This is a genomic window from Blautia intestinihominis, from assembly GCF_040096655.1.
GTDB classification, from domain to species: Bacteria; Bacillota; Clostridia; order Lachnospirales; family Lachnospiraceae; genus Blautia_A; species Blautia_A intestinihominis.
Map to the genome: position 1 here is coordinate 1 of NZ_JBBMEI010000009.1, position 57,671 is coordinate 57,671.

General features: G+C 40.1%; 50 protein-coding genes and 1 pseudogene (1 of these 51 running past the window's edge). 46 read left to right on the forward strand and 5 right to left on the reverse strand.

The features are described 5' to 3' along the window. From WMO75_RS04345 to WMO75_RS04525, 35 genes and pseudogenes are all read left to right on the forward strand, one after another. On the forward strand, window positions 1-3,100 hold a 3,100-nt coding region (locus WMO75_RS04345; RefSeq protein WP_349077676.1), incomplete at its 5' end, for an MSCRAMM family protein. 93 nt (window positions 3,101-3,193) lie between these two features. Then, window positions 3,194-3,340, forward strand: coding sequence for a hypothetical protein (locus WMO75_RS04350; RefSeq protein WP_172697015.1), 147 nt, complete (start codon window positions 3,194-3,196; stop codon window positions 3,338-3,340). Further along, window positions 3,333-3,572, forward strand: coding sequence for a hypothetical protein (locus tag WMO75_RS04355; protein ID WP_087202978.1), 240 nt, complete (start codon window positions 3,333-3,335; stop codon window positions 3,570-3,572). The genes WMO75_RS04350 and WMO75_RS04355 overlap by 8 nt, the downstream gene beginning before the upstream one ends. 61 nt (window positions 3,573-3,633) lie before the next feature. Then, a complete protein-coding gene (locus tag WMO75_RS04360) occupies window positions 3,634-4,473 on the forward strand; it encodes a DUF6017 domain-containing protein (protein WP_270372691.1) in 840 nt (279 codons plus the stop codon). A gap of 24 nt (window positions 4,474-4,497) precedes the next feature. Then, window positions 4,498-5,019 carry a PcfB family protein gene (locus tag WMO75_RS04365; RefSeq protein ID WP_118743827.1) on the forward strand — a complete coding sequence of 174 codons (522 nt, stop codon included), beginning with the start codon at window positions 4,498-4,500 and terminating at the stop codon, window positions 5,017-5,019. Next, entirely contained in the window at window positions 5,016-6,266 is a 1,251-nt protein-coding gene (locus WMO75_RS04370) for a type IV secretory system conjugative DNA transfer family protein (protein ID WP_349077678.1), read from the forward strand. Before WMO75_RS04365 ends, WMO75_RS04370 begins: the two co-directional genes overlap by 4 nt. Before the next feature lie 271 nt (window positions 6,267-6,537). Continuing rightward, a complete protein-coding gene (locus tag WMO75_RS04375) occupies window positions 6,538-8,421 on the forward strand; it encodes a DUF4368 domain-containing protein (RefSeq protein ID WP_349077679.1) in 1,884 nt (627 codons plus the stop codon). Next, window positions 8,418-8,801, forward strand: coding sequence for a TnpV protein (locus WMO75_RS04380; protein WP_158433341.1), 384 nt, complete (start codon window positions 8,418-8,420; stop codon window positions 8,799-8,801). The genes WMO75_RS04375 and WMO75_RS04380 overlap by 4 nt, the downstream gene beginning before the upstream one ends. A gap of 9 nt (window positions 8,802-8,810) precedes the next feature. Then, window positions 8,811-8,990 (forward strand): hypothetical protein, encoded by a 180-nt coding sequence (locus tag WMO75_RS04385; protein WP_158433342.1) that lies wholly within the window; start codon window positions 8,811-8,813, stop codon window positions 8,988-8,990. 15 nt (window positions 8,991-9,005) lie between these two features. Beyond that, window positions 9,006-9,293 carry a hypothetical protein gene (locus tag WMO75_RS04390; protein WP_158433343.1) on the forward strand — a complete coding sequence of 96 codons (288 nt, stop codon included), beginning with the start codon at window positions 9,006-9,008 and terminating at the stop codon, window positions 9,291-9,293. Between the two features lie 29 nt (window positions 9,294-9,322). Further along, the gene (locus WMO75_RS04395) at window positions 9,323-9,625 is read left to right on the forward strand and encodes a hypothetical protein (protein WP_227392427.1); all 303 of its coding nucleotides are present in this window, start codon (window positions 9,323-9,325) and stop codon (window positions 9,623-9,625) included. Between the two features lie 412 nt (window positions 9,626-10,037). Next, the gene (locus tag WMO75_RS04400; RefSeq protein WP_158433344.1) at window positions 10,038-11,471 is read left to right on the forward strand and encodes a serine/arginine repetitive matrix protein 2; all 1,434 of its coding nucleotides are present in this window, start codon (window positions 10,038-10,040) and stop codon (window positions 11,469-11,471) included. Between the two features lie 106 nt (window positions 11,472-11,577). Further along, the gene (locus WMO75_RS04405; protein ID WP_158433345.1) at window positions 11,578-12,231 is read left to right on the forward strand and encodes a CHC2 zinc finger domain-containing protein; all 654 of its coding nucleotides are present in this window, start codon (window positions 11,578-11,580) and stop codon (window positions 12,229-12,231) included. Further along, window positions 12,146-13,585: a virulence-associated E family protein gene (locus WMO75_RS04410; RefSeq protein WP_227392426.1), complete on the forward strand. Its 1,440-nt coding sequence runs from the start codon at window positions 12,146-12,148 to the stop codon at window positions 13,583-13,585. The genes WMO75_RS04405 and WMO75_RS04410 overlap by 86 nt, the downstream gene beginning before the upstream one ends. Window positions 13,586-13,873: 288 nt before the next feature. After that, window positions 13,874-14,041, forward strand: coding sequence for a transposon-encoded TnpW family protein (locus WMO75_RS04415; RefSeq protein ID WP_158433346.1), 168 nt, complete (start codon window positions 13,874-13,876; stop codon window positions 14,039-14,041). An 87-nt stretch (window positions 14,042-14,128) separates the two neighbouring features. Beyond that, window positions 14,129-14,299 carry a hypothetical protein gene (locus WMO75_RS04420; protein WP_173812235.1) on the forward strand — a complete coding sequence of 57 codons (171 nt, stop codon included), beginning with the start codon at window positions 14,129-14,131 and terminating at the stop codon, window positions 14,297-14,299. A gap of 53 nt (window positions 14,300-14,352) precedes the next feature. Beyond that, window positions 14,353-14,526: a hypothetical protein gene (locus tag WMO75_RS04425; protein ID WP_173812237.1), complete on the forward strand. Its 174-nt coding sequence runs from the start codon at window positions 14,353-14,355 to the stop codon at window positions 14,524-14,526. Between the two features lie 159 nt (window positions 14,527-14,685). Then, the gene (locus tag WMO75_RS04430; RefSeq protein WP_002594658.1) at window positions 14,686-15,150 is read left to right on the forward strand and encodes a helix-turn-helix domain-containing protein; all 465 of its coding nucleotides are present in this window, start codon (window positions 14,686-14,688) and stop codon (window positions 15,148-15,150) included. Window positions 15,151-15,198: 48 nt separating this feature from the next. Beyond that, window positions 15,199-15,537: a hypothetical protein gene (locus tag WMO75_RS04435; protein WP_118573148.1), complete on the forward strand. Its 339-nt coding sequence runs from the start codon at window positions 15,199-15,201 to the stop codon at window positions 15,535-15,537. A 133-nt stretch (window positions 15,538-15,670) separates the two neighbouring features. Then, a pseudogene (locus WMO75_RS04440) lies at window positions 15,671-16,546 on the forward strand (VirD4-like conjugal transfer protein, CD1115 family); the annotation flags it as partial. Window positions 16,547-16,679: 133 nt separating this feature from the next. Further along, on the forward strand, window positions 16,680-16,892 hold the full coding sequence (locus WMO75_RS04445) for a Maff2 family mobile element protein (RefSeq protein ID WP_005421639.1): 213 nt from the start codon (window positions 16,680-16,682) through the stop codon (window positions 16,890-16,892). Between the two features lie 27 nt (window positions 16,893-16,919). Then, window positions 16,920-17,789, forward strand: coding sequence for a VirB6/TrbL-like conjugal transfer protein, CD1112 family (locus tag WMO75_RS04450; protein ID WP_118062437.1), 870 nt, complete (start codon window positions 16,920-16,922; stop codon window positions 17,787-17,789). 18 nt (window positions 17,790-17,807) lie between these two features. Then, window positions 17,808-18,362 (forward strand): MT-A70 family methyltransferase, encoded by a 555-nt coding sequence (locus WMO75_RS04455; RefSeq protein ID WP_118626874.1) that lies wholly within the window; start codon window positions 17,808-17,810, stop codon window positions 18,360-18,362. Between the two features lie 6 nt (window positions 18,363-18,368). After that, complete coding sequence (locus WMO75_RS04460; RefSeq protein WP_118062435.1) at window positions 18,369-18,740, forward strand: PrgI family protein; 372 nt, start codon at window positions 18,369-18,371, stop codon at window positions 18,738-18,740. Beyond that, window positions 18,718-21,546 carry a VirB4-like conjugal transfer ATPase, CD1110 family gene (locus WMO75_RS04465; protein ID WP_118743829.1) on the forward strand — a complete coding sequence of 943 codons (2,829 nt, stop codon included), beginning with the start codon at window positions 18,718-18,720 and terminating at the stop codon, window positions 21,544-21,546. Before WMO75_RS04460 ends, WMO75_RS04465 begins: the two co-directional genes overlap by 23 nt. 17 nt (window positions 21,547-21,563) lie before the next feature. Continuing rightward, window positions 21,564-22,334 (forward strand): class B sortase, encoded by a 771-nt coding sequence (srtB, locus tag WMO75_RS04470; RefSeq protein WP_349077681.1) that lies wholly within the window; start codon window positions 21,564-21,566, stop codon window positions 22,332-22,334. A 4-nt stretch (window positions 22,335-22,338) separates the two neighbouring features. Beyond that, a complete protein-coding gene (locus tag WMO75_RS04475; protein WP_118743831.1) occupies window positions 22,339-22,800 on the forward strand; it encodes a hypothetical protein in 462 nt (153 codons plus the stop codon). A gap of 5 nt (window positions 22,801-22,805) precedes the next feature. Continuing rightward, window positions 22,806-25,235 (forward strand): C40 family peptidase, encoded by a 2,430-nt coding sequence (locus tag WMO75_RS04480; RefSeq protein WP_349077682.1) that lies wholly within the window; start codon window positions 22,806-22,808, stop codon window positions 25,233-25,235. Window positions 25,236-25,257: 22 nt separating this feature from the next. Beyond that, on the forward strand, window positions 25,258-25,590 hold the full coding sequence (locus WMO75_RS04485; RefSeq protein WP_233550219.1) for a DUF4315 family protein: 333 nt from the start codon (window positions 25,258-25,260) through the stop codon (window positions 25,588-25,590). Continuing rightward, window positions 25,580-26,242: a CD1107 family mobile element protein gene (locus tag WMO75_RS04490; RefSeq protein WP_349077683.1), complete on the forward strand. Its 663-nt coding sequence runs from the start codon at window positions 25,580-25,582 to the stop codon at window positions 26,240-26,242. The genes WMO75_RS04485 and WMO75_RS04490 overlap by 11 nt, the downstream gene beginning before the upstream one ends. A gap of 65 nt (window positions 26,243-26,307) precedes the next feature. Continuing rightward, window positions 26,308-28,416: a type IA DNA topoisomerase gene (locus tag WMO75_RS04495; RefSeq protein WP_118743835.1), complete on the forward strand. Its 2,109-nt coding sequence runs from the start codon at window positions 26,308-26,310 to the stop codon at window positions 28,414-28,416. Window positions 28,417-28,439: 23 nt separating this feature from the next. Continuing rightward, on the forward strand, window positions 28,440-36,878 hold the full coding sequence (locus tag WMO75_RS04510) for a helicase-like domain-containing protein (RefSeq protein WP_435377810.1): 8,439 nt from the start codon (window positions 28,440-28,442) through the stop codon (window positions 36,876-36,878). Window positions 36,879-36,936: 58 nt separating this feature from the next. Beyond that, window positions 36,937-41,409, forward strand: coding sequence for an LPD16 domain-containing protein (locus WMO75_RS04515; protein ID WP_118743837.1), 4,473 nt, complete (start codon window positions 36,937-36,939; stop codon window positions 41,407-41,409). Then, entirely contained in the window at window positions 41,406-41,639 is a 234-nt protein-coding gene (locus WMO75_RS04520) for a transposon-transfer assisting family protein (protein ID WP_118062425.1), read from the forward strand. The genes WMO75_RS04515 and WMO75_RS04520 overlap by 4 nt, the downstream gene beginning before the upstream one ends. Further along, window positions 41,636-42,484, forward strand: coding sequence for a YodL domain-containing protein (locus WMO75_RS04525; protein ID WP_118062424.1), 849 nt, complete (start codon window positions 41,636-41,638; stop codon window positions 42,482-42,484). The genes WMO75_RS04520 and WMO75_RS04525 overlap by 4 nt, the downstream gene beginning before the upstream one ends. 86 nt (window positions 42,485-42,570) lie before the next feature. Here WMO75_RS04525 and WMO75_RS04530 read toward each other — a convergent pair whose 3' ends face one another. Then, window positions 42,571-42,771 carry a helix-turn-helix domain-containing protein gene (locus WMO75_RS04530; RefSeq protein WP_118062423.1) on the reverse strand — a complete coding sequence of 67 codons (201 nt, stop codon included), beginning with the start codon at window positions 42,769-42,771 and terminating at the stop codon, window positions 42,571-42,573. A gap of 103 nt (window positions 42,772-42,874) precedes the next feature. Here WMO75_RS04530 and WMO75_RS04535 point away from each other — a divergent pair, with 103 nt between their 5' ends. Beyond that, the gene (locus tag WMO75_RS04535; RefSeq protein ID WP_118743838.1) at window positions 42,875-43,312 is read left to right on the forward strand and encodes a hypothetical protein; all 438 of its coding nucleotides are present in this window, start codon (window positions 42,875-42,877) and stop codon (window positions 43,310-43,312) included. Window positions 43,313-43,360: 48 nt separating this feature from the next. On the opposite strand, the gene WMO75_RS04540 is transcribed toward WMO75_RS04535, so the two are convergent. Continuing rightward, the gene (locus WMO75_RS04540; RefSeq protein ID WP_349077686.1) at window positions 43,361-44,998 is read right to left on the reverse strand and encodes a relaxase/mobilization nuclease domain-containing protein; all 1,638 of its coding nucleotides are present in this window, start codon (window positions 44,996-44,998) and stop codon (window positions 43,361-43,363) included. Continuing rightward, window positions 44,970-45,362: a plasmid mobilization protein gene (locus WMO75_RS04545; protein WP_118062420.1), complete on the reverse strand. Its 393-nt coding sequence runs from the start codon at window positions 45,360-45,362 to the stop codon at window positions 44,970-44,972. Before WMO75_RS04545 ends, WMO75_RS04540 begins: the two co-directional genes overlap by 29 nt. A gap of 379 nt (window positions 45,363-45,741) precedes the next feature. Here WMO75_RS04545 and WMO75_RS04550 point away from each other — a divergent pair, with 379 nt between their 5' ends. The 7 genes from WMO75_RS04550 (at window position 45,742) to WMO75_RS04580 (ending at window position 54,396) form a co-directional block, all read left to right on the forward strand. Next, entirely contained in the window at window positions 45,742-46,002 is a 261-nt protein-coding gene (locus tag WMO75_RS04550) for a DUF6870 family protein (protein ID WP_199691107.1), read from the forward strand. 174 nt (window positions 46,003-46,176) lie between these two features. Further along, a complete protein-coding gene (locus WMO75_RS04555; protein WP_117636436.1) occupies window positions 46,177-47,832 on the forward strand; it encodes a recombinase family protein in 1,656 nt (551 codons plus the stop codon). Next, entirely contained in the window at window positions 47,820-49,319 is a 1,500-nt protein-coding gene (locus tag WMO75_RS04560) for a recombinase family protein (protein ID WP_118062419.1), read from the forward strand. The genes WMO75_RS04555 and WMO75_RS04560 overlap by 13 nt, the downstream gene beginning before the upstream one ends. A gap of 3 nt (window positions 49,320-49,322) precedes the next feature. Next, a complete protein-coding gene (locus tag WMO75_RS04565) occupies window positions 49,323-51,035 on the forward strand; it encodes a recombinase family protein (RefSeq protein WP_118062418.1) in 1,713 nt (570 codons plus the stop codon). Then, window positions 51,010-52,620 carry a recombinase family protein gene (locus tag WMO75_RS04570; RefSeq protein WP_158576602.1) on the forward strand — a complete coding sequence of 537 codons (1,611 nt, stop codon included), beginning with the start codon at window positions 51,010-51,012 and terminating at the stop codon, window positions 52,618-52,620. Before WMO75_RS04565 ends, WMO75_RS04570 begins: the two co-directional genes overlap by 26 nt. Next, entirely contained in the window at window positions 52,617-52,955 is a 339-nt protein-coding gene (locus WMO75_RS04575) for a DUF6050 family protein (protein ID WP_117636440.1), read from the forward strand. Before WMO75_RS04570 ends, WMO75_RS04575 begins: the two co-directional genes overlap by 4 nt. 121 nt (window positions 52,956-53,076) lie before the next feature. Further along, complete coding sequence (locus WMO75_RS04580) at window positions 53,077-54,396, forward strand: hypothetical protein (RefSeq protein WP_118062416.1); 1,320 nt, start codon at window positions 53,077-53,079, stop codon at window positions 54,394-54,396. Between the two features lie 74 nt (window positions 54,397-54,470). Here WMO75_RS04580 and WMO75_RS04585 read toward each other — a convergent pair whose 3' ends face one another. Then, entirely contained in the window at window positions 54,471-55,097 is a 627-nt protein-coding gene (locus WMO75_RS04585; RefSeq protein WP_118062415.1) for a helix-turn-helix domain-containing protein, read from the reverse strand. Window positions 55,098-55,348: 251 nt separating this feature from the next. Between WMO75_RS04585 and WMO75_RS04590 the strand changes: the two genes are divergently transcribed. From WMO75_RS04590 to WMO75_RS04600, 3 genes are all read left to right on the forward strand, one after another. Beyond that, window positions 55,349-56,284: a ParM/StbA family protein gene (locus WMO75_RS04590; protein WP_118062414.1), complete on the forward strand. Its 936-nt coding sequence runs from the start codon at window positions 55,349-55,351 to the stop codon at window positions 56,282-56,284. A gap of 12 nt (window positions 56,285-56,296) precedes the next feature. Beyond that, window positions 56,297-56,656, forward strand: coding sequence for a hypothetical protein (locus WMO75_RS04595; protein WP_118062413.1), 360 nt, complete (start codon window positions 56,297-56,299; stop codon window positions 56,654-56,656). A gap of 122 nt (window positions 56,657-56,778) precedes the next feature. After that, complete coding sequence (locus WMO75_RS04600) at window positions 56,779-57,324, forward strand: hypothetical protein (protein ID WP_118743841.1); 546 nt, start codon at window positions 56,779-56,781, stop codon at window positions 57,322-57,324. 56 nt (window positions 57,325-57,380) lie between these two features. On the opposite strand, the gene WMO75_RS04605 is transcribed toward WMO75_RS04600, so the two are convergent. After that, window positions 57,381-57,671, reverse strand: partial view of a caspase family protein gene (locus WMO75_RS04605; protein ID WP_118626855.1) — the final stretch only. It continues 1,071 nt past the right edge of the window; 291 of the gene's 1,362 nt are visible here — the last part of the coding sequence; the start codon falls outside the window, past its right edge; its stop codon occupies window positions 57,381-57,383.

Here is a 57,671-nt window from a genome sequence, read left to right on the forward strand (position 1 = left end):
TTCACTGGAACAGGTAATCAAACAGCCATTCCAGATTATTAAAGCAGCCAATAATGGCAAGACAGACGCTGATCTTTTGGCAGGAGCAGGATTCAGTGCTTATCTGGAGTCTTCTCTGACAAAGAAAGCGGACGGAAGTTATGATTTTGATTCAGCTACGCCGGTTGTAATTGGAGAGAATGGTGCGACAGAAATCTTTACAGACGAAAAAGGATATGCTTGCAGTATTGCACTTCCGTATGGAACTTATATTGTACGGGAAACAACGACACCGCACAATTATACTCCGGTGGATGATTTTACAGTTCGCATTACAGAGAACCATCCAAACACACCACAGACATGGCGTGTACTTCTGGATGATGAATTTGAAGCGAAGTTAAAGATTATCAAGCAGGATGATGAGACGAAAAAGCCAGTTTTACAGAAAAATACAGAGTTCAAAATTTATGATCTGGATAATAAGAAGTATGTAGAACAGGTTACCACTTATCCGACTACGGTGAAACATAAGTCTTATTTTACAGATGAGCAGGGATATTTGATTCTTCCGCAGAATCTGAAAATTGGAAAGTACCGTATTGAGGAGGTAAATGCACCGTTTGGCTATACGCTGAACAAAAATTACTATGAAGTAACAGTAGATTCCAACACTGCATATCAGATGGAAGGAACTTCAGGGGATGTGATCATCGAAGTGATTTATGAGAATCATCCGGTTAAGGGAGAACTGACTATCGTGAAGAAAGGCGAAGTTCTGGATGGATTTGAAGATGATTTTACATATCAGACAGAAAATCTGGAAGGAGCAGAGTTTGAAGTTTATGCAGCAGAGGACATTTATACCGCAGATTTCCAGAAAGACGATAATGGAAACCGTATTCTGGAATATGCAGCAGGTGCTCTGGTAAAAACTGTTACAACCGATAAAGATGGAAAAGCGGTCCTGAAGAATCTTCCGCTTGGAAGTTATAAGATCGTGGAAACGTCTGCACCGGAAGGCTTTGTTTTAAATAGCGAAGCACAGACAATTACTTTCTCTTACAAAGACCAGGAAACACCAGTGATCGAACAGACAGCTACATTTGACAATGAACGTCAGAAAGTGGAAATTTCAGTGGTTAAGCAGGATGCGGATAATGAAGCACCAGTTGCAGGAGCAGAATTTGGACTGTATGCAAAAGCAGATATAGAAGCTCACGGAACAGTGATCGTGAAGGCTGATACACTGATTGGAACCGCAATTTCCGATGAGAATGGAAAAGCTGTATTTTCACAGGATCTGTCATTTGGTGAGTACTATATCAAAGAGCAGAAAGCTCCGAAAGGATATGTATCTTCTGATGAAGTGATTGAAGTGAAAGCAGAATATCAGGGACAGGAAGTAAAAGTTGTACAGGTTGCTTGTGTATTTAAGAATCAGCCGACCAAAATTGAGGTTTCCAAGTCTGATCTTACGACAGGAGTAGAGTTATCTGGTGCGACACTTACTGTGCTGGATAAGGATGGAAATGTAGTTGACACATGGAAATCTGTGAAGGGTGAGAAACATCTGATTGAACGTCTGACCGTAGGAGAAACCTATACACTTCGGGAAGAACTGGCTCCGTATGGGTATCTGAAAGCAGAAGAAATTACTTTTACTATCGAGGATACCGGAGAAATCCAGAAGGTGGAAATGAAAGATGATGTGCCAACAGGAACAATTCTTATTAATAAAAATGGAGAGTTCCTGGATAAAGTGACCCCACTGGATTCTGTGGGTGGCTGGATCAGTCATTTATTCCAATATGTGACAGGAAATCTGAAAGACGTTACGTTTGAAGTTTATGCACTGGAAGACGTGAAAGCGGCTGATGGAGAAAGTGAGGATTACTACAAAAAAGATGAACTGGTAGCAACCATTATGACGGATGATACCGGAGTTGCCAAAGTATCAGGACTTCCGCTTGGCAAGTATTATGTAAAAGAGAAAGCTACGGTGGATGGTTTTGTCCTTGATGATAAGGCAAGAGAAATTGATCTGACATACAGAGATCAGGATACTGCAGAAGTAACTTACTCTGCTGACTGGCAGAACAACCGCCAGAAAGCTGAGGTAGAAGTTGTGAAAAAAGAGAAAGATTCTGATCGAGTGCTGGAAGGGGCTGTGTTTGCTCTTTGTGCGAAAAATGATATCACAGGTGCTGATGGAAAGGTGATTCTGAAAGCGGATTCTGTGATTGAAGAACTTGCAACTGATAAAGAGGGTAAATTGACATTTGCGGCAGACCTGCCGATTGGCTTTGAGTATTATATCAAAGAAACCACTCCGGCACCTGGTTTTGCAACAACAGATGAAGTACAGGAGTTTAAGTTCGAATATGAAGGTGCAGACAAGGAAAAAGTAACATATTCCTTTACTTTTGAGGACGAGCCTACTGTAATTGAAGTTACCAAGACATCTCTGACAGATGGAAAAGAACTGGAAGGGGCAAAACTTCAGGTAACTGATGAAGATGGTAAGGTGGTAGATTCCTGGACTTCCGGCAAAGAAGCTCATATCATCAAAGAGTTGGTAGTAGGACGCAAATATACTCTGACAGAAACAAAACCGGCAGACGGTTATGTAACAGCAGAAAGCATTACCTTTACCATTGAAGATACTGCAAAACCGCAGAAAATTGAAATGAAAGATGATGTGACGAAGGTAGAAATCTCTAAGACGGATATTTCCGGTAAAGAACTGCCAGGAGCAAAACTGACAATTCTCGACAAAGACGGTAAAACGGTAGAGAGCTGGACTTCTGAGGAGAAACCGCATTACATTGAAATGCTTCCGATTGGGGAGTATACACTTCGGGAAGAATCTGCCCCGGATGGTTATCTGATAGCTGAGGACGTGAAGTTTACAGTTGAAGATACTGGGGAAATTCAGAAAGTAGTTATGAAGGATGAAACAAAACCAACAGAAACACCAGTGCCGGAAAACCCAACCACACAGGTAACAGATACACCGAAAACAGGTGATGATACACACATGCTTCTTTGGATTCTGCTTGCAGTAGCAGGTATGGCAGGTGCAGTATCAGCAGTGTGGGTAGTGAGAAAAAAGAAATAAGAAACCTTTGATCAGGGGGCATTTATGGACAGAATTGATTCATAAATACCCTCTTTTTGCTAATACTAAGAAAAAATGAAAGGGGAATGTATTTTGAAACAGATATTGATTATTGCAGGAGTAGCGGTTATTGCAGCGGTTAATTTTGTAATGTACTGCTGTCTGAGAGTGGCCTCACAGGAGGATCAGATGTTGGAACGAATGAGTAAAAGAAGGGAGCAGGAAGGAGACGATGATTAGATATGCAGAAGACAAGCCGAAGTCCTGTGAATACTGTTACTTTTGGAATGAGAAGAAGAAAGAATGCAGGCAGATGAGATGTTTTTATCAGCTTCCGGAGAAGCCGCCTGACCCAGATCCGCTTCATCGCTACTGGGTTCCATGTAAAGGCTGCCCATATGGGAAAAGTCCCTGCATTGGCTATTGCATGGCGAAAATATTAAAAGAACAGAGAGAGAAGAAGTCTGGATAATCGTACATATGCCTTTCCATATCATTATGGGGAGGAAGCTGAGCAGTACACGTTCTACCGGATTCCTAAGATTCTTTTTGTAAGCCCGGTATTTGGAAACTTATCCTGTGAGGCAAAATTGCTGTATGGATTATTGCTTGACCGTATGCAGTTATCTATGAAGAACCGATGGCTGGATGCAGAGGGCAAAGTATATATCTATTTTTCACAGGAACAGATTTCAGGACTTATGGGATGTGGAGTGAAAAAAGTCCGGTGCCTGTTAAAAGAACTGGATGACAGAAAAGGAATCGGGTTGATTACAAGAGTCAGGCAGGGATTAGGAAATCCCGATAGAATTTATGTAAAAAAATGTGTATCACCAGACAGGTTAAAGGGAAACTTGCAGTACGGTCAAAATGACCTGTCAGGAAAGGCAGAAATGACCGATACAGACAGGTGCAAATTGCCAGGTAATGATATAGAGGATAGTAATACTGAGAATAACGATACAGAGTATCATTCATTCTATTCGGATAGCAGTGAAATGAAAAGAAAAGAGGCAGAGCGTAGTGCCTATCAGCAGATTATTAAAGAGAATATTGGCTATGCCTATATTGTAGATGAGTTTAACCAGCAGATGTTGGATGAAATTGTCGGTCTGATGGTAGATGTGGTGTGCTCGGAACAGGAATTTATACGGATTGGAGGAGACAGAAAACCGCTTTCCGTTGTAAAAAGTCAGTTTCTGAAATTGGATTCAGAACATATGCGATTTGTTCTTCACTGTATGAAAGAAAATACCAGTAAGGTATTGAACATGAGGCAATATTTACTGGCAGTATTGTATAATGCACCATTAACGATCAGCAATTATTATTCATCTCTGGTACAGCACGATATGTATGAAGGAAATATATGATTTTACGGAAAGGAAGTGATTCAGGTGCAGGAGGAGGTAAATGAGAAAACGGTATCATTGTGTATTACCGGTGGCAAAGTAACAGTTCGCTTATTAAAACAGGCAATGATGAGATTCCTGGCTGCAATGGAAAAAGAAAAGGTGGAAAGATCAAAAAAACAGCAGCAGACAAAAGGACCGCCGGATAAAGAATACCATGGAAAGCAGAGCATGAAGAAGCTGGCACAGCAGAACGTACAGCTTTCCAATATTGAGATCACGAATAATAATATCAAGGCTTTTGAGAAAGTGGCGAAGAAATATGGCATTGATTTTAGCCTGAAGCGTGATAAGTCCGTAGATCCACCCAGATACTTTGTCTTTTTTAAAGCAAGGGACGTGGATGTAATGACAGCAGCATTTCGGGAGTTTACTGGAAAGACACTGAATAAAGCGAAAAAGCCGTCTGTCAGAAAGAAATTACAGGAAGCGATTACTGCCAGAAGCCAGGACAAGCAGCGAGAGCGGGAAAAAACAAAAGAGAAACAGAAGGAGCCGACGTTATGATTGGAATAAAGAATTTAAAGAAGAAACTCAAAGGATTCCAGGTACGTCCGCCCAATATGGAGAAAGCGAAGAAGGTTTTGTTGTATCTGCCATATGTGATTGTGTTCTATGTGACAGGTAAATTTACCTGGCTGTATCAGTATTGCCGGGGCAGCACCGTGATAGACAGACTTGTTGTTCTGCTTACGAATTATCCTCTGGCTTTTAAGGACTGGCGTCCATGCTTTCAACTGAAAAGTCTGGTGGCAGGTACAGTTGCAGCAGTCAGCATATGGGGAGTCGTATATTTTAAGGGCAAAAATGGAAAAAAGTTCCGACAGGGTGAAGAATATGGTTCTGCACGTTGGGGAAATGAAAAAGACATAGCACCCTTTATTGATCCGGTCTTCGAGAATAATATCTTACTGACACAGACAGAGCGGTTGACGATGAACAGCCGACCAAAGAAACCCAAGTATGCCAGAAATAAGAACGTAATCGTGATCGGAGGCTCAGGTAGCGGTAAGACCAGATTCTATGTAAAACCACAGCTTATGCAAATGCCGGATAATGTGAGTTTCGTGGTCACCGACCCCAAGGGAACCATCATTGTAGAATGCGGTAAAATGCTGGCAAGGGGAACACCGAAGAAGGATAAGAACGGAAAAATTATGCGTGATAAACATGGCAGAGTAATCATGTCACCGTATAAAATTAAAGTGCTGAATACGATTAACTTTGCAAAAAGTATGCACTACAATCCATTCCATTATATTCGTTCGGAAAAAGATATTCTGAAACTGGTAAATACCATCATGGTGAATACGAAGGGCGAGGGCGAAAAGTCCAATGAAGATTTCTGGACGAAAGCGGAACGTCTGCTGTATTGTGCTTTGATTGGGTATATCTGGTATGAAGCACCAGAGGAAGAACAGAATTTTTCAACTCTGCTGGAGTTTATCAATGCTTCTGAGACAAGAGAGGAAGATGAAGAATTTAAAAATGCAGTCGATGAACTGTTTGAGGAATTGGAAAGAGACAATCCGAACCATTTTGCAGTAAGGCAGTATAAAAAATACAAACTGGCGGCAGGTGTAGTAAGTTTGAAGAGACTTCTTAATCAATCAAATTTAAAGAGTTGGAGCTCCAAAATGATTAAAAAGTCTCTTGAGGCTTATTTTTTTACCTTAAAGAACAAAATTGTATTTTGTAAAAAACAATTTCAAAACATGTCCGTATTTTGTTTCGTCAGTACAGAGATTGTGTAAGGAACTTTAAAAAGATGACACGAAATCAAAAAAGATGCAGTAAGGGGGCTGTAAAAAGACCTCTGAGCATTTCGTTTAGTGTAAGAATCTTTTTTACTTCTTACACGAACCTTGAAAACGAAACAGTCTGCCCGTAGTGATACCAGAACTGAATAGGCATTCAGCGTGTCTTTTCTGGTTAATACGTCCCGGAAACATCAGAACCCGGTACAGGAACGGATATGGGATGAGAACAGGCAATTAATAAACAAAGGAAGGAGGACATCTGACTATGACAGAGAAACAGGGATTCATGACAGCGTTGTATGAACGTCTTAGTCGTGATGATGAATTAAACGGGGAATCCAACAGTATTTCAAACCAGAAGAAACTGCTGGAACAATATGCAAAAGAACATGGATTTACCAATCTTGTTCATTTTACTGATGATGGTATCTCCGGTACAAGATTTGATCGCCCAGGCTTTCTTGCCATGATGAAAGAAGTAGAGTCGGGGAAAGTCGGAACGATTCTGATTAAAGATATGAGCCGAATGGGAAGAGATTATCTGAAAGTCGGACAATATATGGAATTGCTGCGACAGAAGAATGTCCGCCTGATTGCAGTCAACGAGAATGTAGACAGCTTCCGGGAGGACGATGATTTTACTCCATTCCGAAATATCATGAATGAATGGTATGCAAGGGATACCAGTAAAAAGATAAAATCAACTTTCAAGGCGAAAGGAAAATCCGGCAAGCATGTGGCAAGTACAACACCGTATGGGTATCTGAAAGACAAGGATGATCCGAATGTATGGATTGTTGATGAAGAAGCAGCTGTAGTTGTACGGAGAATCTTTCACATGACAATGGACGGGTACGGACCATATCAGATTGCCAAGGCACTGAAAGAGGATAAGGTTGAGATACCAGCGGTTCATATGGCAAAGAAAGATGCCGGATTATGGAAAGGCAGAGTAGAAGAAATCAAAGATCTTTATGGCTGGGGCTCTTCTACTGTTGCAGGTATTCTGAAGAAAAGAGAGTATCTTGGTCATACAGTGAACTTCAAGACCAGAAAACATTTCAAGGATAAGAAAAGCCATTATGTATCTGAGGATAACTGGACGGTGTTTGAGAACACGCAGGAAGCAATCATAGATCAGGAAACTTTTGACAATGTGCAGAGAATCCGAAGCAATGTGAGAAGGTACCCAGATGGATGGGGAGAAGCCCACCCCTTGACAGGTCTGATGTATTGTGCAGACTGTGGTTCCAAAATGTATGTACATCGAGTAAATAATGGCAAGCGAGTACCACAATATACCTGTTCTGCATATTCTAAAGTTCCGGTTGGAACACTCTGCCAGACACAGCACAGAATTAATGCAGATGTGGTTATGGAGCTGATTAAGGAACTGTTAAAGGCTGTTGCAGAGTATTCACAGCTGAACCGTGAAGAATTTTTGGAAACAGTAAAAAAGGCACAGACTTCACAGCAGTCCAGTGAGATCACAAGATTGAAAAGCAGATTGGCAGAAGCAAAAAAACGTGTGCAGGAACTGGAAAAACTGATCTGCAGAATTTATGAGGACAATATTCTTGGCAAGCTGCCAGATGAACGCTATGCGATTCTTGACGGACAGTATTCTAAAGAACAGAAAGATTTGTCGGCAGAAATTGCAGATATGGAAGCTGAATTATCAGGCTATGAAGAAGGCCGCAGATCAGCGGAGAAGTTTATTGCTCTGGTTGATAAATACCAAAATTTTGAGGAATTGACCACTTACATGCTGAATGAATTTGTAGAAAAGATTGTGGTTCATGAGCGTGACCGAAAAGGAAGCATTGAGACAACTCAGGAAGTGGAAATCTATTTTAACTTCATTGGGAAATATTTACCTCCACATTTCGGTGAGGTGGAAATGACACCAGAGGAAATTGAAGAAATGAAGAAGCGGGAAGCCAGAAAAGACAGGCTTCATCAGAATTACTTGAAAAGGAAAGCAAATGGCAAGCAGCAAGAATACTATGAACGGACAAAGGCAAAAAAGAAAGCTGAGATGGATGCAAAAAAAGAGGAAATCCGTCAGGAAGATATTGCAAAGGGTGTGTTCGTGCCGGTATCACTGCTTCCACCAGCAGAACCGAAGAAAGGAGTTGCATCAGCATGAGCGAATTAGAAAGAATCATTCACGATAACAGTAATGGTCTGGATTATATCCTTGTCGGGGAAATCTATCTGCCACTGATCGCAGTACCCGAAGAGAAAAGAGAGATTGGTTTTTATGGAAGTCTTCACAGAAACTATCTGAAAGATTACAAGAGTGGCTTGTATTCCTATCTGACATTGAGTGGTAAGCTCTGGACGTATCTCGCAGATCTGAATGAGCAGTGTTTGGAACGCAGGGATTTCCTCATGGAACAGATTATGGAGCAGGAAGGCATTACGAAAGAATTGAAAAGCAGAGATCAGATGGAATGGGTTCGCCGGGCAAACAATGCAAGAAGCCGGGTAGATGAAATTATTTTAAATGAACTGGTGTATGTGTAGGAGGGACTTATGAGATACCGGATTGAATACGCAGACGGAAGATGTTGTAATTTTGCAAACAGCAGAAAAGATTTACTGGACTGGCTGAAACTTTTGAAAGATGAAAAAATCGTTGATATCCGAAAGATTTACAAAAGCGGTGTGACAGATTCTGTGATAGACAGCTATCGTAGTTATCTGAAACAGTGAAAGGGGTGGACAGTCATGGTTGTTGTAAGAATTATTGTGAAAATCGTATTACTGCCAGTGCGTATATGCCTGACAATGATACAACTGGTGGTTATGTTCTTCACATGGCTGTCGGCAACGGTATTTCATATCCTGTCGGGGATCATCTGCATTACAGCAGTTTTAGGGTATGGATTCGGACAGGAGACAGGCACAGAAGCGGTCAGGATGCTTGTGGCAGGTTTTATACTTTATATCCTGCCTGTGCTTTCTGGCTGGGCAGTGGTGTGGCTGGAAACATTCAAAATCAGATTGATGGAGTAGACCACTGGAGAAAGGAATAGGATTCTTAAATGAAGATTACAAAAGAGATTGAAGAATTTATCAACCTGACCATAACGGAACATATGGGAAAAGAGTATGCAGACTGGAAACTGAGCCAGCTGTCTGTGACAGAACCAGATGAAGTTGAGGAAGAATATAAAAAAGTGATCGCAACACTTCCACAGGAACAGGAAGAGACCATTACAAAATATTGCGACCAGATATTTAACAGTGGAGCAGAGACAGAAGAATTTTTCTACCGGTTGGGACTGAGGGACGGAATGAAACTTAGGAAGACTGTTAAAATGGTTCTGAAGCAATTATCAGAATGATACATATAGGAATTATCTGAAAAGTGAATGAGTAAAGGAAAGGGCATTAACCGTAAAAAGTTAGTGCCCTTTGTTTTACCCATTTTTATATTTTCACAAAATCCGATGCAGAGGATTTTTGAAAAACAGACGGAACGGAGATCATGCTGAAGGGACAGCGGCAGGAGTTACGTTTTGTCTGCTGGGAGTACAGAGGGCTGGAAGTCCTTTGTGCCCAGATTGCAAAGAGCGGCAGCATCTTGCTGGGGTTAAGGGGCAAAGCCCTTAGCAGGTTAAGGGCGGCAGCCATTGCCCAGTGATATGGCGTTTCGCCATATGGTACTGGGTACTGTCTGTAACGGGGACAGAGACTTTTGGCAGCTTCGCTGCAATCCCCTCCGGGGAAACAACTTGAAAAAAGGAGAGATGTGAATTGAAAGGCACAAGGCATAACGGCAGATCTGGGAAAGACGGTGTTTACAATCCGCTTCACAATGACCGGAGATTTGACCCGGAACACAGTGAGCATATTGACAATGAACGTGTCCGTCAGAATATTTACTGGGACTGCTATCAGGGATATACCACAATGGCAGACCGGGGAAAAGAGGATAATTTTTCTTTTAACCAGATTGAGATGGCATACTATGTGGATCATTACAGCGATTATGTGATTAACCAGAATAAACGTCATGAGAAAGCAAGACATCCCGACAGATGTAAAGGGGTGGAAGATGTTCTGAAAAATAAAAAGACCTGTCCGGAAGAAAGTATCTATCAGCTTGGGACGATAGATGAACACGCTTCTGTGGAAACGCTGGTTTTGGTTTTTGATGAATTCAAGAAAGAGTTCGATGAGCGGTTTGGTTCTAATGTGCATATCATTGACTGGTCACTGCACATGGACGAAGCAACTCCGCATATTCATGAGCGTCATGTATTCGATGCTACGAACCGGTATGGGGAGATTGAACCGAAACAGGAAGCGGCACTGGAAGAACTTGGCTTTGAACTTCCGAATCCGGAAAAGAAAAGATCAAAGACAAATAACCGTAAGGTTGTTTTTGATTCTGCCTGCCGGACAATGTTCCTGGATATCTGCAAACGTCATGGACTGGAAATTGACGAAGAACCGTCCTATGGAGGAAGGCAGTATCTGGAGAAACAGGACTATATCCGAATGAAGCAGAAAGAAGAGATTGCGGTTCAGCAGGAAATGCTCAATCAGCAAAGGGATAAGGTCAATGCGAATCATCTGGAACTTGCAAGGCAGTCAAAACATGTCAGGGCAAATGAAAAGGTTATCCAGTCACAGAAAGAAAAAATAGAACAGCAGGAAAAAGAATTTAAAGAAAATTTCATTTCCAATTCTGACCGGATTCTAAGTCAGGGCGAGCTGATTGAAGAGCAGAGAGAGGAACTGAAACAGCTTACCCTCCGTATTGAAGATGTGGAAACCTTGCTTGACGAAGTATCCAGTGAAGCCTATGACAAGGCTGTGGATAAAGTCGCAGAGGAAACAATGCGGGCTACCAGAAAAGATGACATTCGTCTTGCGGAAGATTCTAAGAGATGGATTCAGAGTCCGGAACGTAAGGCATCACGAAAAGAAAAGGAATATGCGATAAACAGGCTGGACGGTCTGATTAAAAAAATCGAATATGCGATGGAAAAAGCTGTTGTGAGGGTTGTCCGTCAGTTAAAACAGCCAGAGAAGAAAAAAGCCGTTGTTGAAGAAATCAAAAAAGAAGTGAAGCCGTCAATCAGAGAAAAACTTGCATTGAACGTAGCAAAGATTCAAAGAGAAGAGGCAGAGAGAAAACAACTGAATAAAGGAAGATCACATTCCAGTGATCTGGAACTATAAGGGCATTTTGTTGATTCCGTAAGGACAGGACAAAGTGCTTTTTTGTTTTTTGTGAAAACTTGTTTCCTAGATTTGGGAAGCAGATTTAAGAAAGTGAGGAAACGAATTGGGATTATTTGATGAAGTAAAACAGAATGTGACCGTCCGGCAGGCTGCGGAGAGGTATGGGTTAAAGCCCAACAGGAGCGGACTGATCCGCTGCATTTTCCATAATGACAAATCACCCAGCATGAAAGTTGACCGGAGATATTATTGTTTCGGGTGTGGCTGTACAGGAGATGCCATTGATTTTACGGCACAACTGTTTGACATTGGATTGAAAGATGCAGCCATGAAGCTGGCAGATGATTTTGGGATTCCTTATTCCGGCAGGGACAGGGGATCACCGCAGAACAGGAGAAGCGTTTCGGCAAAAAAGCCAGAGCCGACACCAGAAGAACTTTGGCAGAAAAAACATCTGAGATGCCTGAGAGCCTATCTGGATTATCTGAGCCTGCTTCTGGAATGGAAAGAACAGTATGCACCAAAAACACGGACAGAAGAATGGCATGAAAAGTTTATGACTGCGCTCAGGGAGTTGTCAGTTGTTGAGTATTATCTGGATATCCTGCTCTTTGGGGACAGGGCAGATAAGGAAGCACTTGTAAAAGAAAAATGGAAGGAGGTGGAGCGGATTGAGCAATGCGAAAGAGAAGATAAAGGAGATCGCCACAAAAGAACAGAAAGATGCCATGAAAGAAATGCTCCGGATGGTAGATAAAAGCAAAGTCGATGAAGTGAAACAGATGCTGGAATATACACAGAAAGGAACTGCGAAAGCAACGGTTGGAAATTATATGGTTGTGCTGAGAAATGATCCGCTTGTGCGTGAGAGTATGAAATACAACAAGCTGACAGGCAGGATTGATATTGTAAAAAAACTCTGGTGGAATGAGGAAGTCTGCAAGTTGGATGATGATGGCAGGACTTATTTCTACTATTTCTTTGAATGCTATTACAAACTCACAAGTGAAAAATGTATGGATAAGGCACTCCGTATAGAAGCCAACAGCCGGGCATACCACCCGATCTGTGAGTATCTGGAACAACTGGAGTGGGACGGGCAGGAGAGAATCCGTTATGTCCTGCAACGGTACATGGGGGCAGATGCTTCGGATTTTGTCTATGAGGTTGTGAAGCACTTCCTGATGGAAGCATTAAGCAGAATCTACCGTCCCGGTTGTAAAGCAGATGAAATGCTTTGCCTGGTAGGTCAGCAGGGAGCCGGAAAATCCACATTTTTCCGTTTTCTTGCATTGAACGATGACTGGTTTTCTGATGATCTGAAGCAGTTGAATGACAGTAAGATATACGAGCATCTCCGGGGACACTGGATTATGGAAATGTCGGAGATGATTGCTGCAATCAGTGCAAAGAGCAATGAGGAAATCAAGTCATTCCTGACCAGACAGAAAGACACTTACCGGAACCCTTATGATAAATATGAGGAAGACCGGAAGCGTCAGTGTATCTTTGCAGGTTCAACGAACACAAGGCAGTTCATTCCTTTTGACCGTACTGGGGCAAGACGGTTCCTGCCGATTGCCATAGACAGCAGTAAGGCAGAGAAGCATATCCTCGATGATGAAAAAGAAGCCAGATCCTATTTTGACCAGTTGTGGGCAGAAGCAATGGAAATCTACTGGTCAACGGAGAATAAGAGCAGCCTGTTGAAGTTCTCAAAGGAAATGGAGCAGGAGATCAGTGAATACCGAAAACAGTTCACACAGGAAGATACGATGGCAGGAATGATACAAGGCTGGCTGGACGCTTATAAAGGTAGTCATGTATGTTCCGTCCAGATCTGGAAAGAAGCCTTTGACCATTTTGACCGGGAGCCGAAAAAATTCGAGACAAATGAGATCTGTTCTATTATGGATACGCAGATCACTGGCTGGAAGAGAGCCGGAGTCCACAGATTTTCAAAGGAAGGATATGGCAGACAGAGAAGCTGGATCAGGGAAGGAGCAGAAGAAGAGGGTGGCAACGAACCGGATAAAGATGGATTTACAAAGCTGACGAAAGCAGAACAGTTGGAGCTGCCATTTGATCTGCCCGACAGAGAGAAAGGCTGATTTTGATGCCGAAAGGCTACTGATTACCCGGAAATTTATTGCTTGTTGACATTTTTGTTGACACCAAAATCCTTTGTATTTACCGGTGTTTCAGCTACTTTTTAACAGGTGTCAACAAGAACATTCAAAAAACTTTTCAATAGTATTTTGGAAAACAGAAATAACTACCCGAAAAAAGTTTCAAACCCCATGTTGACACTTGCGTTGTCAGCGTGCCGATAAACTCCCGGCAGGGACAGAAGCAAACCTCTCTCTGTCGGGCACAGGAAAGAAAGGAAATAGATGATTATGGAAAAAATGATGAATAAAAAAACAGAAGGAAACACATTTACAAAGAAAATCGGGCAGACAGTATATGTTGTCCGCTATCATTTCAATGAAGATGCAAAGGAAACCATGCAAGAAAAGATTAACCGGATGCTGGTTGCAGAAGCAAGCCGAAAGGCAATGCAATAGATGGGGACAGAGACAATTGGAATTGAGATATGTTTGAGAATGTGATATGATTTGAGCAACAAATCGAATTTGGGGAGGAAAATTATCATGAATGATTTGAAGGTATCAGATATCATGTGTAAATGGTATATATGGGTTGCAGTTGGATATGTTATTGGAAAGAATTTAAGTGACACATTAGGGGGACTTATTGGTTTGGCAATTGGGGGTCTTATAGGCTGTTACATACAAAAAAATCATAGTAAAAAAGATGATTGATAACTTCCAGCTTGCGAGCTGAAAAATTTGAAGTTGTAAAGGAGCGTTATGCAATGGAAACAAGAAAAATTGTTCGTGGGATTATATTGGCAGTATTGCTGGTTTGTACGGTGTTTTTGATTTATTCCATAGTAACAGACCCATTAGGCGAACATGATATTATGCTTCCCCTTGCTGTTACCGCTGGATTTATTGCATTAGGGCAGGACAAGCGAAAAGAAAGATAAATCTCAGTTTGTATAACAGGAAAATTTGAAGTTTCTGTTGAGTTTTTTATGAAATATTCCATTTTTTTCAGAGATTCCACCCATATTCTACTTACAAGGGATTTTATTTCAATGATGAAAGAAGTACCTTTATATCATCAAATGAATGGAGGAATACATATGAACCAATTAGTTACAGGAAAATTTATAGCATTAAAGAGAAAACAGAAAAATCTAACACAGGAACAATTAGCAGAGAAACTTGGTGTTTCCAATAAGACTATTTCAAAATGGGAAACCGGTAAGTGTATGCCGGACTATTCCATTGTAAAAAGCCTATGCGAAGAACTTGAAGTTACAGTGGCAGAACTGATGGATGGTGAAATATCCGAAGAAAATAGTGTTCGTACCTATGATGATGAGCAGATTTTAGATTTGCTAAGAAGAACGCAGGAGTTAGAAAAGCAAAAAAATATGTTATATGGAATTATGCTTATTGTAATGGGTATTGCAGTACAGGCTCTTTCATATGCAATTGGTGGTTCGGATTTTAAGGACTTTATTTCTGGCTTACTATTGGGATTGTCAATTGGAGAAATGCTGGTTGGTGTTTATGTTGTTGGAAAATCCTTGGCAGGAAGATAACTTTCAGCTTGTCGAGCTGGAAAATTTGAAGTTGCGGAGGTGTTTTAGATGAAAAGGAAATGGCTCATTCCGTGTTTAATAGTGGTAATTGTGATTGCAATTCTTTTTTATACTGGTATTCAAAGGACGCATACTTTCACACTTGCAGAGAGAAACGGAGTTGCATTCAAGTCAGAACAAATACAACCACTGTTTGAAACTATTAGAGTAAGCGGTGATTGTGATACAGATGTGATATTTACTGATATTGAGACTGGCGAAACATACACGGTAGGATACATTACATCTGGTGTATCAGAAAAGATTAAACTACAAAAAGGTAAGTGGTACACAGTAGAGGGAGCTGGAAATATCACAGTAAGTCCAGTAAACATTAGAATTGAATGAAGAACAACAAATTTCAGTTTTATGATCTAAAAATTAATATGAAAGTAGAGCATATGAAGAAAAATCCATATGCTCTATTTTTTTGCCCACTTTCGAAAAAAAGTGATTAAAAAACTATTGACATTTTGTTACTGGAAAGACAGCAAAGAGTATTTTAATCAGTTGTGGTGCCAGACTTGCTCCATTTGATATTGCTGAACTTCGGGAGCTGATGTCTTATGATGAAATGGAACTGGATATGATTGGAGATCAGAGGACTGCACTGTTCATCATTATCTCTGATACCGATGATACATTTAACTTTGTAGTGGCGATGATGTACAGTCAGCTTTTTAATCTGTTATGTGACAGGGCAGACGATGTTCATCATGGAAGACTGCCTTATCATGTGCGAATCCTCTGTGACGAGTTCGCAAATATCGGCCAGATTCCGAAGTTTGATAAGCTCATTGCAACCATCCGAAGCAGAGAAATCTCAGCGTCCATTATCCTGCAATCACAGTCTCAGCTTAAAACAATTTACAGGGATGCAGCCGAAACCATTACAGGCAACTGTGACACAATGTTGTTCCTTGGTGGTAAGGAAAGTACCACATTGAAGGAAATTTCAGAGACACTGGGAAAGGAGACAATTGATTTATATAATACCTCAGATACAAGAGGTCAGAGCCGGTCTTATGGATTGAATTATCAGAAGACAGGCAAAGAACTGATGAGCCGGGATGAACTGGCAGTCATGGATGGTAATAAATGTATTTTACAGTTACGTGGTGTCCGTCCATTTTACAGTGACAAGTTTGACATCACAAAACATAAGCGGTATAAGCAGTTATCCGATTATGACAAAAAAAATGAGTTTCATGTGGAAGAATACATGAAACACCAGATGGAAGTACGGCTGGAGCCGGAAGAACAGTTTGACCTTTATGTGTATGAAGGAAGCGAACTGGAAAAGCAAATAAATATTGAAAAAGAAGGCACAGGGCATGTAGAGGAAAACAATACATAGCTCTTTTTTGATGCCCTTTTGGGAGGTAATACTATGCACAAGCATGAAAGACCGCCCATTAGGGCGGAACCTCTGAGTAGAAATTACCGGAACAATACAACAAAGCAGGAATTTCGAAAGGAGAACATAGATTATGGCGTTTTTTACATCAGCAATTAATATTTTACAGACTCTCGTAGTCGCTATTGGAGCCGGATTAGCAGTTTGGGGAGTAATCAATCTGCTGGAAGGTTATGGAAACGATAACCCTGGAGCAAAATCACAGGGAATTAAGCAGCTTATGGCAGGTGGCGGTGTCGTTCTGATCGGTACACAGCTTGTACCATTACTGGCGAACCTTTTTTAGCCGGGAAGGTAAGAAGGGAGAACACGCATGGATAAGATTTTTGAAGCAATAGAAGAATGGATGCGGAACCTTCTTACAGGCATGGTTAGCTCAAACCTGACAAACATGTTTACTGACGTAAATGAAAAAACAGGAGACATTGCAAGTCAGGTTGGGCAAACGCCCCAGGGATGGAGCGGCAGTATCTTCAGTCTGATTCAGAATCTGTCAGACTCCGTGATTGTGCCGATTGCCGGAATGATCATAACCTTTGTGCTGTGCTATGAGTTGATTTCTATGCTCACAGAAAAGAACAACATGCATGACATTGATACATGGATGTTCTTTAAATATTTTTTCAAAATGTGGGTGGCGGTCTGGTTTGTAAGCAATGCGTTTACGATTACCATGGCGATTTTTGATGTGGGTCAGAATGTGGTAAACCGGGCAGCAGGAGTGATCAATCAGCAGACAGCAATCAACATTGATTCGGTAGTTACGTCAATGGAAACTGCGATGGAGTCAATGGAGGTAGGAGAGCTGATCATATTGGCATTAGAAACTCTTTTGGCGAGTCTGTGCCTGAAGGTTATATCCATATTTATAACGGTTATTTTATATGGTCGTATGATAGAAATTTATCTGTATTCGTCAATCGGAGCAATTCCATTTGCAACCATGAGCAATCGGGAATGGGGACAGATTGGCAGCAACTATTTAAGAGGACTCTTTGCACTGGCATTCCAGGGATTTTTCATTATGGTATGCGTGGGTATTTATTCGGTTCTGGTTGCAAATATACAGGTGTCAGATAACGTGCATACAGCACTGCTCAGTGTAATGGCTTATACAGTGATACTGTGTTTCAGTCTTATGAAGACAGCTAATTTCTCAAAGAGCATATTTAATGCACACTAAACGAAGGAGGAGAAGGTATTGGAAAAATATCAGATTATTTATGCAGATCCGCCATGGCAATATCGAAATGCTAAAGGAACGGGCGTTGCCGAAAATCATTATAAGACAATGTCAGTGGAGGAGATTTGCAGCCTGCCGGTTAAGAAATGGACTGACAAAAATGCTGTGTTGTTTTTATGGGTCACATGCCCGCAGTTACCTGAAGCATTTAAGGTAATGAAAGCATGGGGATTTGAATATAAAACAGTTGGATTTGTCTGGTTAAAACCAAAACGAGCCGGAGACGGATATGTATTGGGAATGGGATATTGGACACGTTCCAATGTAGAAATATGTTTGATGGCTACAAAAGGGAAACCCAGGCGAAAGTCAAAAACAGTTTCACAGCTTATTTTTTCTCCACGGGAAAAACACAGCAAGAAACCAGATATAACAAGAGATTTGATTGTGGAACTTATGGGAGATTTACCAAGGCTGGAAATGTTTGCGAGGGAGAGTACACCTGGATGGGATGTCTGGGGGAATGAAGTGAACAGTACAGTAGATATTTTAAATCGTGAAGATGGGAGATGATGGAGGATGGCTTTTGTATCTGTACCCAAAGATCTGACAAAGGTAAAAAATAAGATTATTTTGAACCTTACGAAACGTCAGCTTATCTGCCTTGGCATTGCAGGAGCAGTTGGGCTTCCGTTTTATTTCCTTACAAGAGGACTGATTGGTTCAAGTAATGCGGCAACCGGAATGTGTCTGTTGATGCTTCCGGCTTTTTTATTTGCCATGTATGAAAAGGACGGACTTCCACTGGAAATAGTCCTGAAAAATATGATTACAGTAAAATTCATCCGTCCGCCAGTACGGAAGTATGAGGTTGAAAATTTGTATGAGAAAAAGAAAATTGTGACAAAAGCGAAAGGAGGTACTGCTCATGGAAAAAAGAAAAAACGATAAAGGGCAGTCTCAGCATACTGAGGGTTCCGTTTATCAGGAGAACTGGTGGCTGGATGAAGAAGATTCAGAAGAACTGCCAGTGTTTAATCTGGATGAAGCAGAAGATTATGCCAAGCACAGACAGCGTTTAACTGGAGAACCTGTGGTTACGGGGTATGAGGCTCTGGAAAGACGCAGAGGTGTTCGCAGACCAAGGCGTAAACTTACCAGACGTGAGAAACGTGCGTTGAAAAAAGCACAAAAATATGAGGAGAAACTGCATAAGACACAGGAAAAGGAAGATAAAAAGAGGGCAAAACAGGAGGAAAAACAAAAAGCTCGTGAAGAAAAAGCAGAAGAAAAACGTGCGAAAAAGGAGAAAAATAGAAAACAGAAACCTCAATCATCAGCTTCTGCAAAGGGAAAATCAAAAGTAAAAAGCAGTTCCGTAAAAAAAGCAGGCAGCAAGGGTAACACGGCATCGAAAAAAGAGAAGAAGATTACCGCACAGCAGTCTATTCCATACAGGGAAATGGGAAAGGATGGAATCTGCCGTGTTGAGGATGGATATTATTCCAAGACAATCCGTTTTTACGACATCAACTATCAGTTGGCTCAGAACGAAGATAAAAATACAATCTTTGAAAACTGGTGTGACTTTTTGAATTATTTTGACAGCACAATTCATTTCCAGTTGTCCTTTATCAATCATCACAGCAATATGACAGAGTATGAGGACGTGATTCGGATTAAGAAACAGAATGACAGTTTTGACGATCTGCGTACAGAATTTGCACAGATGCTCAGAAACCAGCTTGCAAAGGGAAATAACGGACTTGTCAGAACAAAGTACCTTACATTTGGGATTGAAGCAGATAATATTCGGGAAGCAAAACCAAAGCTGGAACGTATTGAAACGGATATTCTGAATAATTTCAAAATACTGGGTGTATCGGCATATCCGTTGAATGGTGTGGAGCGTTTACAGATTATGTATGAAACATTTAACCAGGACAGTAAAGTACCGTTTCAGTTCAGTTACGATGATGTATTGCGTACTGGATTGAATACGAAGGACTATATTGCTCCATCCAGTTTCCTGTTTAAGAACGGAAAAGATTTTCGGATGGGAGATACGATGGGTGCAGTTTCCTACTTGCAGATTCTGGCACCGGAGCTGACGGACAAAATGCTTGCAGAGTTTCTGGAAATGGACTGTAATCTGCTTGTCAATCTGCATATCCAGTCCATTGACCAGATGAAAGCAATCAAACTGGTAAAGGCAAAGGTTACAGACATTAACCGTATGAAAATTGAGGAACAGAAGAAGGCAGTTCGTTCCGGATATGATATGGACATCATTCCTTCCGACTTGAATACATACGGAGGGGAAGCGAAACGTCTTCTGGAAGATTTGCAGTCCAGAAATGAGCGAATGTTTCTTGTAACGGTGGTGTTTTTAAATACTGCGAAAGATAAACAGGAACTTGAAAATGTTGTGTTTCAGACAGCAGGCATTGCACAGAAATATAACTGTGCATTGAAAAGACTGGATTATCAGCAGGAACCGGGACTTATGAGCTGCCTTCCGTTGGGGAAAAACTGGATTCCAATCAAGCGTGCATTGACAACGACTTCAACTGCTATTTTTGTTCCATTTACGACACAGGAATTATTTATGGCAGGGGAATCTATCTATTACGGCTTAAATGCTTTATCCAACAATTTGATTATGGCTGACCGTAAAAAACTGAAGAATCCGAATGGACTGATTGTTGGTACACCGGGTGCTGGTAAATCATTTGCGGCAAAGCGTGAGATTACGAATGTTTTTATCGTTACGAAAGATGACATTATTATCTGTGATCCGGAGGGCGAGTATTTTCCATTAGTCCGGGCATTTAAGGGGCAGGTCATCCGTATCTCCCCAAACAGCCATGATTATATTAATCCGATGGATATTAACCTAAACTATGCTGATGACGATGATCCGCTTTCGCTGAAATCAGATTTTATCCTTTCTCTCTGCGAGCTTATTGTAGGTGGGAAGAATGGACTGGAACCAGTAGAAAAGACAATTATTGACCGTTGTGTACGAATGGTGTATCAGGATTATCTTGAAGACCCGGTACCAGAGAAAATGCCAATTCTGGAAGATTTATACAATTTGCTTCGGAAACAGGAAGAAGCAGAAGCACAGAGACTGGCAACTGCATTGGAGATTTACGTTAATGGTTCCTTAAAAGTGTTCAATCATCGTACTAATGTAGAACTGAATAACCGTCTGGTATGTTTCGATATTAAAGATTTAGGAAAACAGCTTAAAAAGCTGGGAATGCTGATTGTTCAGGATCAGGTGTGGAACAGGGTTACGATTAACCGTTCCGTCCATAAATCAACCAGGTACTATATTGATGAGTTCCATTTGCTTTTGAAGGAGGAACAGACAGCAGCATACAGCGTAGAAATCTGGAAGCGATTCCGTAAATGGGGAGGTATTCCGACTGGTATCACACAGAACGTAAAGGATCTGCTTGCTTCAAGAGAAATCGAGAACATTTTTGAAAATTCGGATTTTATTCTGATGTTGAATCAGGCTTCTGGAGACAGGCAGATCTTGGCAAAACAGCTTAATATTTCGCCACATCAGTTGTCTTATGTGACCAATAGCGGGGCAGGAGAAGGTCTTATTTTTTACGGAAATACGATTATTCCGTTTAAAGACAGATTTGATAGTTCTCTTATGCTTTATGCATTAATGTCATCGAAACCGGAAGATGTGGAGAAACGTGAAAAACTTGGTATTAAGGGCAGAGATGACGTTTAAAGAGGAGGCAGGATAAAATGAGAAAATGGCTTGCGGGACTGCTTTTTATCGTATCAGTGGTACTGCTCACTATCAGCATTTATTTCCTGATGGGTATATTTTTGCAGGAGAGACAGGATAATCAGTTACAGAATCAATTGCAGGAAGTGTTGCAGGAAGAATCAGATGAGACAGGAGAAGATTCTTCTGGTGATTCACTGACACAAATAGATGCAGGAATCCTGGCTTTACATGAAGAAAATCCAGACTGTATCGGCTGGATTACAATTGAAGGAACCAGAATAGATTATCCGGTTATGCACCGTCCGGGAGATAAAAATTATTATCTGCACCGGGATTTTAACGGGGAATATTCTGCCAATGGTTGTCTGTATCTTGCGGAAGAATGTGTGCCGGGAGATTCAGACAATCTGATTATCTATGGTCATCATATGAACAGTGGAAAGATGTTTGCTGATCTTGAAAAATATAAAGATGAGGATTTTTATAAGGAACATCCGATGATTCAGTTCCGTACCATCTGGGGAAATGAAGAATATGAGATACTGGCAGCATTTACCACACCTGTTTATACAGGAAATGATTTCAATTATTACAGTTTTATAAAGGCACAGAAAGGGGAAGATTATGAGTACTTTATTAGAGAAATTAAGCGAAAAGGAATCTATGAAACCAAAGTTACAGCCTTCTATGGAGAAAAACTGCTCACATTGTCCACATGTGAGTACTCACAGAAAAATGGGCGTATGGTCGTGGTTGCAAAAAAAGTGGAAAGAACTGGGGGATAATGACATGACGGACAAAGAAATTGAGAAGGAATTTGGCTATGAAGATATGGAAGAAGACTGGGATGACGATTTAAGTGAAGTGATCGACAGCGAGGAAGAAAATGACTACTATGAGGACGATGACCTTGACTATGGCGAATGTGACTATGAAGATGAGCTGAATGTTCAGGAGACAGAGCTTCCAAAGGGAAAAAAGAAATATGACAGCATCCTGGACTGGGACAGAGAAGATTATTGGGCATATGGCTGTTCGGCTAAAAAATTACTGGAAATGCAGTTTGCTGATATGATGAGCATTGCCGGATTACTGGAAGTCGTCGATTCACTGATTCTGATCGGAGAGACACAGCAGCACGAATTACAGGGCAATGTTTCAGACATCTCTACGAAACTGAAAAACAGAGCGATTTCCATTGTAGACAGATGGGAGAATTTCTTAGACAAAGACTATGAGATCAGGAGATGAGAACCATGCAGGAGCATGAATACAAAGCAAGGGATAAAACCGTTCAGAAGATGAGTCGTGATGGACTGCGAGAAGAAAACCTTCGGAGTAAGACGGAAAAAAGAATCACCGGACGTGAGGCAGATGGAAGAAAGGTAGCTGGTCACAGAGAGCAGGAACTTGATTTTGGAAAGGCAAGAAAAGCTCACATTTCCGATGATAGAATTGAGAAAGTAGCAGAAGTAAAACAACGATGGCAATCCAGACGTGATTTTCTGGAACAGGAAGACATTTCTGAATCTGAAGAAATGGAAACATCAGAAATAAGTGATTTAAGAGCAGGCGAGGAGAAATCTTCGCCTGTTTCACGTTCCAGACTTCGTAAGGACAGTATTCGTGGGCATCCAGGACGTAAGGTAGAGGCTGATTCTGAGATAGTAGAACCGGACAGGCAAAGCCGGAAGAAAAAAATGGTCACAGCATATGCAGCAAAAGAGCAGAAACGCTACCATGAAAAATCAGAAATTGATGAAAAATCAATGGAAGACTTTCGGGAAGAAATTAAGGGTAAGACAAAGAGAGAACAGATTTTAAAAGAGCAAAAGCAGTCAAAATCCCGTCTTATTTTTGATGATGAAGGAAAAGACAGGATTCCCGGAAGTGGTATGGTAAAACGAAGTGCCGTGGCTGTTGAAAATGTAGTATCCGCTTATGGGCAGAGAAAGGCCAGAGAGGATACGGATGATAATGCTGCTCTGGATGCGGCTGACCAGGCTGAACTTATGGGGGAATCACTTGCGAGAAAATCTATTTATGTCCGACAGCGTTTGAAGGAAAGCCGACAGAGAAATAACCGATTAAGGGAAAGTGTTCTGGAGGAAACAGAAAAATCCCGTCTGCAATTTGGCAGTGATTCGTCCAATGAAGCGAAAAAGGCAATCCAAAAAGAAGCAGAACAGAAGAAACAGTCTGCATTAAAGAAACTTTTACAGAAAAAACGTTATCAGAAGCAGTATCAGGCAGCAAAACAGGGAAAAGCAGTGAAAGATGCGGCAGTTGTAAATGCACAGAGATTTACAGAAAAAGCGAAGGCGGCAGTCAAAGAACTGGTGGCACAGAATCGAAATATTCTGTTATCTATTGGCATTATGGTTTTGCTGTTTGCATTAATGGCGACGAGTCTGTCAAGCTGTGCTGCATTATTTCAGGGAAGCACAAATGCCATAATTTCCACCAGCTATTCTAGTGAAGATGAGGATATTTATGCGGCTGAAAATGCGTATGTCGCATTGGAAAATGCACTGAATGAGCAGATTAATCAGATGAAGGAAACACATTCTGATTATGATGAATTTCAGTTCCAGATTGATGAAATCGGACACAATCCATATCAGCTTATTTCTTATCTGACTGTTAAATATGGTGGTTTTACATATGCAGAGGTGGCAGATGAAATCAAAGAGATTTTCAAAGAACAGTATGGCTTATATACAGATTCAACAAGAGAGACTGTGACAGAAAAGAAGAAGGTAAAGGTTGGAGAATCACTGGGACAGGTTGTGACCAGTGGATATTGTAACTGCCCGATCTGTTGTGGTCAGTGGAGTGGCGGCCCGACTGCCAGTGGAGCGTATCCACAGGCAAATCATACGATTGCGGTAGATGCATCGAATCCTTTTGTACCGATGGGAACGCATGTCATTATGAATGGAGTGGAATATGTTGTAGAAGATACAGGAGCATTTGCGAGATATGGTGTACAGTTTGATGTTTACTATGGTGACCACGCTTCTGCATCTGCACATGGACACCAGACCTGGGAAGCCTACATAGCAGACAGTAATGGAAGTCAGGAAGTGGAAGTGACAACGACAAGAGAAGTAAACCGACTGGATGTGACACTTACCAATCATAATCTGGATACAGTCCTGAGAAATCGTATGACGGATAAGGAACAGGAAAGGTATGACGCTTATAACAAGTATTATGGAAATCGTGATTACTTATTTGACTTGAACAGTATTCCGACAGGTGGTGCAGGATTCGGTTATGATATTCCGGCAGAAGCTCTTTCTGATCCACAGTTTGCAAAAATGATCAGAGAGGCAGAAAAATACCTGGGCTATCCTTATGTATGGGGTGGTGCATCTCCATCTACCAGTTTTGACTGCTCAGGTTTTGTGTGCTGGGTAATCAATAACTGTGGTAATGGCTGGAATGTAGGAAGAACTACCGCAGACGGATTACGCTCTTATTGTTCCTATGTATCTCCATCAGATGCGAAACCGGGAGATCTGATCTTTTTCCAGGGAACGTATGACACGCCTGGGGCAAGCCATGTAGGAATTTATGTGGGTAATAACATGATGATTCATTGTGGTAATCCGATTCAGTATACAAGTATTGCAAGCTCTTATTGGCAGCAACATTTTATGGCATTTGGCAGGATTCACTAGAAGGGAGTGATCGAATGTGAATATGCGACTGAAAAAAGTTCTGGATGATATTCAGAAAACGGAAGATAAGATTCTGGAATTACAGGAATATGTAAAGAAATTGAAGATTCAGAAAAAGCAGATGGAAGATGCAGAGATTATCAAAGCAATCCGTTCTATGAAAATGGGTAGTCATGAAATGCTGACATTTTTGGATGGGATTCAGAAAGGAACCGTTACGATGCAGTTTGATGAGGAAGGCAATCTTTCCATGGACAATCAGGAAACAGGAACAGTAAAAGAAAAAAGTTTAGAGGACGAAAAGATGTTCTCCGAATCGGAAGCAGAAAGAGAGGTTTTGGAAGATGAAGAATAAAGTATTGAAGAAAATTTTAATGGCGATGTTGACGGCAACTATGCTGATCGGTTCGGTAAGTGCGACAGCTTTTGCACAGGCAAATGAAAATGCAGAACAGCCGGAAACCACTCAGGTGGTGGAAGAACAGCCGGCAGAACAGCCTGCCACAGAAGAAACCCCATTTTCGACACCTGGAAATGGGCAGCTTGTAGATGATAAGGGAAATGACAGCTCAAAGCAGTTCCTGACGGTACAGACGAAAAACGGGAATACCTTTTACATGGTCATTGATCGTGCGGGCAGTTCAGAAAATGTATATATGATGTCACTGGTGGATGAAAATGATCTTGCAGAATTTTTGGATGAAACGAAAGAAACAGAAAAGAAAGAAGAACCTGCGGTTGTGCTTCCAGAGACGACTACGACACCGGAGCCAGAAGCAACAACTCAGCCGGAGACTGAAAAAAAGCAGGAATCTATTGGTAATAAAGGATGGCTGTGTGCAGCACTTGGCGGCGGATCAGTACTGGTTTTGGGTGGTATTGTTGTAGTTGTCATCAGCAAACTAAAAAAGAAAAAGGAAGAGGGCATCGTAGAAGAAGGTCTGGAGTTTGCAGACGATACACCATACATCAATGAAGATGAAGAAAAAGCAGCAGAACAGAAATAAAAGGAATGGGAAAAGGACAGTCATAGGTTGGCTGTCCTTTTGCAAAGGAAGAACAGGAGGAAATTATGGCGAAATTTTTAGTGATTGCAGAGAAACCAAGTGTGGCACATAGCCTTGCAAAGAATTTATCGGCGTACCAGAGAGAGGACGGGTATCTGGAAGGTAACAGTTGCATTGTCAGTTGGTGTCTCGGACACCTGGCAGAATATGCTCCGCCGGAAAAATATGATGAAAAATATACAAAATGGAAATTTGATGATCTGCCGATTATTCCAGATATATGGCAGGTGCAGGTGTCTGAAGACAAGAAAAAACAGTTTGAAATATTATGCAGATTAATGAACCGGGAAGATGTGGCGTATTTGGTAAATGGGTGTGACGCAGGACGTGAAGGTGAGCTGATCTTTAAGCGGGTGTATGATCTTGCCAGATGCCAGAAACCTGTGAAGCGACTCTGGATCAGCTCAATGGAGGATGAAGCAATTCAAAATGGATTCCGTTGTCTGAAAGATGGAAGTGACTATATAGGACTTTGCAATGCTGCGGTATGCAGAGCACAGGCAGACTGGTTAATTGGCATGAATGCAACCAGAGCATATACAACCAGATATTTTAAACGTCTGGTTGTAGGCCGGGTGCAGACACCGACACTTGCCATGCTGACAGAAAGAAAGGAAAAAGTAGAGAATTTCCAGAAAGAAGCCTATTATAAAGTTTCTTTATCAGATGGGAAAATGACAGTTACTTCGGAGAATATCCTTTCAGAAAAGGAAGCAGAAGATTTGCAGAAACTTTGTAATGGAGCGGATGCGATTGTAACGAAAGTAAAAAAAGAGCAGAAGAAAATCTCTCCGCCTAAGTTATATGATCTGACCAGCTTACAAAGAGAAGCAAACCGTTTTTTCGGATACACAGCGAAGAAAACACTGGATATGTTGCAGGAATTGTATGAAGAAAAAATGGTAACGTATCCGAGAACAGACAGTCAGTATGTTACCGAGGATATGAAAGAAACGGTAGAAATGCTTATGAATGGGATGATAGAGTTTCTTCCATTTTTAAAATCAGGACAGATTGGTGGCAATCCGGAGCGAGTGATTAACAATGCAAAGGTATCAGATCATCATGCGATTCTGCCAACAAAAGAGGCATTGGAAAATGGCATGGAGGGACTGTCAGATGGAAAGAAGAATTTGATGTTGTTAATTGGACAGCAGCTTGTACAGGCAACGGGAGAAGATTATCGTTGTGAACAGACGGAAATTACTGTTCAGTGTAAAGAACATGAATTTACTGCAAAGGGAAAACGACCTGTGCAGATGGGATTTAAGGAAGCAGAGGAAACATTTCGAAAGTCCTGTGTAAAAGCTAAAAAAGAAGATGAGTCAGAGAGTAGGAATGCTATTCCGGAAGGATATAAAGAGAAGATGGTTCTTTCAGGGGTTAAGGCTGAGAAAAGTACACATTATACTTCTCCACCTAAAATGTTCACGGAAGATACACTTCTTGCAGCAATGGAAACAGCCGGGAATAAGGAATTTGATTCCGAGACAGAGAAAAAGGGACTTGGCACACCCGCAACCAGAGCGAGCATTATTGAGAAACTGGTGTCTTCCGGATATGCAAAGCGGAAAGGAAAACAGATTCTTCCAACGACAGAGGGGTGTGAGCTGATTCATGTCATGCCGGAAAATCTGAAATCAGCAAGCCTGACTGCAGAATGGGAGAACCAGCTTCTTATGATGGAAAAGGGAAGAATTTCTGATACAGAATTTATGGATGGAATTGTGTCTTTGCTTGCAGATATTCTTGCATTGTGCAGAGCCATTCCGGAAGATGAAAGGAATCGTTTTCAGACAGCAAAAGAAGTAATTGGAAAATGCCCGGTCTGTGGTTCTGATATTTATGAGGGAAAAACAAATTACTATTGTTCAGACAGAAGTTGTTCATTTGCACTGTGGAAGTCTAACCGTTTTCTGGAAAGTATGGAAAAGTCAATGGATAAGAAAATGGCAGTTGAACTTTTGAAGAAAGGACGTACTCATGTAAAAGGACTTTATTCCAGAAAAAAAGACATTAAATTTGATGCAGATCTTGTACTTGGTGTAGAGGATGGGAAAGCCAGATTCAGTCTGGAATTTCCGAAAAAGAAACCTGACAAGAAGAAAAAATAGAAAAATGGAAGGAGGAACGCTTTATGGCGAGAGTAGATGAGATACGTGGACTTGCAGAATTTCATGCAGAGAGTATCAGCAGTTCACCGATAGACTGGATGAATTATCTGGATACTGCAGCCAAACTGTATCGCTATCCATTTATGGATCAGCTTTTGATTCATGCACAGCGTCCACATGCAACCGCCTGTGCGTCGCTGGAATTATGGAATGAAAAAATGTTTCGGTGGGTAAACAGAGGGGCTAAGGGAATTGCCCTTCTGGATGAAACAATGCAGAAAACACGACTTCGTTATGTTTTTGATATTCAGGATACACATATGGTAAGAGGTGGCAGATCACCTTATCTGTGGCAGATACAAGAAGGACAGCAGGCAGCAGTATTAAACCATTTAGAAGAAGTTTACAGTCTGGAGACGAAAGATACAGAAACACTTTCGGATGCATTGATGGCAACTGCAAAATATATGGTAGAAGAAAATCTGGAGGAGTACCTGGATGGACTGCTCTATGTGACAGGAGATACCTATCTGGAAGAACTGGATGAAGATACGATCCGCAGTGAATTCCGTAGTCTTTTGACAGACAGTATCTATTATACATTGGCAGTCAGATGTGGTATTGACCCAATGGAGCGTCTGGAAGAAACAGACTTCCGACATATTACAGATTATAATCATCTTTCAGTGCTGACTTTTATTGGAAATGCCACGAGCAGGGCAAGTGAGTCTGTACTTGTGGATATTGGAAGATATGTTCATCGCATTTCTTTGGAAGAAATGAAGAAAAGTATTGAAAATCCAGAAGAAAGGAATTATAATAACTTTACCACGTTAATTCGTGAAATCAAAGAAAACACAGAAGCATATAAAAACAATGAGCAGGAATATGAAGGAGGAAATGAGCATGGAACTGACATATCATCGCAAAGGGGACTACCTGTTTCCGAATCTGACAATCGAGGAGACAGAAGTGAACATCGGGAAGTACGGGATGTTACGGAGAACATTTCTGAAAGAGCACAAGAACAGCCTGTACCAGAGCCTGTTGCTGACAGGGAAACTGAACCGACATCTGGAGGAAATCGAGAAAGCAGCACTGGAGAGATTGGAAATTCAGATGAAGAAGTTATTGGAGCAGAATCCGGCACCATCGAAGGAAGTGAACCCGATGGAGTGGACAGCACATATGAACAGTCTGACGGCAATCGTGGAAGAGAGCATCTTGACGGAATTGGTGTACAGCTAGTAGAAGACACAAATGAAGATCAGTTAAGTAAAGCAGAGGAAGAAATTGCCTCTGCTTTATCTTTGCCTGAACTTCCATCTGTGAATGAGCAGAGGCGTGAGATTGAAAGCCGGGTTGCAGCACTTTATGCAGGAGAAATTGCCATTTCAAGTGATGTTGTGGACGAGATTTTAAGAACTGGGGGAAATCGAAGTGGAAACCAGTTGCGTATTATTTACAATTTTATGAGCGAGCAGTCACCAGAAGATTATACGGAGTTTGTTAAGCGGGAATATGGAACTGGTGGAAAAGGAATCGTAATTAACGGAATGGAGTATGCGGTCTGGTTTGATGAAACTGGAATGCAGATTGCAGTCGGACATACCGTAACAGATCAGATTTTAGATAAGGCTTTTTTATCGTGGGAAGACGTAAGTGGACGTATTCATCAGCTTCTGAAGCAGGGAGAATATGCACCACAGTCTGTGTTGGATGTGGCAAGAAGTAACGCTGTAAAGGAACATGCACAGACATTAGCATACATGAAAGGTGACATGGCGGAAGGTGTGGCAGAGCTTGTTTTTGATGAAGAAGATTTACCACATCTTACCAGCATTTATCCGGAGATTACGGATTATCTGGAAGAAAAAATTGCAGATCCAGAGTGGCTTGCAGATTTGAATGAACGACTGGAAGGACTGGCAATTGCTTATGAGGAAGATAAAAGCATTATGCGTTTTCGGACGTATAATCCGATCAGAGTATCCGGAGAATTTCAAAAATTTGCTGCAGAGGTTGTGCCTTATACTGCCAGAGATGATTTTGCATGGCAGGAACATCCGATATTTATTACACAAGATGAAATAGATGCGTTTCTGGCTGGTGGCGGCCCGTATTCAGATGGAAGACTGTCAACTTATTCTTTTTATCTTCTGAATGAGGATGATAAGACGAGAACAGACTTTATTAAAGAAAAATATGGTGTGGGCGGTCAGAGTCATGCTTTGAGTGGTGCAGATAATTCCCATGCAAACTATGATGGGAAAGGACTGAAACTTGAGAGAGGGAATATTGGAAATCCAGATACGGAAATCTTACTGCCATGGTCAAAAGTGGCAAAGAGGGTTGCTTATCTGATTGATAATCAGCAATTCTTACGTTCAGCAGATTATTCTCGTATGCCGGATTATGAGAGAGAACGGATAGCGTCTAAAGTAATCAGTTTTTATGCAAGACTTCCAGAAGAAATTGAGCGTCCATATAAAGAAGATTTTTTCAATGAGGAAGCAAGAAAAACAATTCCGGATATGCTTAAGGATACGGAACAGTCACAAAGTCTGTTACAGTCAATGGATGAGGCACTGGCTACATTGCCGTTGGATTTTGAGTCAGCAGGAGTGACATACGATCAGAAAGTACAACTTTTAACAGAAGTGCATCAGTATGTGGAAGGAACTTATACTATTTTCCCGGCACAAAAAGTAAGAGAACAAACAGAGGGACTGACAGGACATCAGATGTCATTGTTTGACCTTATGAGTGTAAATGAGACAGAAGAAGCTCTGGAAAATCCAGAATCAGAGGAAAGTGTTCCGGAAGTGGAAGACGCTCAAGAGGAAGCAGATCTGGGAACGGATATACATCAGTCCTTTGAGGAAGCAAAAGAATTATGGGAAGATGGCTTTTATGAAGAAGATTATGTGTTAAAAAGTCATGTGGGAGAACTGATTTATGACAGTATGGATGCAGTCGGCAGATCCGTGGAAGACTTTGCAGACGAGCAGATGAAGGTTGTCCGAAAACTGGCGGAGCAGGAACGTATGCTGGAACCAATTCTCAATCCGGATTTTTCTCCGGAACAAATGCAATTAGTATCTGATATAGCAGAAAAACTCTGGAATGACAACGGCAGATGGCAGGATGAAATGATAGAACCATATACTGACCATGTGATGGAGTCGGATGAAATTGCCACAATACGACAGGAAATGAATTTGGAAGTACCGGAAACAGTAACACCGCAGGAACAGTGGGACGAGAATGTATTTGAATATCAGGGGTATCATTTTGAGCCGGTAGGTGTTTTACCGCATGGTCTGGAAGGAAAAGAACTTGTAAATCTTACGAGGGGAAATACAGAATTACATTTATCTACATATGAAAGAGAAGATGATATTCTGTACTCTTACGCAGGTTTTTATGAAGCAAGCGGAGCAACGAAAGCAGATATTTTCCAGTGCATGGAAACGGGACGTAATTATATTCCGGGCGAGAATGAGCTGTTTGGCTATGAGGGAGAGTTTTTGCCATATTTGCAGAATGAGCAGGAGGAAAAGATAGAACCTCACAATTTCCGTATTACAGACGATGAATTGGGGGCTGGTGGTCCGAAAGCAAAATTTAAAGCCAATATGGAAGCTATCCGGCTTTTGAAGAAGCTGGAACAGGAGCAGAGACTGGCAACGTCAGAGGAGCAGGAAATCTTATCCAGATATGTCGGATGGGGAGGTATCCCACAGGCATTTGAGGAAAGAAATGGTGCATGGACAGAAGAATATCTGGAGTTAAAAGGAATATTGACTTCGGATGAATACAATGCTGCAAGGGCATCGACACTGAATGCTTTTTACACATCTCCGACAGTAATTAAGGCAATGTATGAAGCACTTGGAAATATGGGATTGAGACAGGGAAATATTCTGGAACCATCTTGTGGAGTGGGAAATTTCATGGGACTCTTGCCAGAGAGTATGAATCATACAAATATGTATGGAGTAGAGCTTGATCCTGTTTCGGGACAGATTGCAAAGCAACTTTATCAGAAAAACAGGATTGCGGTACAGGGATTTGAAGAAACAAATTATCCAGACAGCTTTTTCGACTGTGTGGTTGGAAATGTACCGTTTGGAGCTTATCAGGTCAGTGACCGGAAATATGACAGATACCATTTTATGATTCATGATTATTTTATTGCCAAGTCCTTAGATATGGTTCGCCCAGGTGGTATTGTTGCGGTTGTTACATCAAGTGGAACAATGGACAAGCAGAACCCGGAAGTGCGACAGTATTTTGCAAACCGGGCAGATTTATTGGGAGCTATTCGGCTGCCAAACAATGCTTTTCAGAAAAATGCGAACACGAATGTTGTTGCTGATATATTATTTTTTCAGAAAAGAGACAGAATTTCTCTTGCGGAGCCTGACTGGGTAAAGCTAAAGACAACAGAGGAAGGATATACGGTCAATGCTTATTTTGCAGATCATCCGGAAATGGTGTTGGGAGATTTTACAACAGAAAGTACACAGTATGGAAAGCAGGAAATAACTGTAAAAGCAAAAGAAGGGGAAAATCTTGCAGAACAGTTAAAAGAAGCAATCGGACATATTCAGGGGACAATTACGGAACTGGAAATTTCAGATACGGAACTGGAAGAACAGGTAGTTTCGATACCGGCAGACCCAGATATTAAAAATTTTAGTTTTGCACTTGTCGGAGAAGATATTTATTATCGTGAAAATTCGGTAATGAATAAACTGGAACTTCCAGTAGTAACGGGAGAACGTGTCCGTGGCATGGTAGCTATCAGGGATGCAACCAGTAGACTCCTTGAAAGGCAGTTAGAAGAAGGCAGCGATGAAGAAATCTCTGCATTACAGGCAGAACTAAACCAGGTTTATGACAGATTTACTGAAAAATATGGTCTTCTTAGCAGTAATGCAAATAAAAGAGCGTTCAGCATGGACAGCAGTTATTGTCTTTTGACATCGCTGGAATTTCTGGATGAAAAGGGAGAATTAAAGCGGAAAGCAGATATATTTAGTAAGAGAACCATTCGGAGAGCAGAACCGGTAACGTCCGTGGATACGGCAAGTGAAGCATTGGCAGTATCAATCGGAGAAAAAGCAAAAGTAGATATTCCTTATATGATGCAGCTTACCGGAAAAACGGAAGGAGAAATAACGGAGGAACTGGCAGGGGTAATCTTTAAGAATCCTATTACAGAAAAATGGGAGCCGTCCGATGAGTATTTGTCTGGAAATGTCAGAGAAAAATTAAGCGTTGCAAGAGCTTTTGCAGAAAATCGTTCCGAGTATATGGTTAATGTGCAGGCTTTGGAACGAGTGCAGCCGAAAGACCTGGATGCATCTGAAATTGAAGCCAGACTTGGTGCTACATGGATTTCCCCAGATTATATCACAGAATTTATGGCTGAAACTTTCCATACACCAAGGCATCATATCAATTATGATAGAATTAAAGTGCAGTATGCGGAAGTAACCGGACAGTGGAACATAAAAGGAAAGAATGTAGATAGCAGTAACAATCCGCTTACTACATCGACCTATGGAACGCAGAGGACAAACGCTTATCGCTTACTGGAAGACGCATTGAATCTTCGTGACACTAAGATTTATGATACAATCCATGATGCAGATGGAGAACATCGGGTATTAAATCGGAAGGAAACAACGCTGGCACAGCAGAAACAGGAATTGATCAGAGAGGAGTTTAAAGACTGGATTTTCCGGGATATGGATCGCCGTGAAAATCTCTGTAAGATATATAATGAACGGTTTAACAGTATCCGTCCAAGAGAATATGATGGCAGTCATATTCAGTTTGTCGGTATGAATCCGGAAATTAAACTTATGGAGCACCAGAAAAATGCGGTGGCACATATTTTATATGGAAACAACACCTTGCTTGCACATTGCGTGGGTGCGGGCAAGACATTCCAGATGATTGCAGCTGGAATGGAGAGTAAACGACTTGGACTTTCACAAAAGAGTCTGTATGTTGTACCGAACCATTTGCTGGAACAGTGGGGAAGCGATTTCCTGCGACTTTATCCAGGTGCGAATGTTCTGGTAGCAACAAAAAAAGATTTTGAGCCTGCGAACAGAAAGCGTTTTTGTTCCAGAATTGCAACAGGAGATTATGATGCAGTTATTATTGCACATAGTCAGTTTGAGAAAATTCCACTTTCCAGGGAACGTCAGATTGCATTGGTGGAAGATCAGATTGCAGATATTACAGTGTCTATTGAAACTGCAAAACTGGAAGTGGGACAGCAGTATACGGTCAAACAGATGGAAAAGACAAAGAAAACGCTGAAAGCAAAACTGGATAAATTAAATGACCAGACAAGGAAGGATGATGTTGTTACATTTGAGCAGCTTGGCATTGACAGGCTTTTTGTAGATGAGAGCCACGCGTTCAAAAACCTCTTTTTATATACAAAAATGAGAAATGTAGCAGGCATTTCACAGACGGACGCACAGAAAAGTTCGGATATGTTTATGAAGTGCCGATATATGGATGAGATTACAGGTGGTAAGGGAATTACATTTGCAACTGGAACACCTGTGTCAAACAGTATGACTGAATTGTATACCATTATGAGATACCTTCAGTATGATACGCTGATGAATATGGGAATGGGACATTTCGATTCCTGGGCGGCAACATTTGGAGAAACAGTTACTGCTATCGAATTGTCACCGGAAGGAACGGGCTATCGTGCAAAAACACGATTTGCCCGTTTTTTCAATCTTCCAGAGCTGATCTCCATATTTAAGGAAGCGGCAGATATTCAGACTTCTGATATGCTGAATCTGCCTGTACCGGAAGCGGAGTATATCAATGAAGTACTCAAACCAAGTGAAGAACAGAAAGAAATGGTAGAAGCATTTTCGGAGCGTGCAGAACAGGTTAGAGGCGGTAATGTTGATCCAAGGACGGATAACATGCTCAAGATAACCAACGATGGAAGAAAATGTGCATTAGATCAGAGACTCCTTAATGATATGCTGCCGGATGCAGGAGAGAGTAAGGTAAATGCCTGTGTGGAGAATGCTTTTCAGGTATGGGAAGATGGAAAAGAAACACAGGGTACACAATTAATTTTTTGCGACCTCAGCACACCGAAGAATGATGGAACCTTCAATGTTTACGATGATGTGAGAAACAAACTTGTAGAGCGTGGCATTCCAAAAGAACAGATTGCGTTTATCCATGAATACAATACAGAAGCAAAGAAAGCAGAGCTGTTTGCAAAAGTGCGTGCAGGACAGGTTAGAATCCTGATGGGGTCTACACCGAAACTTGGTGCAGGTACGAATGTCCAGGACAGACTTATGGCATTACACCATTTGGACTGTCCTTGGAAACCGTCAGATCTGGAGCAGCAGGAAGGACGTATTTTACGACAGGGAAATCAGAATGACAAGGTAAAGATTTTCCGATATGTAACAGAAAATACATTTGACTCGTATATGTGGCAGATTCTGGAGAATAAGCAGAAATTTATTTCACAGATTATGACCAGTAAATCTCCGGTTCGTGCCTGTGAGGATGTGGATGATACGGCATTATCTTATGCAGAAATCAAAGCACTTGCTACCGGAAATGAATATATTAAGGAAAAAATGGATTTGGATGTTCAGGTGAGTAAGCTGAAACTTCTGAAAGCAAACCATACCAGTCAGATTTATCGCCTGGAATCGGATATAGCGAAACGTTATCCAGTACAGATTACCGCATTAAAAGAGAAAATAGCTGGAATGCGTGTAGATGCAGGAACGGTAAAAGGGGTGGATTTGCAGGATAATGATAGCTTCGTAATGACGGTTGGTGGAAAAATGTATAATGATAAAAAGGAAGCAGGTCTGGCGTTGATTGCGGCAGCATCTGGATTAAAAACGGTAAAATCAGCAGGGCAGATTGGAGAATATCACGGCTTTGCACTTTCTTCAGAGTACAATTTTCTGTCCAATACTTACACCATGACGATTAAAGGAAAATGCTCGTATAAGATTGAATTTGGAAAGGACCCACTTGGTAATATCCAGAGAATCCACAATGCACTTTCGGCAATTGAGAAAAAACTGGAAGAAACGGAAAGAAATCTGGATACGGTGCAACAGCAGTTAAAGACTGCACAGGAGGAAGTACAGAAGCCATTTCCAAAAGAGGCAGAATTGAATGAAAAAATGGAACGTCTGGCAGAATTAAATGCCATGCTCAACATGGATGAGAAAGGGGGAGAAAATATTCTGGCAGATGAAGAAATCGGAGAGAATCCAGAAGTAACCACGTCAGATAAGAGTCAGGACAGAATTGCAGACGGTATCCGTAAGGTTTCGATTCTGGAAAGACTGAAAGCACAAAAAGAGCAGGAAAATACGACTGCTACACAACAGAAACCAAAAAGGAAACACGAACAGGAGTTATAAGAGTATATCCCGTCAGAGTAATGAGCTTTGGCGGGATTTTTCTATGGAGGATGATATTATGGCGAACAGAGAAGAACAATTAAAACAGATAACCGACCAGTTGGAACAGGGTGTCTCTGAAATATTTACATCAGAAAAATATACAGAATATTTGCAGACAATGGCAAAGTTCCATAATTACAGCTTTAATAATACACTGCTGATTGCCATGCAGAAACCGGAGGCAACGCTTGTGGCCGGATACCAGGCATGGCAGAAAAAATTTAACCGGCAGGTAAAAAGAGGAGAAAAAGGAATACAGATTATTGCACCGGCACCGTACAAAGAAAAACAGGAGATTGAAAAGACTGATCCGGAAACAGGCGAAATTGTAATCGGAGAAGATGGGCAGCCAGAGACAGAGGTAGTAGAGCGTGTTGTTACAAAATTCAGAGTGACTACTGTATTTGATGTCAGTCAGACAACGGGAGAGCCGATTCCGGAATTTGAAGTCTCAGAATTGGATGGAGATGTGCTGATTTACCATGATTTTATGGAAGCATTAAAAACAGTTGCTCCGGTGCCAATCCGCTTTATAGAGATTGATGGAGAAGCGAAAGGCTTTTATCAGTTTGTAGATAAATATATTGCTGTTCAGTTAGGAATGAGTGAAGCACAAACGATGAAAACAGCAGTGCATGAGACTGCACATGCGGTATTACATGATCGTGACCAGATGGCTGAGGAAGGTGTAGTAAAGGACAAACTTACGAAAGAGGTGGAAGCAGAGAGTATTGCTTATGTGGTATGCAATCATTTCGGATTGGACACTTCGGAGTATTCGTTTTCTTATATTGCGAGTTGGACTTCTGGAAAAAATATGAGAGAACTGAGAGCGTCTATGGATACCATTCGCAAGACTTCTGCTGAAATGATCGGACAGATTGAAACGCAGATGAAAGAATTGCAGGTGGAATTACCGGAACAGCAGGAAGAACTCAGTGCCATGCAGTTTGCTGAACAGACAATTAACCGGCTGGAGCAGGAACGAACAATCTTCAGTAACGACCAGAGAAATCTTATTGTCAATTTTGCATTTAAACTGGATGACAGAGAAGCAACAGAGCAATTAGCAGAGAATCTTGCAGATGCAATTATAAATGGAAATCGAGAGAAGGTATTTAAATTGAGTGAGGAGGCACAGACACAGATTGATAGTCTGCCAGATTCTATGATCGGATTATCCGAATTGCATGAAGCTGGATTTTATTCAGATATTATGCTGCCACTTACCGAAGAAAGAGCAGTAGAACTGTATCGTGAGGGTGTGACAGTCTATGGCTTGAATGGAGCCAGAGAAGAACAGGGACAGTCACAGAAACTTATAAATCTGGAACAGGATATTTCTCGGCATGATGGCTTATTTGGAGTGACGAAGTTTGACTGGAAAAATTATCAGAGAAGTATGGAAACAGCCATAACACCAGAAGAAAAGATGAAAATAAAAGAAACCATCCTTTTGGAGGGGGAGGGAAATCGTTACGGCATTTATCAGATCAATAGCAGACAGGAAGAAAGAGGGTATCAGTTTTTAGGACTTGAAGCGGCAAAAGAACTTGGTTTTACCATTCACGGAAAAGATTATCAGATGGTTTACAGTGAGAGACTGAGAGCTACGACTACACTGGATAATCTCTATGAAAGATTTAACATAGAAAGACCAAATGATTTTACCGGACATTCTATGTCAGTCAGTGATGTGATTATAATGAACCGTGGCGGAAATCTAAAAGCATACTATGTGGACTCGTTTGGATTTGAAGAATTGCCAGACTTTATTGCGCAGAGAGCAGAGGTGTTAAATGCCAGTCCGATAAAGGCGTATCCGGAAGTTTACATGGGAACTTTGGAAAACGCTATGCAAGAGAGAAATGTAGATACTTACCTGGATTCCAGAAAGCTGAACATTGACTGCAAAAATGCAATAGAACAGGCAATTTCAGATAACTTTGATGGTATGAGCCTGAACCCTGATACTGCAGTAGCTGTGGTTGAAAAATATGGAGAAGAACGTGTTGCTTTTGTTCTGGCAAATACATTGAAACAGCTTTCCTATGATGGAAGATTTTCTGATCTTAATAAGCAGTGGGCGGAAGGTATTGAAGTTCCAGAAAACATCAGTCGGGGAATGGATCTGAACAGAGACTATGTTGTGAGCAGTCATCCGGCAGTTTTGAATGGCTTCATTGATATGGCGAAGAGAGAAATTCGTACCCGCAAGCTGGAACAGGTGCTTGATGTGAAAAATCAGCATATTACTGAAAATACGAAAGGATATGAAGCAGAGGGACACACTGGAACATGGTATGCACTGGATATGAAAGAATATCATGGAGAGAGATTCTTCCAGATGCGTAGTGAACAGTATGGACAGGAAGTAGCAGATATTATAGTTTCTGAAAATGGAACACTGGTAGCAGAGGATATCTGGCATGGATTTGATGAAGGAGCCAGAGAAGCAATCTCGGAATATCTGGAAGAAAATGGAGCGACAGTCTATGATCTGACAGAAATTCCACCACAGGCAACTGTTATCCTGACAGATGGAACAGTATTAAAAACGGAAAAACAGCAGGTGGTCAATACAGAAAGCTGGAAACCAACTCTGACAGGGAAGAATCTGAAGGATGAAGAACAGCAGTTTAGCTTTTTTGAGATACATAAGGTCAGAGAAAATGATGGGATTGATCTGAAAATGCCAGATATTCATTATGTTGGTCAGTATTATGTGATTGAAGACTTGGAATCAAAAGGTGGCTTGAAGATTGAACGTTACAACGGTTTGGAAGCTGCACTGGGAGCATATTATTCACTGCCGAATCATAAGATGAAAGCTCTTGGAATTGAAAATACGGCACCATTGCCAGGAAGCCTGGATTTTATTCAATGTAAAAATGGTATAGACACATTAATCTATGATTGCCAGAAAGTAGAAGGATGGCTGAATCCGGAGATATATAATATATTCAAAAATCTGAAAATCAGTCTGGATGGGCACGATACGGAAATCGCATATAAGATCGGAGAATCATATTTGACGATTCAGACAACAGAAGAAGGGTACGATTATACATTTTTTGATAAAAACTATTTGGAACTGGATGGCGGGATTTACGATGATCCGGATATTTCTATCTCAGAAGCGGTAGATGAGATTTTGCAGGAGGAAGGCTTTTCAATAAAGGATGCGGAAGTGACTGACTATGAGGCATTGGAAATGAAAACGGAACATGCAGAAAAAGAGAATATCGAACAAGTGCAGATGGAGCAGAATTGTCCGAAATCTATTTTTGAAGGATATGATAGAAATGCTGCGATAGAAACATATGAGGGAATTACTGTTCAATTTGCAGATGCTAAGACTTATCTGACTGTACAGCCAACGAAAGAAGGTTATTCCTATATTTTTTATGATACTGATTTGAAGGAAGTCGGCGGCGGAACACATGAATATTTGGATGATTCCATACAGGAAGCAACCTATGCAATCTTGAAAAAAGAAGGAATGCAGAAGGAGCAGTGTATAAAAATAGATGATTCAACATTCAGGGACGAGCTGATTCAGAATGCGAAAGAATTGTTGGAAAATGGAACGGTTCGTCGTACTTCTGAACTTGGAAGATGTGAAGCAGCGTTGAATGGAATGAACCGGGCAGAAATTGAATATGACGTACTGGTTCACACAAGGGCAGTATTAGAAGAAATGGGAATGGAAAATGAAGTTACTCTGATCGGGGCAAGAGTATATGGTTCCAGAAGCAGAGAGGGACTTTATCATGCAGATTCTGATGTAGATGTAGTAGTGTCTTATCGGGGAAACGTCCGAGAAGATGCATTGTTTAATGCAGTTAATGAAGCGGGGCTGAAAATTGCAGGACTTCCGATAGATATTAATCCGATTTCAGAAGAAAGGACAGGAACGCTGGCAGAATATATGAGACAGGCAGAGGAATATCTGGATAAGCAGGCACATGAAGCAGTTATCGAAGAACAGCCTAAAGGAACAATTGCGTTTTATGTAGCGGAGTGCATGGAGTTTCCGGTCATGGGTGAATACCATGAAAATCTTACCCTGGAAGAAGCCTTACGCATATATGAAACAATTCCGGCAAATCGTATGAATGGAATTAAAGGAGTCGGGTTTGAGCTGCATGACGGAAGTGACTATGACGGACCGTATGATCTTATGAGAATGGGGACTGTTGATCGTGAAGGTATCAACATGATTCAATATTACAAGGACAGTCCATTGGTTCAGAAAGCAATGGATGATGTGGAGAAGTATTTTGCAGAGAAACAGGAAAAGTCTCGAACAGAAGAAAAGACTGCTGAGAGCAAAATGATTTCGAAAGAGCAGACCGGACAGCCAAAAGGAAAGAAGCAATCGGTTCTTCAGGCATTGCGGGAGCGTCAGGCAAAGATAAAAGAGCAGGAACAGAATAGCGCAAAAGAAAAAACCAAGGCTCGCAAGAAAGGAGAAGTAACATTATGATGGTAAGATTTGACGAAGATGAATATATTGCTGTGGCAATTTTTGATACGGGAGACAGAGTCCAGACGATGGAGGCGATGGATGAAATTTTTTCCTATCTGGATGAAGATATGAAATTTCTGATTTTTACAACGATTAAGAAATTATATTATCTCAGCGATGAAGGGTATAAAGAATTGCAGAAAACCGTAGAAATTTATAAAGCAGATCTGGAGGTGGATGAAGAATGAGTACGAGTCAGTTTGCAGTTTATCAGTTAAAACGAAAACCGGAATTAAGAAATTTTCTTTATCGAACATATGAAGAACTTGCACAGGAGCAGATTCCTGTGCAGGTGGGAAATTATGAACAGGTATATATTGGAACAATGAAACCGGGTGAAACACCTGAACAGGTAAAAAAGAATATTGATCAGAGACAACCACACAATTATAAGGGACATGCGATTAGTACCAGTGATGTTCTGGTATTGAACGACAACGGTGAAACAATCGCTTACTATGTAAATAAGAATTCCTTTGTTGTAGTACCGGATTTTATGAGGATTCCATCTTCTTCTGGTGGACTTACGAAGAACACAGCAGGATATGAAATCAGTGGAAAAGGCGGTACATGGGAAGTAGTAGATTATATTCTCATGGAAGGGAAAAATTTTTTCCTCATGGAGCATGAGCAACATGGAAAAGATGTTGCCTATGTAGTGCTTGACCAGAATGGAAAGGTACTCGTGGATGGTACTTATAACGGATTTGATGATGAAGTAAAACAGAAAATTCGTGATTATCTGCATCCACCAGCACAGGATTCACCGGACAGGCAAAAACCAAAGCTGGAGAATTGGCAAAAGTATCTGGAAAACGGTGAGTATCTACGAAGTGCAGAAATGACAGAGGAAGCAAATTATAATATGATTGACGGACTCAACAATAATGCTGCACCAAAAAAAGAAAAGAAGCGTCCGAAAGAATCCGTTCTGGCAAAGCTCCATCAAAAAGAGAAAGAAATTGCACGACGCAGTGGAAAGAAAGCCATGCAGGAAATTATGGGGCAAGATATGGAGAGAGCAAAGAAATAGCAAAGAAGAAAGGCTGGTCACTTGGTTGTGGCTGGTCTTTTTTCATATATAAAAAGACTGGCCAGTAACGATCCTATCGTTTAAGGCTAGTCTTTGTAGTGAGTTGCAATATCTTCTATTTCACAATCCAAAATGTTGCAGAGGGTGTTAATGGTATTCATACTGACACCTTCATTGTTCTGCAAACGATGTATCAGTGACTTGCTGAAATGGTATTCTTTGTGAAGTGTGTATTTTGTGATACCTTTCTTCTGCATGGTAAGCCACAGGTTATCATATTTAATCAACGGGTATCTCCACCTTTTTCTTGTCTTTCCTTCATTATAGGGTTAAGATAGAAAGTAACAAAGGTTCTGTTTTCGGAACCCATGCGTATAAGGAGGAGCAGATTTGAAAAAGACAAATATTGGGAGACAGATACTGATAATTGCCTGTTTAATAGGAGTAGTGGGGATATGTAGTTATTTCTATACAGTGCAGTCAAAACCTCTTTCAGAAATCCCGGATGCGATTAATAGTTCACGTTTTAATACAACGGAGCATTTGACGGTTATAGCAAATCAGCAAGAAATTGAAGATAAACATAAACTGGCGAAGCAGATTGTAGAAATGTGCCAGAATAATTCCTTTCAGTCTATTAAGTTCTCTTATGATATGGTGTGTCCAACAGAGTTGCAGATTAATGTATATAAGACAGAAAAGGATTTTGATGATAACAAAAAGTTCTGTGAAATATCGTATCTGTCAGAGGAAGAAAATGAAGATTACGATATTGTTCATAATCCAGAAAAATTTACGATGTATGTAGACGGAGAAATAGTTGAATAGAAAGACTGAGGTTTACTTCCACAAAGAAGAAACCTCAGTTTTTGCTTATCATTTTTCATGGGTCTGTTCAAGCTGTCGCTCTTGTGGCTGATGGGTGCCGAGTATGATGTCAACATTAGAACATACGGTGCGAAGCTCCCGCTCATATTCACGACGGGCATTAAATTCTTCACGTTGATCGGATTGTAATGCAGTCAGACGATTCTTTTCTTCACGAAGCATTTTCAAGGTGGGTAATTTCTTTCCTTGTGCTTTTTCTTTCAGTATTCGGAGAGCTGATTCATAAAGGGTGAGTTCTGCCCGGTGTTGTTCATAGAAATTTTCTTTATTCCTGCTTTTTCGATATTCGGAATAGAGATCTTTATTTGCCAGATATTGCCCGGTGTAATGAATCTGCTCGTTGATTCCTTTTAAAGTATCTTCTGTATTTTTTAGGGAATTTCTGGCAGTGGTGCTTTGAGCAGTGGCATTGGAAAGTGCAGTATCTAAATCTTCTTTTGATTGGAAGCCATGTTCCTGCACATAGGCTACGGTCTGAGCCATCATCTTCAAATTGGATAATTTTACTTTTTGAGCATATGCCTGACTTTGTTGTGCTTTGATACAATGCTGTAAGTCCGTTACCAGTCGTAAGTCAGATTTGATAAAGAGGAATGTATGAGAAGATCCAAAATCAGAAGATGTAGGCATAGCAGAAGAATTGATATTGTTGGTAATATCAGAAGCTGGCTGTTTTGAGATTTGCTGACTGGCATTTTCCTGAAATACATCTAATAGATGCTTTTCTTCATAAAGCGTTCCCAGTGCTCTGCCGGTAATATATTTTTGACGATTAGGATGTAGATAACTGTATCTGCCACGACTAACTTTAAAGGTGATGTTATATTTTTCTGACAGCAATTTTGCAAACTGTTCTTGTGAGACTGCTGTTGAAGAAATATCTTCAATTGCATTACGAAGAAATTGCTTTTCGGTCTGAAAGGTTGTCTGCCTTGGTGTAAGCCCTTCTTTTTCAAGCTCAGCATTGTGCTGATTGAGTTTTTTCTGCCCTCTGCGTTTCGCCCAGTATTCTTTCTCAGATATTTTCTTTTCGGCAGGTGTCAGAAGATCAACCTGGTTTAGTCCGTTGGCGTTGCACATATCCATGACTTTTTGTTTTAGATGGATTCGGTATCTGTCAGAAAGATGATGCTTATAGCCGGCTTTTGCGTCACGGTCAAATTCCATATATGGCTGTGGTTCGACATCATATTTCCGAATGCTGTTGATTACGATATGCACATGTATATTGCCACTTCCATTATGACCGTCAGTATGTGTGCAGATAAGAGCCTGATGTCCGGGAAAGTTTTCTCTTGCATATTCCAACCCTAACTTTTGAGCCTGTTCACCCGTCAGACCATGTTCGTCCCTGTCCTTGGGATCGAAGCTGATAATATAATGATGAGATTTGATTTCGTTAAAAGACTGATTTTTATGAAAATAGGCATTTGTTTCCATGCACTCAGCAGCAAAACTGAACGGATCACAGTTTAAGCCGTCAAGATAATATTCTTCACGAATGAGCATATGCCCTTCATCATCAAGAATAGGTTTTTGCGTATATTCGTCATGCTGAAAAATCAGATAACGCTCAGCTTCTCCGTAATCAGCATTTTTACTTGCGATATGTTTCAGTATTGCCACGAAAATCACCTGCCATTTCCATTACCTTGTATTTCATTTCATATAAATCCCGAAGACGCTTATTTATTTCTCCACGCATTTCCTGTGAAAGAATTCCGCCCTGGTTAAAATATTTTGCTATCTGGTTGAGGTTACTGCCTATTTTACCGAACTCTGCAAGCAGACTTTTAATTTCTGGAACATCAGCAACAATCTCGATTTTTGTATGTACATTTCCCTTTAAGGTTTGAGTTCGTACATAAGCTGCCAGCGACAGGTTGGCTTGCTTTGCGGCATTTTCAATAATGGCAAATTCAGTGTCCGTGAATCGGACAGTAATACGTTGATTGCGGGACATTTCTTTTTCTTTCTTTGGTCTTGTCATAATTTCTATTCCTTCCTTCGTTATCTCCCGATGATTTACAGACAGGCAAATTTCACGTTTACAGTGAAAGGCAAGTAATAAAACTTTATTACGCTGTGACCATGCAAATGGGAACCAACGAGACAATTTTTAATTGTATTTGAGGGTATGGGGAGCAAAATCCCCATCAAGTTGCCTGCTGGCAAAACTCGGTATCCGAGTTTTTGGCTGCCAAGGCGAAACTTGCTCTAAGAAAGAAATCCCTCTACTAATAAAGCGTGAGAAAGCTGTTTTACAAACCCCTAAAATGAAAAAAGTAAAAAAATCTGAAAAAGGGGGTTGGTAAATAACCTCTGCCGGGCTTTATAGGTAGAAGGAAAGTTTCAGGAGGTGTAAAAGAATGTCAGCAAAAGAATTACCAACACTGGAGGAAATGCAGGCAATGGCAGAGGTAGACCTCAAAAATATAGATACCAGTAATCTGATTGATATAGAGCAGGTAAAGATAAGAACGGAGTTGCCACAAGAGGAACGGATTGCAGACTATATTCATCAGATTAAGAACCCATATTGTTATATTTCTCATGGGGTGGCAGTGAAAATCAGTTTTACCGGGAAATGTACGCTGGAAGAAAGTCTGAGCAGGTGTATTTCATTATGAAGAACGAAAAAACAGGTCAGAAAGAAATTTGGAAAAGAATGAAAAAAGGTATAGCAGTGAGCCAGAAGTTATGTTAATATGGTGTTGGGTCAAAATTTAAGAGCATTCAAGAAGCCATGAATTTCTTGGTTTACACTGCCGGACGGCATAGTAAATTAGGAGGTTGATGGCTTTATGTATTTTAATCAAAAGTCTATATTAGCGGCAGACTATTTAAGACTTTCCAGAGAAGATGGAGACAAGCTGGAAAGTGATAGTATCCGCAATCAAAGAAGTCTCATTAACGATTTTGTAAAACAGCACCCGGACATTACCCTGGTCGATGAATATATTGATGATGGTTACAGTGGAACAAATTTTGAGCGTCCAGCATTTAAAAGGTTGCTCGAAGATGTGAAGAAAAAGAAAATCAACTGTATCATCGTTAAGGACTTATCCAGACTTGGAAGAAACTATATCGAAACAGGACGATATCTGGAAAAGATATTTCCGTTTCTTGGAGTCAGGTTTATTGCCATTACAGACCATTATGACAGTGCTGCGGAATCGGATGATGCAGATCAGATCATAGTTCCCTTTAAGAATCTGATAAACGATGCTTATTGCAGGGACATCTCAATTAAAATCCGAAGTCAGCTAGATGTGAAAAGAAAAAATGGGCAGTTTATAGGAAGCTTTGCAGGATACGGGTATCAAAAAGACCCGGAGAACAAAAATCATCTTATCATAGATGAATATGCAGCAGAGATTGTTCGGTTTATTTTTAATCTGAAAATGGGCGGGTACAGTTCGCAGAGGATTGCTACAAAATTAAATGAAATGGGAGTATTGCCACCACTGGAGTATAAGCGAAGCCGTGGAATGAAATATAACAGTGGATTTCGTTCGGGAGCTAATCCCAAATGGGCAGTTACGACAGTGAACCGTATTTTGACAAATGAGCTTTATACCGGGACGATGGTTCAGGGAAAAAATCGTAAGATCAATTACAAAGTAAAAGAGTGCAGACCAGTAGCGGAAGAAAACTGGATTCGGGTTGAAAAAACTCATGAAGCTATCATAGTAGAAGAAATATTTCAGTATGTACAATCACTGCTGGAACTGGATACCCGTACTGCACCGGATGAAGATTCTGTATATTTGTTTTCGGGATTTTTACGCTGTGGAGATTGCGGACAGAACATGGTAAAAAGAAGCACATCTAAAAAAGGGAAGAGATATTATTATTACCATTGTTCTACATATAAAAACGGAGATGGGTGCAGTTCACATCTGATCAGTGAAAAAATTGTACATGCAGTTGTGCTGGAAGCGATTCAGAAGCAGATTGCATTATTAGTAGATGCGGAAAACATTATCCGGGACAGTGGAATGGAAAATTATAAAAAAACAGAATTTGATTCACTGGAAAAGCAGTTGACTGTTCTCCATGAGGAAGTGGAAAGATATAAAGATTTAAAAACTCGTTTATATCAGGATATGTTGGATAATATTGTGACCAGAGAAGAGTACCATGAGTATAACCAGAGATTTTCGGATAAGTTGCATAATGCGGAAGAAGCAAAACGTGAACTGGAAAAAAAGAAAGAAAAGGCAGTAGTGGAAGGAAAAAGGGAACATCCCTGGATAGAAGATTTTAAAAGCTACCAGAATATCACACAGCTTGACCGTAAAGCAGTAGTCACATTAATTGATAAGATTATCGTTTATGGAAAAGACCGTCTGGAAATTCAGTTTAAGTATGCCGATGAAATACAGGAAATGACGGAGGTAGCTCAAAATATTCGGGAAATAGAAGAAAAGGAAGGTAGATTCAAATGCGGTGCGTAAGTTACACAAGAACCACATCATGCAAATCCAGTGAAAGCATTCCGACAGATATTATTCAGCAGCAGAATGAACAGATTCAAAAATATATACAATCGCATGGCTGGAAGCTGGTTGCAAAATACAGTGACAGAAAAAGGGACGATAACGAGAATACAGCATTTGAAGAAATGACGATGGATGGTATCAGCAGGAAGTTTGACATGGTGGTGGTAAATAGCATTGATCGCTGTGGTAAATATATTTCCTGTGCTGAAGATGTCCTTGCAAAAACATTCTTCCCGGCAGGAATCCATTTTTCAGTAGTACAGGATGATTTTTGCAGTATCGAAAAAAGCAGAGAAGAAATTGATGAATATTTCAGAAAAGAAAAAATTGCGGTACAGATAAAGAGTATGCGGGAGTTTGCTGTGCGAGAGCAAATTGAAGGATATTATAACGTACATGATGAAAAGTATGGATACATACTTTCAGAAGACCGGAAAGAGTTACTGGTTGAAGAAGAAGCAGCTACGATTGTACGTGAAGTGTTTCAGATGCTTTTGGATGGTGTATCAGTAAAAAAAATAGCCGATATTATGAATGAGAGAGGTGTTGAATCACCTATGGTACATAATGCCAGGGTGGGACATAAGCATTGGCCACATTATGAAAATAAATGGAGTGAAGGATCGCTTCGGAGAATCTTAGACTGTACAGCGTATGACGGCTATTGGAAGAAAACAATCAATGGAAAACTCTGTACAATTCCAATTACTCCGATATTGGAAAAAGGCGTATTTGATAAGGCAAAAGAAATTGTAAAAAGTCGGTCAACGACAAAAAACCGCAAAGGCGGAAAACTGGGACCGTATGTTCATAAAATATTTGATGAAGAAACAGGAAAACCACTGTATTTAAGAAATTTTCAAAGCGGAGATTCTGTATTTGTATTGAATTCAAAGATAAATGAGCTGCCAAAGAGCAAAAGAATTTATATAGAAGTAGACGTAGTTACAAGAGCAGTAAAAGAAGCAATTCAATCGGAAATGGATATGGCAGAAAGAATGACCAGATATTTGGAAACGGAAGCTATACAGAAACTGTTACAAAAAGAACAACAGCAATATTCAGAAAAGGCTTGGATGATATTTCAGGAAATGGAGCAGGTAGAAAAAGATCGTATTCCGATATATGAGAAATTTAAAAATAACGAGCTTACAGAGCCAGAGTATCTGGATAAAAAAGAAGAAATACAGTCACAGCTACAAATGTATGAAATGGATTTTGAAGGACTTATGGAGCGGTTTGCCGAGATGAAGAAAGCATTCAGCAATGAAAATGAATGGATAAAGACGTTTCAGAGAGTGGAGCTTCCAGAAGATTTGGAATTTGAACATGTGAAGAAATGGGTAGATAAAATAATTGTTTCAAATTTCAAAGAGGTGCATGTGTATTTGACAATGCAGAGATGGAGAGATTATTTTCCAGAAGAATGGTTGGAGGAATAGTTTATGGCGAGAAAAAGCAGAAGAAATAAAAGTACTGAAGTAAATATTTCTCAGGACATAGTCAAAAATAAAAATCTGTTAGATACAGCAGCATATGTTCGTTTGTCTGTTGAGAACGGTGGAAATGAGACTGATGAAACGCTGGTAGTACAACAGATGTTGGTTGAAAAATATATTGAAGAACATCCTGACTTGCGACTGGCAGGTACATATAGTGACAATGGATTTAGTGGAACGAATTTTGATCGACCTGGATTCATAAAACTTATGGAAGATGTGAAAACAGGAAAAATTCAATGCATTGTTGTAAAAGACTTATCACGTTTTGGCAGGGATTATCTGGAAACAGGATATTATCTGGAAACCATTCTTCCAAGACTTAATGTAAGGTTTATTGCAATTACGGATGATTATGACAGTTCCAGAAAGGAAGATCAGGAGAATATCAGTGTACCTCTGAAAAATATGGTTAATGCCATGTATGCAAAAGATATGTCAAAGAAAATATTGGCTGCAAAGGATGCACAGAGGAGAAATGGAAATGTGACACTGAGTAAGGTGGCGTTTGGGTATATTCGCTCAGAAGACAGGCACAGACAGATTGTGGATGAGGAGACAGCCCCATTTGTAAGAATGATATTTCAGTGGTACATGATGGGAGTCAGTAAGCCTAAAATTGCAGACAGATTAAATCTTATGGGTATTGCAACACCAGGGCAGAGAGAGAAGATGGAAAATTTAACAGTTCCCCTGGAAAAGACAAAATGGCGTGCGGACAGTGTAGATAAAATTTTGAATAATCCGACATATGCCGGAGATATTGTGACAGGAAAATTGAAACAAGCGTTGTATAAAGGCGTCAAACAGTATAAGACAAGTCCGGAAGACTGGAATATTCAAAGAGATATGCATCAGCCTATGATCGCCAGAGACGATTATGAAGAATTGCAGGAAAGAGCAAATGCAATGAAAAAAATAACGAAGGACTGGCGTGTGAAATATATGAAAGATCGGGAGAAATACAAAGATTACTTTGCCGGAATGGTACGATGTGGAGATTGCGGTCGGACGATGTATTGTGTCCGATATACGCATAATTATAAAACGATGGAGAAAGTTGGAATTTATTACACGTGTTCCGCCCAAAATCATGCCCAAAATCATTGTGACCAGAAAATAGAAGAAAATTTACTGAAAATGCTTGTGATGGATCAGATTCAAATTCTTATAAAGAGTTTATGCGACAGGAAGAAGTTGTTACAGAAAATGAAAAGCGATACCAGTGAAAAAAATGCTTTTTATGAAGCTGGTGCAAATGTGCGGATGCTGGAACGAAAGGTATCGCAGGCAGAAGAAAAGAATGCGACATTATATGAAAATTATGTGTGTGGGATTGTTGAAAAAGAAGATTTTGACATGATGAAGGAGCGGTATATTCAGAACTTACAGGAATTAAGGGATGAATTGCAAGCTGCAAAACAGAAACAAAGGATGCTGGAAAAGAAAGCTGACAGATATATGGATATGGTAAACAACCTGGAGTCATATTTGTCTGAACGAAGTTTCAATGAAAAGTTGGTGCAGGAACTTGTAGAATATGTGGAAGTATACAAAAATGGGAACATTCATGTGTGTTTCAGGTGTGATGATAAATTCCAACAGATAATAGAATTGATAGAGGGTGTTAAGAGTGCTGAAGAATGCTTTATATCTTAGATTGTCACTTGCAGATGGTGATCTGGGAAAAAATAATAAAGATGAAAGTAATAGTATTGAAAATCAGAGAACGCTTCTTGTGAACTTTTTGCAGGACAGGGATGATCTGGCTGACGAATATATAGAATACGTCGATGACGGCTATACGGGAACAAATTTTGAACGTCCAGAATTTAAAAGAATGATAGAAGACGCAAAGTCAGGAAAGATAGATACGATCATTGTAAAAGACTTTTCCAGATTTGGAAGGGATTATATTGGTGTTGGAGATTATCTGGAGCAGATACTTCCAATATTGGGAATTCGTTTTATTTCAATCAACAATAATTATGACAGTAATGATTATCTTGGGAAAACGATGGGAATGGATATGGCTATTCATAACCTGGTTAATAATCTTTACAGCAAAGATATTTCGAAGAAGATAAAAAGTGCGTTGAGAGTGAAATGGAAAAACGGACAATGGACGGGAGGAAAACCGCCATTTGGATATTTAAGAGATACTGAGACGGGAGAGTGGGTGATTGATCCGGTAGCAGGGAAATATGTAAGAGCTATTTTTGACAAAGCAATAGAAGGCTGTAATACTACGCAGATTATGTATTATATGAATGAGCAGAAGATACCTACACCGGGAAAATATAATAAAGAAAATGGTCTGACACATTATGGATATAATCAGAAATTACCAGAGACAGAAGTATTATGGGATTGTGGCATGATTCGTACAATCCTTTGCAGATATGAATATACAGGAGCATTAGTACAGGGAAAACGACAGAGTGTTTCAGTTGGAAGTAAAATAACCAGAAAATCAAAATATGGAGATATGGTTATTACAAAGAATGTTCATCCGGCAATCGTATCAGAAGAAGAATATGAACTGGCAAAAGCAACGATTATGTTTATGAATAAGCCAGGATACCGAGGAACAAGAAAATTTGCGTTGAAGGGGAAAGTGAGATGTGGAAACTGCAGACGTTCGATGGTTCTGATGGAGTCTGGTGCAAATGATAAAATGTACTGTCCGCATAAAAAACTGACGGGGAAGTTTTCAAAATGTTCAGATGAAGCGGTTTCTGTTATGATTATAGAGGGACATGTATGGTATGCACTGCAACAAGTTCTCTATATACTTGACATGATTCAGGAAGAGATTGAGGGAAAAGCAAATGCGTTAGACGGTGTAAGGAAAAAGAAGCTAAAGCAATTGGAATTAGAAAATGACAAATTGAAAAGTGAGCGAATGCGGCAATATGAAGCATATGCAGAAGGAATTATTACAAAAGATAAATATTTGCTTATGAAGCAGCAGCTTACAGATAAAATCAACCGCAATGAGACGGAAATGGAAAGACTTACTCACTTATCAGTAGAGGAAAGTGCCTATAAAAACAAAGTAGCGTCTGCGATAGAGTTGCTTGATGGAGAAATGCAGCATGAAAAAATCACACAGGAGCTGGTTGATGCCACGATTGATACAGTATATGTGTACGATAAAAAACGGATAGAGGTTGTGTTTAAGTTTGATGATATTCTCATGCGAGCAATCGAAAAATACCAGAAGGGGGAAAAAGAAGCATGACATTTAAGAATTTTATATGTAAAGGGGTTTTAGTATTCACAGGTTTGTTGCTGATCGGCTGGCTTGGACAGTATATTTATATGGTGAATGGAGAAATTGACTGGTTCCGCTTGATGTTGGTGTATGGAGTTCCGGTAGGAATACCGCATATGTTTATTATTGTTCCATGGCACTGGGATTTATCTGGTATTCTTGGAATGGTTGCCCTGTGCGTAATTGTAGGTGGCGTATTTGGATGTGTGATTGCAGCAGGTCTGGCAATCAGAGCAATATGGTACATAGTAGGCTACCCGATCAGCAGAATGCTGGCCGGATATAACGGAAAAAGAATGTAAAGGAATAATATGGTAGAGAATATGACCACGGGTTGACAGCCTGTGGTTTTATTTTGCCATTTCTTGATGAAGGAAGATGTGGTAGAATATCAATCAGTACATAAACAGGGAGAGAAGAAATATGTTAGATGATGAAAAATGTCTTTGCGGATCAGGACGAATATATGGGATTTGCTGTAAACCATTCAGTGGAATGAAAATAGAGGATTATAAAAGGGAGCGTGAAAGTAAAAATTATATAAAAGCATATTACATAGCAATTGCTATGCTGACGGATTATCTGGTGGAAATCAAAAAGCATACAAATAGAATTTTAAAGGATAATCCGGCAATTGGGAAATTCATACTTCATCAAGATATAAACGCATTATCGGAACTGGCAGACCGCATTTTTTGCAGCATTCCGGAAGGAAATACTGATAATTGGGGAGAAAGATTTGAGACTATAAAAAAATTGGTTGATGCGGAAGAATGGAAAAATGAATGCGAATATTACCAGTTATTGTATTATGATTTGAATAATGAAAATGGCAGATTCACAGAACAGATTGAAGCTATTGCAAAGAATATAAAAGTCGATGTACACACAGATCAAAGAATGTTGGAATTACTGCGGTCAGTAATATTACCAACAGGAGAGCTGACAAAGTTGCTGAAATTAGATGACATTTTGATCGAAAAATCAGAGGATTCTCTGATGAAATTAAAATATCAATTTGACAAGGCAATACAGCTTTCGTTAGTATCCGATAATGAGGGTGCAAAAAAGATTGCAGATGAAGTGATTGAGAAATTGGAAAAAGGAGTACCTTATACGGAAATTGAGCTGTATTCACAGGATATAACTGCTCAAATGTATGAAATATATTATAATTTTGAGCCAGATAGAAAATGGCTCGATAAAGCTCTGGAGATCCGCAAGCAAATGAAGGTTGATAATTTCAATAGTTCTGGCAAGGCAAAATATTTTTCTGACATAGCCTATGTAAATTGGAAGTTGGGAAATTATGAAGTGGCAGAGCAACACTTTACTACAAGTCTGGGATATGAAGAAAACGCATTTGCACAGATTTATTTGTTGGATTGCCTGGTAGAACAAAATAAGATTAAAAATTTAAAAGAATATTTGGAAAATGTCGAGTTTAATACATTGGGCGTGGATTGTATAGATTTTCTGATAATATTAGGAAATGCAGCCATACGCTTGAACGACACTTCAAGCATAGAAACACTGAAAGGTTATTTGAAGGAAATAAATATTGCAGTTCCATATTATAAGTTGTGCTTGAAGGAGCTGGAATTAGAGCTGGAAAAGAAAAGCGGTCGGATTAGGAAGATACTTGGTAAACTCTCACCGTTGAAAGAGTATTTGATCTTACAGCCACAATTTAATGGAATGGGTATTAATCTGGAAAAGATCATAGAAGATTTGAAAAAATGATAGTACGAAAATGAGAGGACGCAGCATGACAACTGTTTTCCTCTCATTTTGTATTTGGTTGCGGAGAATTATAGCTACTCAGGAGTATTACGCATACATTCTTTTATAAGTTGTACAGACTTAAAAATCCATTCCATTTCCTGTGAAGTACAATCGGATAACAGGTTCTGTATTTTCTGATAGGAAGGATCGGAAAAAGCAGAATCAGAAGGTGGAGCAGATGATTCCTTGATCGGGGCTGCTTTTTGAATATCTGTACTGTCATCAAGAAGCTGGTTTTCTAATTCCTGAAGTGCCTGGGTGTATTGTTCATTTTCTGAATCTGCCATTTTATTTAGAAAAGCAACGTAAGTAGAAAGTTTTTGGTTAATTACCGGATTTCCAAATGAAAGCGTCAGGGTATCGGGCAGAATATTCCCATTGCTGTCTTTTTGAGAATTAAAGTTTAAATCCAGTTGCTCATTCATTTTGAAAATAAGTGAGAGCAGATCAGAAACGGTATGAATATCAAAATCCATGAAAACATTTATACTGATACCGAGTGCCTGGGATATTTTTAAGAGCTGTTCCGGTTTAGGTTTGCGTTCATCAGCTTCATATTTTTGCAATGTACTTATGCTTAGACCAGTAGCTTGTATAAGCTGATCCTGGGTAAAACCATGTAAAGTTCTAAAATATTTAATTTTTTCACCAACAGTCATTATGCTACCTCCATAGCTGGATTATATCATATTTCCTATCGTAAAATACACAAAAATATATAAAAATGTATTGACACATACAAATGTATGGTATATATTTAAAACACATACAAAAGTAATATTTAAGTAGAACAAGACATACAAAAGTGATAGCGGATTACAGATAAGTGCTACTTAAATATTAGTAAAATTGAAACTGAGAGATGTGCTGGTGTTACTTAAAGTACAGTTAAAAAACAGGAGGAAAAGCAATGGCAGAGATTATTTTTGGAATTGACCATGGAAATGGAAATATGAAGGGAGAAAGTGTATGTTTCCCATGTGGACTTGTTCGATATGTGTCGGAACCGGGAAGATTTATGAATGAGGATATTTTGGAATACCAGGGAACCTATTATACGTTGTCTGATACAAAAATGCCATTTAAGGCGGACAAAACAGTAGATGATGATTATTTTATTCTGACATTATATGCTCTTACAATGGAAGCCCGTAATAAGGGAATTACGTTGACAGGAAAAGATGTAGTATTGGGAATCGGATTACCACCGGCAGATTATGGGCAGCAGGCAACATCATTCAAGAAATATTTTTTAGATCATGCAAAACATGGAATTACATTTAAAATGAATGGGAAAACTGTAAGTTTCTATTTGAAGGATGTATTTGTCAGTCCTCAGAACTTTGCGGCTGTTATGTGCTTTAAAGCAAGCCTTTTAAAGAAATACCGCACAGTAAACTGCATTGATATTGGAGACGGAACGGTTGATCTTCTGGTGATTAGAAATGGAAAACCGGATTTATCTGTCCGTGTCAGTGATCGTTCTGGTATGGCAGTTCTCAGGTCGGAAATTTCCAATGCAATACAGCAGAACTATGGTATTCACTTAGATTCTTCTGATGTGGAACAGGTGTTAATGCAGGAGGAAACCATTCTGGAAGAGGAAGTAATTGTGGAAATTCAGAGAATGGCAGAAAACTGGTTACAGAGAATCATCAATAAACTACATACTCATGTGACTGATTTCAGAACTAATCCGGCTGTTTTTCTTGGTGGTGGAAGTTTGCTGTTGAGAAAGCAAATTGAAAATTCCTCAGAGTTTAAATATGTGGAATTTATTGATGATGTGCGTGCTAATGCTATCGGATATGAAAAATTGACAGCAGCTCGCCTGCGTAGAGGGTAGGAGGTGCGGTTCATGGGACAGATAAAGGTCGTGCTGATTTTCAATGAAGATGATGAACGCCAAAGAGAAGCGGGAGAATATTTAAAGACCAAGAAAAGGTGCAAGACAGCACTTGTGACAGAACTGGTTCATGCCTGGATGAAAAACGGAGAGACAGCAGTGAATACGGTTTCTTCCATCGGAAGCATAAATATAGAAGATATTAAAAAGCAATTGTTGCAGGATAAAGATTTTATATCAAGAATTGAGAAATCTATGATTGAGACAGGTGATCAGAATAAGCCAGAAGCGGAGTCAGAAGATAATGAAAATCTGGATATGGATGAAGATATGATGTTGGCAGGGTTGTCAATGTTTGATTCGGAAATTTAAAATTTGAAGTATGGTATAGGGAAGTTGTGCTGAAAAAAATAGGCACTAACTTCCCTATATGTTGTATATTTTTAAATAATATGTTAGCATATTTGGTATGAATGTTGACGGGAGGCGGTAAAATGCGATGGGATAAGAAAGACATTCCACACAAAGGATGGACGGAAATAGGAATGGAAGATTTGGGGGAAGAAGCGGAATCTGGAGAAGATATAGAATACGAACGATGTGAAATGTGTGGTAACGAGAAAATACGATATGTGCATATTATGACACATCCAGAATTCCCAGGAGAATTGAGAGTAGGTTGTATTTGTGCTTGCCATATGACGGATGACTACGAAAATCCGGAAGCAAGGGAAAGAGATTTGAAAAATCGAGTACAACGAAAAAAGAATTTTATGAAAAAAGAATGGCGTCAGGTAGTTAGAACTGGGAATTTTACGTTAAAGTATAAAGGCGAAAACATTACAATTATGCGTAGCAAATATGATACGGGGTGGGGTGTTATATACGCAGGAAAATGGCGTTGGGATTATCATGGAAGAAAGATTTCAGATTTTGATACAGCAAGATTAGTAGCTTTTAATTTGTTTGATGAAATGTACAATTCCAGAAGTGAAGCACAGCCATATTGGGATGGTGATCGGTGGCTGTATTGTGAGTAAGTATATATATTACTGCTGATATGCAATGATTGTATATCAGCAGTAATGAATAATTGTTAAAAGTTAAAAACAGCACTTATTTGATTTCCACAAACAGGATCGTATTTTACATATTTGCCAAGAAGGTTTCTGGCTCTTTTTCCTAGTTGTTCTTTAACAGAAGAATCGGTGATAAAAGCGGAGCCGATGGTTATGGATGAAATATTTTGGGCATTTTCAATCATTACAGAACCGTTTGTTACTGTCTTGCGGTCTGAATTTTTGGAAAGATTGCTCTTTACTAGGAGAATATAATTATCAGGCAAGTTGGTGGTTATTATGATAGAATTGTCATATTTTTGAATGTC

Coding starts and splice junctions, on each gene's coding strand:
- WMO75_RS04355 (WP_087202978.1), top strand. CDS start 3,333: ATGATTAGATATGCAGAAGACAAGCCGAAGTCCTGTGAATACTGTTAC.
- WMO75_RS04370 (WP_349077678.1), top strand. CDS start 5,016: ATGATTGGAATAAAGAATTTAAAGAAGAAACTCAAAGGATTCCAGGTA.
- WMO75_RS04375 (WP_349077679.1), top strand. CDS start 6,538: ATGACAGAGAAACAGGGATTCATGACAGCGTTGTATGAACGTCTTAGT.
- WMO75_RS04380 (WP_158433341.1), top strand. CDS start 8,418: ATGAGCGAATTAGAAAGAATCATTCACGATAACAGTAATGGTCTGGAT.
- WMO75_RS04385 (WP_158433342.1), top strand. CDS start 8,811: ATGAGATACCGGATTGAATACGCAGACGGAAGATGTTGTAATTTTGCA.
- WMO75_RS04390 (WP_158433343.1), top strand. CDS start 9,006: ATGGTTGTTGTAAGAATTATTGTGAAAATCGTATTACTGCCAGTGCGT.
- WMO75_RS04395 (WP_227392427.1), top strand. CDS start 9,323: ATGAAGATTACAAAAGAGATTGAAGAATTTATCAACCTGACCATAACG.
- WMO75_RS04415 (WP_158433346.1), top strand. CDS start 13,874: ATGGAAAAAATGATGAATAAAAAAACAGAAGGAAACACATTTACAAAG.
- WMO75_RS04420 (WP_173812235.1), top strand. CDS start 14,129: ATGAATGATTTGAAGGTATCAGATATCATGTGTAAATGGTATATATGG.
- WMO75_RS04425 (WP_173812237.1), top strand. CDS start 14,353: ATGGAAACAAGAAAAATTGTTCGTGGGATTATATTGGCAGTATTGCTG.
- WMO75_RS04430 (WP_002594658.1), top strand. CDS start 14,686: ATGAACCAATTAGTTACAGGAAAATTTATAGCATTAAAGAGAAAACAG.
- WMO75_RS04435 (WP_118573148.1), top strand. CDS start 15,199: ATGAAAAGGAAATGGCTCATTCCGTGTTTAATAGTGGTAATTGTGATT.
- WMO75_RS04445 (WP_005421639.1), top strand. CDS start 16,680: ATGGCGTTTTTTACATCAGCAATTAATATTTTACAGACTCTCGTAGTC.
- WMO75_RS04450 (WP_118062437.1), top strand. CDS start 16,920: ATGGATAAGATTTTTGAAGCAATAGAAGAATGGATGCGGAACCTTCTT.
- WMO75_RS04460 (WP_118062435.1), top strand. CDS start 18,369: ATGGCTTTTGTATCTGTACCCAAAGATCTGACAAAGGTAAAAAATAAG.
- WMO75_RS04465 (WP_118743829.1), top strand. CDS start 18,718: ATGGAAAAAAGAAAAAACGATAAAGGGCAGTCTCAGCATACTGAGGGT.
- srtB (WP_349077681.1), top strand. CDS start 21,564: ATGAGAAAATGGCTTGCGGGACTGCTTTTTATCGTATCAGTGGTACTG.
- WMO75_RS04475 (WP_118743831.1), top strand. CDS start 22,339: ATGACGGACAAAGAAATTGAGAAGGAATTTGGCTATGAAGATATGGAA.
- WMO75_RS04480 (WP_349077682.1), top strand. CDS start 22,806: ATGCAGGAGCATGAATACAAAGCAAGGGATAAAACCGTTCAGAAGATG.
- WMO75_RS04485 (WP_233550219.1), top strand. CDS start 25,258: ATGCGACTGAAAAAAGTTCTGGATGATATTCAGAAAACGGAAGATAAG.
- WMO75_RS04490 (WP_349077683.1), top strand. CDS start 25,580: ATGAAGAATAAAGTATTGAAGAAAATTTTAATGGCGATGTTGACGGCA.
- WMO75_RS04495 (WP_118743835.1), top strand. CDS start 26,308: ATGGCGAAATTTTTAGTGATTGCAGAGAAACCAAGTGTGGCACATAGC.
- WMO75_RS04510 (WP_435377810.1), top strand. CDS start 28,440: ATGGCGAGAGTAGATGAGATACGTGGACTTGCAGAATTTCATGCAGAG.
- WMO75_RS04515 (WP_118743837.1), top strand. CDS start 36,937: ATGGCGAACAGAGAAGAACAATTAAAACAGATAACCGACCAGTTGGAA.
- WMO75_RS04520 (WP_118062425.1), top strand. CDS start 41,406: ATGATGGTAAGATTTGACGAAGATGAATATATTGCTGTGGCAATTTTT.
- WMO75_RS04525 (WP_118062424.1), top strand. CDS start 41,636: ATGAGTACGAGTCAGTTTGCAGTTTATCAGTTAAAACGAAAACCGGAA.
- WMO75_RS04545 (WP_118062420.1), bottom strand. CDS start 45,362: ATGACAAGACCAAAGAAAGAAAAAGAAATGTCCCGCAATCAACGTATT.
- WMO75_RS04550 (WP_199691107.1), top strand. CDS start 45,742: ATGTCAGCAAAAGAATTACCAACACTGGAGGAAATGCAGGCAATGGCA.
- WMO75_RS04555 (WP_117636436.1), top strand. CDS start 46,177: ATGTATTTTAATCAAAAGTCTATATTAGCGGCAGACTATTTAAGACTT.
- WMO75_RS04560 (WP_118062419.1), top strand. CDS start 47,820: ATGCGGTGCGTAAGTTACACAAGAACCACATCATGCAAATCCAGTGAA.
- WMO75_RS04565 (WP_118062418.1), top strand. CDS start 49,323: ATGGCGAGAAAAAGCAGAAGAAATAAAAGTACTGAAGTAAATATTTCT.
- WMO75_RS04575 (WP_117636440.1), top strand. CDS start 52,617: ATGACATTTAAGAATTTTATATGTAAAGGGGTTTTAGTATTCACAGGT.
- WMO75_RS04580 (WP_118062416.1), top strand. CDS start 53,077: ATGTTAGATGATGAAAAATGTCTTTGCGGATCAGGACGAATATATGGG.
- WMO75_RS04585 (WP_118062415.1), bottom strand. CDS start 55,097: ATGACTGTTGGTGAAAAAATTAAATATTTTAGAACTTTACATGGTTTT.
- WMO75_RS04590 (WP_118062414.1), top strand. CDS start 55,349: ATGGCAGAGATTATTTTTGGAATTGACCATGGAAATGGAAATATGAAG.
- WMO75_RS04595 (WP_118062413.1), top strand. CDS start 56,297: ATGGGACAGATAAAGGTCGTGCTGATTTTCAATGAAGATGATGAACGC.
- WMO75_RS04600 (WP_118743841.1), top strand. CDS start 56,779: ATGCGATGGGATAAGAAAGACATTCCACACAAAGGATGGACGGAAATA.